This window comes from Paraburkholderia sp. SUR17 (assembly GCF_029536165.1).
Classification (GTDB): domain Bacteria; phylum Pseudomonadota; class Gammaproteobacteria; order Burkholderiales; family Burkholderiaceae; genus Paraburkholderia; species Paraburkholderia kururiensis.
This window is the reverse complement of record NZ_CP120508.1, coordinates 2,235,050-2,292,720: the sequence shown is the minus strand read 5'-3', so window position 1 is coordinate 2,292,720 and position 57,671 is coordinate 2,235,050. Positions and strand designations below refer to the sequence as shown.

Sequence of the window (57,671 nt, the reverse complement as noted above, 5' to 3'; positions counted from 1 at the left end):
GTCCGTGCCGATGCTCACGTGGCGCAGCTGCACGTGGCCCTGTGCGTCGGCTACGGCCACTTGCAGCCCGCTCTGCCGGAAGATGAGCGCGCTGGCCGGAATCATGAGTCCGTGCGCGTTGCCGGCCAGCGCGAGATGCACTTCGGTGTATTCGCCCGGAAACAGCAGCCCTGCGCGGTTGTCCACCGCGAGTTGCACGAGCAGCGTGCCCGACGACGGCGTGATGGCGTGATCGGTGTCCACGAGCTTCGCGTCGAACCGCATGTCCGGACGCTCGGGCACGGTCAGCGTCGCTGTCATGCCGGGATGGATGGCGGCCGACTCGCTTTGCGGCACGCTCACGTAGACGCGCAGTTGATGCGCGTCCGAAACAGCGAAGAGTTCGGGGCCGCTGCCGCTGCCCGCATCGATCAGCGCGCCCACGTCAGTCTTGCGCGCCGTGACCACGCCGTCGAACGGCGCCGTGATGCGCTTGAACGATTCGAGCGCTTCGAGGCGCCGCACGTTCGCCTCGTTGGCTTCGACCGTGGCCTGGCGCGCGAGCAGGTCCGCCGTTTTCTCATCGGCCTCCTGCTGCGAGACCGAGTCCTGCTTGAGCATCTCGGTCCAGCGGCGTGCGGTGGTGGCCGCGAGCTTTTCGTTGGCGATCGAGTTCTGCAGATCGGCCTTGGCCTGCTGCAACTGCTCGTCGAGATCGGGTGTGTCGATCAGGCCGAGCAATTGCCCCGCCTTCACCTGCGTGCCGATGTCGGCATACCACGCATGCAGATAGCCCGAAACGCGTGCATAGATGGGCGCGTTGACGAACGCGGCAAGGCGGCCGGGCAGCACGAGCGACTGGCTGGCCGCCGTGTGCTGCGGCGTCACGGTGACGACGGTGGGAATCGCCTGCGCCTGGGTCCACGTCGTGAGTTCCTGTCTGGCGTGAACGCGGCTGAAGATGCCGCCCGACACGACACCGGCCACAACGAGGATGGCAACGGCGCCGGCCGACTTCAAGGCACGCAGCCGCTGCGGCTGGCTGATCTCGATCTGCACTTCAGTGGACATGGGTTTCTCCCGGTTCCATGGCTGGGTGATCTGAATGGTGGGCACCGTCGCGGCGATGCACGAGGCTGAAAACGACGGGGACGAACAGCAGCGTGGCGCACGTGGCCCAGATGAGCCCGCCGATGACCGCGCGTCCGAGCGGTGCGTTCTGCTCGCCGCCGTCGCCGAGTCCGAGCGCCATTGGCGCCATGCCGATGATCATGGCGAGCGCCGTCATCAGCACCGGACGAAAGCGCGTGAAGCCCGCTTCGAGCGCGGCCACGAGCGCGTTGCCCGTGACGGCGAGCCGCTCGCGTGCGAACGAAACGACCAGGATGCTGTTGGCCGTGGCCACGCCCATGCACAGAATCGCGCCGGTGAGCGCGGGCACCGAAAGCGGCGTGTGTGTGGTGAACAGCATCCACACGATGCCGGCGAGCGCGGCGGGCAGGGCCGTGACGATCACGAACGCGTCGCTCCACGAATGGAAGTTCACGACGATGAGCAGGTAGATCAGCACGATGGCGCCGACGAGACCCAGCAGCAGGCCCGTAAATGCGCTGTTCATGGTCTCTACCTGGCCGCGCAGCGTCACGACCGACCCTTTGGGCACGTCGTGCGCGGTGGCATGAATCGCATCGGCGATGCGCGTGGCGACCGCGCCCAGGTCGAGCCCTTGCGGCGTGGCGAAGATGTCGTAGAGCGGCTCGATGTTGTAGTGCGAGACCACGGCATCGGTCTCGCCGCGTGTGATCGTGGCGATGCCGCCCAGAATCTGCGAGGCGCCGCTCTTGTCCGTGACGGGCAGATTCTCGAGGTCCGAGAGCGTGGTCATGCGGTACTGCGGCGTCTGCGCAATGATCGGATACGACACCCCGTTGTGCGGGTTCAGCCAGAAAGTGGGCGCGACCTGGCCCGTGCCGGACAGGCTCGCCACCACGGAATTGGTCACGTCCTGTTCCGTGATGCCGAGTTCGTCGGCGCGCGAGCGATCCACGGATACGGTGAACTGCGGATAGGTGGACGCTTGCTGGATGCGCGTGTCCGCGATGCCGGGAATCAGCTGCAGGCGGCGCAGGAGTTCGTTCGCATAGCGGCGATTCGCGGGCTGGTTGGGACCGCTCACCTGCACGTCGATGGGGGCGGGCGCACCGAAGTTCAGGATCTGGCTCACGATGTCGGCCGGCAGGAACGAAAACGTCGTGCCGGGGAACGCGCGCGGCAGGACGGTGCGCAGTTCGTGCACATAGCGGGCGGTAGGCGCGTGGTCCGCGGTGAGCGAGATCAGAATGTCGCCGTCCTGCGGGCCAATCGTGCCGCTGTTGCTGTACGTGAGGTTGATACCGCTATTGGGCAGCCCGATGTTGTCCACGATGTTCGCGAGTTCGGCGGGCGGTATCACGCTGCGCACGGTGGCTTCGATACGATCGAATTCGGCTGCGGTGTCTTCGATCCGCGTACCGATGGGCGCGCGCACGTGCAGCGCGATTTCGCCCGTGTCCACGTCGGGAAAGAAGTTGCGTCCCAGCCACGGTACGAGCAGGAACGACAGCGCCACCACCGCGAGGAAGCCCCCGATGAAGCGCTTGCGATGCATCAGCGCCAGCCCGAGCACCATGCGATACAGGGCGCGCGCGCGCTCGAATCTACGCTCGAAGGCACGCTGGAAAAGTACAAGCGGGTTACGCGAACGCGGCGCACGCGGATGCGCTCCGTGCGGCGACATCACCGCCGCCAGTTCGCCGGACGCGTGGCCGCCCGATGCATGCGGCCGCAGCAGGTAGCGCGCCATCATGGGCACGAACGTGCGCGACAGCACGAACGAAGCGATCATCGCGAACATCACGGACTCGGCCATCGGCACGAACAGGAAGCGCGCCACGCCGTTGAGCAGCAGCATCGGCACGAACACGATGCAGATGCACAGCAGCGAAACGAACGCGGGCCCCACGATTTGCGCGGCGCCGTCGAGAATCGCGGCGCGCACGTTCTTGCCCTGTTCGAGGTGCCAGTTGATGTTCTCGATGGTGACCGTCGCGTCGTCGACGAGAATGCCCACTGCGAGCGCGAGCCCGCCTAGTGTCATCACGTTGAGTGTTTCGCCCATCGCCGAAAGGGCTGCAATGGCCGCCAGCACCGCGAGCGGAATCGAAGCCGCGATGATGAGCGTGGAGCGCCAGCTCCCGAGGAAAAGCAGAATCATCAGCGACGTCAGCGCCGCTGCAATGACGCCTTCGCGCGCCACGCCGCTCACGGCGCCTTTGACGAAGGTGGACTGGTCGCTCATGGTGACGAGCTTGAGGCCGGGCGGCAGCGTGGCTTCGATACGCGGCAGCTTCGCCTTGACGCCCGCGATGATGTCGAGTGTCGAAGCCGAACCGTTCTTGAGGATGCTCATGAGTACGGCACGATGGCCGTCCACGCGCACGACGTTCGTTTGCGGCGGATAGCCGTCGCGCACGTGTGCGACGTCGCGAATGTAGATCACCGCGCCGTCCACGGTCTTTACGGGCAGGTCGTTGAGTTCGTCCAGCGTGAGCGGGCTGTTGTTGAGTGCGATGTTGTATTCGAACGGGCCGATCTTCTGCGTGCCCGCGGGAATGATCTGGTTCTGCTGCGCGAGCGCGGTGGCCACATCCTCGGCCGAGAGCTTCTTTTCCTGGAGCGCCTGCGGATCGAGATCGATCTGCACGTCGCGCACTTTGCCGCCGTAGGGCGTGGGGATCGCGACGCCCGGCACCGAAATCAGCTGCGGCCGGATGAAGTTGGTGGCGTAGTCGGCGAGCTTCTGTTCGTCGAGCGTATTGCTCGTGAGTGCGAGTTGCAGCACGGGGACCGTCGACGCGTTGTAGTTGAGGATCTGCGGCGGCGTGGTGCCCGGCGGCATCTGCTTGAGCACGGTTTGCGAGATGGAAGTCACCTGGGCGGTCGCGGTGCGCACGTCCACGGTGGGCTGGAAGAAGATCTTCACGATGCCGTAGCCGCGATACGACTGCGATTCGATGTGGGCTACGTCGTTGACCGCGGTGCCGAGCGTGCGCTCGTAGTACGTCACGATACGGCCTGCCATGTCCGCGGGCGGCAGGCCGGTGTAGTTCCACACCACGCTGATCACGGGAATGCGGATGTTCGGGAAGATGTCGGTGGGTGTGCGCAGCGCGGCGAGCGGGCCAGCCAGAAGAATCAGCATGGCCAGCACGATGAAGGTGTAGGGCCGGTTCAGGGCTAGCCGGACTATTTTCAGCATCAGGAATGACTCCGTTCGAAACGCCTTGGACCGCGGCAAGCCGGGTGAGCGCGAAGGCTTTGCGCGGTGCCGCATTCGTGCGGCGATTGCATTCTGGCGGGGTAGCGCTAACAGCGACGGGCCAAAAAAATGAAAGAAGTTTTAGGACGACTGGAGAGGGCGAAAGAGGGAGTCACGAGAAAGCACAAGGCCCGCTTGCGCGGGCCCCGAGGCTCAACCGAGGAGATAACCGGAGCCCCGGATCGTACGGATGAGGGAGCGCTCGCCGGCCTCGTCGAGTTTCTTGCGCAAACGGCCCATATGGACGTCGATGAGATTGGTGCCCGGATCGAACCGGCCGCCCCATACGGACTCGAAGATCATCGTGCGCGTGAGCACCTGGCCCGCGTGGCGCATCATGAATTCGAGCACACGCAATTCCGTCGGCTGAAGCTTCAATACATGCGAGCGGTACGTGGCCCGGCGCTTGACGAGGTCGAGTTCGAGCGGGCCGACGCGCAGCACCGTTTCGTCCGCAGCGGGCTTCGAGCGGCGGCGCAGCAGCGCTTCGATGCGCGCGTAGACCTCGTCGGACGAGAAGGGCTTCGGGACGTAGTCGTCGGCGCCTGCGCGCAGGCCCTGAATGCGATCTTCCACGCCGGTCATGGAACTGATCATGAGCACCGGTGTTTCCATGCCGACGCCGCGCATGGTCGTGACGATGGCGAGTCCGTCGAGGTCGGGCAGCCGGCGATCGAGCGTGACGGCGTCGTAGTCGCCCGCCATGACCATGGCGATGCCTTCGCGTCCCGTACGCGCGACGTCGACGATGAATCCGGTATGACTGAGCACGCGCACCAGGTCTTCGGCCGTGAGCTCGTCATCCTCTATGGTGAGTATCTTCGGCATGCTGACTATAGGGTGAGGCGTGTGCGGAATGTCATGCCACAGCGCGCAATACCGCGCCGGGACTTGCATTCGAAACGGTGGCCGGCGAAGCGCCGTCGGAAGACGGCGTGCCGGTCGGCCCGCGGTACTGCTCCACGGCGAAGTCGATGAAGCTGCGTACTTTCATCGTGAGGTAATGGCGTCCGGAATACACGATCGAGATGCGTTGCAGGCCGCCGTTGATCTCGTAGCGGTCCAGCACGGTGACGAGCAGCCCGCGAGCGAGATCTTCCACGACGAACGGCATGGGCAGCACGGCGATGCCCATGTCGGCGAGTGCGGCCGCGCGAACCATCGCGCCGCTCGTTGCGGCCAGGGTGCTGTTGACCGACACGCGATGCGCGCCTGTCGGCCCGTGAAATTCCCATACACGTGTGCCGTTCGAAACGGCGAGCAGATCGTGCCTCGCAAGCGCAACGGGGTCGCGCGGCATTCCGCAGCGCGCAACGTAGGCGGGCGAGGCCACCGCGATTTCTTTCACCGAAGTCAGATGTCGGCTCACGAGCGACGCGTTCACGGTCTGATGTTCTGTCGTGAAGATGACGTCGAAGCCGCCTTCGATCATATCGATGGGTGCGTCATAGAGCGTGACGTCGAAGTCCACGCGCGGATTGAGTCCGCGCCATGTGGCGAGCAAAGGCGCGAGGCCCGCCGCAAAGACCGTCGGCGCGGCGACGCGCAGTACACCGCTTGGGTCACGCACGGCGCGAACCAGTTCGGACTCCACCTCGTCGAGCTTTTCGATCACGGCCCGGCAGCCTTCCAGATAGACGCGTCCGGCTTCCGTCAATGAAAGGCTGCGCGTGGAGCGATTGAGCAGACGTACGTTCAGGTGCGCCTCCAGCATGCCGACACTGCGCGTCACCGCGGCAGCCGACATGCCAAGCTGCTTGCCTGCAAGATTGAAGCTGCTCAATTCGACGACGCGGGTGAATACCCGCATGGCTTGTAGCTGGTTCATGTCCGGTCCGTTCAGTTCGGCAATGCGTGAGCGTGAACCGACATGGCCATGTCGGGCTCCGACGAAGCGATTGCTTCTTTCATGCGGGCAAGGCTTTCGGTGGGAATCGCAAAACCGGTCCAGCCGAACCCGGTGTGCCGGAGGAAAAGTACGATGCCGTCGAAGAGCGGGTTGCGTTCGATGTACCAGCACGGGTCGATTTCGAGCAGATATTGATGCGTACGCGAGGGCTGTGTCGCAACCGCGGGTTGCATGTGCGCCCGGATCTTGCCCAGCTCTTCGATCAACCCATCGACTTCGGCTGCGTCGAGCATGGCTTCGTGCTCTGCAATCGCCACGCGTACCGCGTGCGCGCCGTATTCGTTGACCATCTCGACAGACATTGGATATCGCATCTTCATGACCTCCTGATTCGACAGGCGGATTATCGAACCCCGATTCGGTAAAGAGATTGAAGAAGTCGCGAGCCGAACATGAAAAGTTGTTTAAGGAAGCTGCCCTTTGCCGTGCGCTGCAACTGCTGACCACTATGTAGACGCGCAATGTTGGTCAAGACGTCCATCGGCAAAAAAACAACGACGCCACAGCGCGTGATCGAACGGATATTCGTAGCTGATCCGCGCGCAAACAGGTGCGCGGTGTGCGTGCCGCATTTTGTGGAAGATTGAATTGCAGTATTTCGCGACGTGCCGGTATTTCGGCCTCCATAGACTTCGTCGTCCACTGGTTTTCGCGCCGGCCATTGCCGATGCGCGCCGCCCTGGACCTGGACATTCCAGCACCTCGCATAAGGAACCACGATGATGAAGACAAGACAGAAGAAGACGATGCGGTTGAAACTACGCCTCTGCGCGTGGCTGCCTGCGTTGCTCGTTGCCGGCACCGCGCACGCGCAGTCAAGCATTACGTTGTACGGTCTGATCGACGAAGGGCTGAACTTCACGAGCAACGCCGGCGGACACAACGCATATCAGCTCAAGAGCGGCGACACCTACGGTAGCCGCTGGGGGCTCAAGGGCAGCGAGGACCTGGGCGGTGGTTACCACGCGATCTTCCTGCTCGAAAACGGCTTCGACAACAATAGCGGGACGCTTGGCCAGGGCCAGCGCATGTTCGGGCGTCAGGCCTACGTGGGTCTGTCATCGGACCAGTACGGCACGATCACGCTGGGACGTCAGTACGACACGAGCGTCGATGCGCTCGGCTTCGGCGCGTTGACGGCGGCCGGCGGCTGGGCCGGCGACGTGAACTCGCACCCGTTCGACAACGACAACGCGGACTGGGATTTTCGTATCGACAACGCGGTCAAGTACGTCAGCCCGACCTACCGCGGCCTGACGGCAGAAGCGATGTACGGGTTCGGCAATCAGGCGGGCGGTTTTGCCGACAACCGCATGTGGGGCGGCACGCTTAACTATCAGAATGGCGGGCTCAGCATGGCCGCGTCGTACCTGAAGTTCAACAGTCCTGGCGCGACCGCCGCGGGCGCGGTGGGAAGCGACGCGCTCTTCGTCGGTTCATCTGAGCAGAACATCGGCGTTGCCGCGTCGTACCGGTTCACGAAGGTGCTTGTGGGCGTCGCCTACTCGCACGTGGATGTGTACGACCCGACGGCCAACGCGTACTTCACGACGGCAGGTACGCAGCCTTCAGGCGGCCAATGGAATGCGTGGAAATTCGACAACTTCGAGCTGAACGGTCAGTACTACTTCAAGCCGAATTTCTGGCTCGGTGCCGGCTATACCTTCACGCAGGCTCACCTGCATTCCACGGCGGGCTCGTTCGAGCCGAAGTGGCATCAGATCGGGCTGATGCTCGACTATGACGTAAGCCGGCGCACGTCGCTTTACGTGCAGGGCGCCTATCAGCACGTGGTCAGCGCGCACACGGGTACGGATTTCGACTTCGCGGATATTCCTGCCGCGGCCGGTATGTCGACGAGCGAAAACCAGATGGTGTATCGCGTGGCGATGATTCACCGGTTCTAGCAGACCGCCCGTCGCTACTGCGACGTCAGGTCCGGCGATGCTGAAACGCCGGTCTGCCGCACGCGTCTTTGCGTGGGGCAGACCGGCGGGTGAGGTCGCGCGTGGAGCTGGTGCTCAATCGCGCTCAATTCGCTGCAGCGTTGTTGGCGGCAACATGATCCGCAGGGTGGCAGTCGGCCTCGTATTTCGCGTGCAGCCGCTGCTCTGCTGTGTCGATATCGTTGGGATAGTCCGCGTCGTCGCCTGCGGACGGGTTGTATCCAACCGATTCGAGTTCCTCCAGTTCCTGCATCAGTTGTGCGTGCGTCACCTCGCCTTTGAGCGGGACGAACGGGTAGTCGTTGCATTCCTGCGGTGTAAGCTTCGCGGCGAGTGCGCTGGTGCTGGCGACGAGAGCAAAGGCGGAAATCAGCATTCTGGACGTGCGGTTCATGGCATTCCTCATTGAACATCGATCAGACAAGCTCGGGCGCGTCGCCCGAACGGGCGTGGCTGCGGCTGACGATGAAAAGCATAAGGAACACGAACTATCGCAACGGTATGCGCTTCGTGAAAGATATTTCACCGAAGCCCACGCCGAACGCTTGAGGAACCCGAATCCAGACGTAGGGCAGGCACTGTCTGTCTGGACGAAGTCTTTCAAACGGCTTCCTCGTCTCATCACGCACAGGTGCCGAGACGACAGGTACGGGTTGGTCGTTGATTCAACGGCCCCGAATCGCCGAACGCGCGACGCGGCACGCCGCCAGGTCCCATGCGCCGCTGCCTACGGTCTTCAGCAGGATCGGCTTGTCCTTCGGCACCGGCTCTTTGGAGGCCGACGCCAGCGAGCGCACCGCCGGCCAGTCCACCGCCGCCTGAATCAGATCGCCGGCTTCCTCGCGCGTGGCGTTGAGGTCATCGACAAAGACGGTGCTTGCTTTGACGGTCTGCGGTGCGATCTCGGCAGCGTCGGGCGTGAATGCACCCACGCCGATGACGAGCCGGCCCGCATTCGCTGCTTCGGTATAAACGGGGGTTTTGCTTGTGGTGACCGTGATCACTGTGTCGATGTCATGCGGCTTTCCTTCGCACGCAGACATGACGGCCACACCTGACTGGTTCATCGCCGCGCAGAAGTCGCGCTCTGCTTCCATGTGCAGTCCGCGAACGTACAGGGATGCGTCGGGGTACAACTGGCCGATTGCGGCGGCATGGAACCGGGCCTGCTGACCGGTGCCGATTAGCAGGAACGACGAGGGCGTGTGGGGGTGAAGCAGACGGACGCCCAACATGGAGAGCGCGGCGGTTCGCCGCCCTGTGACCGTTGGGCCGTCCAGGATGAACTCCGGCTGTCCCGTCGCTCCGTCGCAAACCGTCACCATGCCGAAGATGGTCGGCAGATTCTTTGCGACGTTTGCAGGGCTCACGCTGACGAGCTTATGGATGGCAATCTCCGCGGCGCTTGCAGGCATCGAGAGAAACACGCCGCCGTCCTCGAGCGGTACGCTCATCCGGACCGGTGCGTGGATGAGTCCTGCCGCATGCTCAAGCGTAGCTTGCTTCAACGCTTCCACCAGAGCGCTGAAGTCGAGAAGTCGTGCCGTCGCCCCGGCGTCGAAAACCTCGATCGTTTCCATACTTTCTTCTCCTTATTAAATGCGCCGATGCGAACGGTCTTTGCCCCGGGAGAAACGGTCTACGCGGAATGGAAGCAGATCGACTTCGGGCGTAGCGCGAGCCATCAGCTGTGAGACGAGTTCACCCGTCAGGGGTCCGAGCGTCAGACCCAGGTGCTGATGTCCTGTTGCAACGAAGACATTTCGTGCGTGGGGCAACTCGCCGATCATGGGCAGATAGTCGGGTAGGGTAGGGCGGTCACCGTGCCATCGCGACGCGACTTCGGGTATTGCACCCTCCGGAAACAGTTCGCGAAAGTGAGCCGCGAGAATGTCGGCGCGTTTCCAGTCGGGTTCGCTACCTGCGCCAAGCTCTACCGTGCCGGCAAGACGAATGCCATCCGCCATGGGATTGCAGGTGAAGCCTCGTTCCATGAAGCTCACCGGCACCTTCAGCAAGTCGGTCCTCGGTTGAGAAAGCTCGACGTGGTATCCCCGTTCCGGCGTGAGCGGAACGTTGCTGCCCAGCGCTTCCAGGAATTGGCGACTTCGCGCGCCTGCGGCAATCAGAACCTTATCGGCAAGGGTCCGTTCGCCGTTGATGAGCAACTCGATCTTGCCGCCGGACGAAGGCTTGATGCCATCGACGGATGCCAGTCTGAAGCGCGCGCCGGCGTTCAGCGCCGCATCGAACAGACCTTGCACGACCTGATGCGGATTCGCGACTGAAGCCATACCCGGAAAGTAGCGCGCATGGCTGATGTGCGGCGTCAACGTCGGGAGAAATTCGCGGCGAACTTCGTGTGCCGTCAGATTCCGATACTGCACGCCGTAGTGGTCCAGCAAGGAAAGCGCCCGGTGCTCCGCGTTGCGAGCAACCGGTTTCTCGAATACGTAGAGCGAACCGATATCCCGGAAGAGGTCGCGCGCAATGTGCTGGTCGAGCAGGCGATGCCATGCCGCCGCTGCACGCGTGATGATGCTGGCGAGTGCCGCCGTATTGCGTTCGAAATTCCGTTGCCGTGACTGACGTAGAAATTCGACCATCCACGGCGTCATGCGCGGCACGCTGCATGGGTGAAGGCGCAGCGGACTATCGAAGCGCAGGAGCATGCGCGGAACGCCCGACAGCGTGTCGGGACTGGCAAGCGGGGCGACGTGATCGACAGCTATCAGTCCGGCGTTGCCGAACGAGCAGCCCATTCCGGGCGGCGCGGTGTCGACAAGCGTCATTCGGAATCCTGACTTCGCCAGATTGAATGCCGCGGCGGTTCCCACTACGCCGGCGCCGATGACAACGACGTCCTCCACATGAGTCTCCTGCCGAATGGATCGTTCGGCAGATACTACCCTATCAATTTCTGATGTGAAATAAATTTCGTATCGGAAACCGGCGCTACCGGGCTGCCTGGCCCTTTGTCGCGCTGTACGAGCCGGCTTCTTCAAGGAGCCACGCGCGAAACATCTCCAGCGGTTTGCCGTGCGACAGCTCAGTGGGATACACGAGGTAATAGCCGGAATCGCCCTCTGTCGAGGCGTTGAACGGAACGATCAGACCGAGTTGCTCGAGACGGTCTTCAACGAAGAACTTCGGCACCAGCGCGATGCCGAGGCCGGCCGCCGCTGCCGCAATCAGCATGGTGTGCAGTTCGTAGCGCACGCCGTGCATGGTCGAATTGTCTTCGACACCCAGGTCCGAGAACCAGCGCGTCCATGCGTCGGGGCGCGTGGTGGAGTGCAGCAACGGATACCCCAGCAGCTCATGCGGCTTCTTCACCGCCCGGGCAAGCAGGCGAGGGGAGCAGACGGGAACGGTTTCTTCGCCGAACAGGTAGTCGGCGGCGGTGCCAGGCCACGTTGGTTTGCCGTAGTGGATGGCCGCTTCGAAATGGGATTCCTCGAACGAGAACATGTCGGTGCGCACGCCCATGTTGACTCTCACGTCCGGCGCGCGGTCGTAGAAAGCCTTGATGCGCGGAATCAGCCACTGCGACGCGAAGGTTGGCAGTACTGCGAGTTCCAGATATCCGCCGCCGCCGCCGTGGGCGATGATCGAAAGGGTGTCCCGGTCAAGATTTTCCAGCGCGCGGCGCACCTGTGTGCCGTACAGACGTCCCGCCCGGGTCAGCACGACGCGCTGTTTCGCGCGGACAAAGAGCCGTACGCCCAGTTGCGATTCGAGCGTCGCAATCTGACGGGAGACGGCGCTCTCCGTGAGGAACAGTTCCTTCGCGGCGTGCGTGAAGCTCTCGTGCCGCGCAGCCGCTTCGAACGCCGTCAGCGCGCCCATGTTTGGAATTTTGAATTTGCGCATCTTAATTCCGAAAACTCATCACGTGGCAATTTTATCTCGCTTTACGCAAGGCACAACGATTTCAATAATGCGCAGCATGCAGAGTTGGTGTGCGCGCAGTACGCCAACGCGAGCTTCCCCGCCGCGCTTGCGCGGACATGCCTGAGAGAACCAATCATGCGTAATTCGAACGTCGAACGTTTGCTGGAAAAACTGCTCGGACCGGAAAAGACCGGCCGGCTCTTTGCCACCCTCAATTTCCCCACCGTGCTCACGGACTGGGAGGACGGCAACGTGACCCGTGCCGAACTGGCGCAGGCCATGAACATGGCGCTGTTCGACGATCTTCTCGAACGCTCGCCAAACGGGCGCGCCTACACCGAGGACGCGATCGCGAACGGCGGCTCCGTCTATTTCGACCACGGCGCGTTGCGCACGGTGCGTTGGGCAGACAATGGCGCGCTGCCGCCGGGAGAGGCCGCGTTCACGCGCATCCTTCGTCCGTTGGGTTTCAGGCTCAATGGCCGTTATCCGCTCGACAAGCTGGGCATGACGGGCCGCGCATACGTGCACGCCGACGCGCCGGACGAGATCGCGCAGTTCTTCGTCAGCGAACTGCACCCTGAGCGTTTTTCGAGCGAGTTCCAGCAGGCCGTCTCCAACGTGCTGCGTTCGTCGAAAGACCCGCTCACGCCGCTCGCGGTCTCCCAGCTTTCCGAGCTGGAGCGCGACGGCCACCTGCCGATCGAGGCGGCACATGAACTGCTGCCCGTCATCGTGAGTGCATTCGCGCGTCAGCACGACATGCCGCATCTCAAGGACTACGAGGCCATTCTTCTGGAGTCCGCAGAAATGGCGTGGATTTCGACGGAGGGCAACGCATTCAATCACGCGACGGATCGCGTGGCGAACGTGTTCCAGCTCTCGGACGACGAAAAGGCGAAGGGACGCCCCATCAAGCCCGATGTCGAGCGGTCGCGTTCCGGCCGCGTGTTTCAGACCGCTTATCGCGCGGACGTCGTGAAGCGCGAGTTTCGTAGCGCCGACGGCAGCATCGTGACGCGCGAAGTACCTGGCTCGTTCTATGAATTCATTACCCGCAAGCGCGAGTTCGACGAAGCCGCGCGCAACTGGAAGACGGACCTGCGCTTTGACGCCGGCAACGCGACGGGCATCTTCAAGATGACGGCCAACGCGGCAAGGTAGGGTAGAAGCCGTGAAAGCAGCCACGCCGTTTCAGGCAAGCAGGAGCCTGCTTCAGCAGGTGGAAAGCGAACTGCGTCGCGCCACGTGCGGTGAAGTTCGGTTCGACGCGGGCTCGAAAGCTTTGTATGCCTCCGACGCTTCGAACTACCGGCAGATTCCGCTCGGCGTGGTGTTGCCTGCAGACGTGGACGACCTCGTGGCGGCCCTCGACACGTGCCGCCGCATGGACGTGCCGTTCCTCACGCGAGGCGGCGGCACGTCGCAGAACGGGCAGTGCGTGAATGTCGCGGTGGTGGCCGACACAAGCAAGTACGTCAATCGCGTGGTGAGCGTCGACCCGGTCGGCCGAACCGCGATCGTCGAACCGGGCGTGGTCTGCGACACGCTGCGCGAAGCGGCCGAGCGGCACGGCCTGACCTTCGCACCCGATCCGGCCACGCACAGCCGTTGCACGCTGGGCGGCATGATCGCGAACAACTCGTGCGGCGCGCATTCGGTGATGGCGGGCAAGACCGTCGAGAATATCGAAGCGCTCGAGATCGCCACTTACGACGGCGCACGCTTCTGGGTCGGTCCGACCGACGACGCCGAACTCGAAAGCATCATTGCCGGGGGCGGCCGAAAAGGCGAGATATACGCGAAGCTGCGCGATCTGCGCGACCGGTACGCAGAACAGATTCGCGCCGAATTTCCGCAAATCAAACGACGCGTGTCGGGATTCAACCTCGACCAGTTGCTGCCTGAAAACGGCTTCAACGTTGCCCGCGCGCTGGTGGGCACCGAAGGCACCTGTGCCGTCACGCTGCAGGCCAGGGTTCGCCTTGTCCACAGTCCTTCCTGCCGTGTGCTGCTCCTGCTCGGCTTCAAGGACATCTACACCGCGGCCGACGCAGTGCCGCACTTCAACCGCTTCGCGCCCATTGCCATCGAGGGCCTGGACCGCGCCATTATTCGCGGCCTTCAGGCGCGCGGGCTGAAGAAGGACGAAATCGCGCTGCTGCCGGATGGCGACGCATGGGTCGTGCTCGAATTCGGCGCCGACACGCATGCCGAAGCGGTGCAACAGGCGCAGGAGGCTCATGCGTATTTCAGGTCCGGCCAGGGTGGCGCCGACGTAACGGGCTTTGTGGTGGAAGCGAAGACGCAGCAGCAGAAGGTATGGTCGATCCGAGAAACGGGCGCATCGGCGGTGGCGCTTTCGGTTGACCCTTCAGCCCCGGATCCGATGGTGGGCTGGGAAGATGCTGCAGTGGACCCGATGCGGCTGGGTGACTATCTGCGCCAGTTCCAGGCACTGGTCGACCGCTACGGCTACGAGACGTGTCTCTACGGCCACTTCGGCGACGGTTGCGTCCACGCGCGCATTACGTTCGACGTCCGAACAGTAGAAGGCGTACAGAAATGGCGCGGGTTTCTGCGCGAGGCCGCGCAACTGGTGGTCGACTTCGGTGGCTCGCTTTCGGGCGAACATGGCGACGGCCAGGCGAAGGCCGAGTTTCTGCCCATCATGTACGGGCCCGAAATCATGCGCGCCATGGAGGAATTCAAGGCGATCTGGGACCCGGCCAATCGATTGAATCCGGGCAAGGTCGTGCACGCTTATCGTGCTGACGAGAACCTGCGCATGGGCCCGGCGTACAAGACCGTTACGCTGAATACGAAGCTGACGTTTGCGAGTCCGGAAGGCAACGGCATGCAGCGCGCGATCGAGCGCTGCATCGGGATGGGCAAATGCCGTTCGCTCGATGGCGGCACGATGTGTCCCAGCTATCGTGCGACTCGCGAAGAGCAGTTCTCGACGCGGGGGCGTGCCCATCTTTTCTGGGAAATGCTGCAGGGGGAGGTGATTGCGGACGGCTGGGACAGCGAGCCCCTGAAAGACGCGCTGGATGCCTGTCTGGCCTGCAAGGGCTGCAAATCGGATTGCCCGACCCACACGGATATGGCGTCGTACAAGGCCGAGTTTCTGTCGCACTACTACGAGAAACATCGTCGGCCGCGGCAGGCGATGTTCATGGGGAGAATCGGGCAATGGGCACCGCTGGCGAGCCGCTTTCCGTGGCTTACGAATTTTATGACTTCCTCCCGTCCCTTGGCACGTATCAGCAAGTGGGTGGCAGGCGTGGCACCGCAGCGCAATCTTCCCGTGTTCGCACCGAAGACGTACCGCGCATTGGCGCGTCGTCGCCGGCAAGCGAACGATGCCGCGAAGGCGGCCAGGTCCGGCAAGGTGATTCTCTGGGTTGACACCTTCAACGAGCACTTCTCGCCCGAGGTCGCGATGGCTGCAACCAACGTGCTGGCGCATCTGGGCTACGAAGTCGTTCTGCCGCGCAAGCGACTGTGCTGCGGCCGGCCACTTTACGACTATGGCCTGCTCGACGAGGCGCGTGCGCTGCTGCGAGATGCAGTCGATGAGCTATGCGAAGACATCCGCGCTGGCGTACCGGTGGTCGGGCTTGAACCAGGCTGCCTTTCCGTATTCAAGGACGAATTGCTGAAGCAGTTGCCGGACGACGCCATGGCTAAAAGGCTCGCGGAGCAGACGTTTCTCTTCTCGGACTTTGTAGCGCGCGCGGACTTTCAGTGGCCACAACTCGACGCCGATGTAGTCGTGCACGGGCACTGTCATCAAAAGGCGGTGTTTGGAATGAAGGGCGAGACCGCGCTGCTCGACAAGCTCGGTGTCCGCTGGTCGTTGCTCGATACGGGCTGCTGCGGCATGGCGGGTTCGTTCGGATTCAATGCGCAACATTACGACCTCTCGCTGAAAATCGGCGAAGACAAGTTGCTGCCGCTAGTGCGCGACGCAGCGCCCGAAACGATCGTCGTGACGAATGGCTTCAGTTGTCGCGAACAGATCCAACAGGGCGCCGGCAGGCACACCTTGCATATCGCTCAGCTTGCGCAAAGAGCAATCAAGCTGACGCACCTTCCTCAAACCGATCTGCCTCTTGAAGCGGTGAGCGAAGTCGTGTCGGTATCCTGAACAGATTGATTGGTTCTTGATGAGCAAGGGGACGCGCAGCGTCCCCTTTTTGCTATCGAATCGAAGCAATGAGGGAATGCCCTGTGCGCCTGCAACGGAATTCCGGCTGCGTCGAACACCTCGGAATTTTCGGGGTTGATGATCAGAACGCATCACGTCGTGCATAGATATCGTTTGATGCAGGTCTATTGGCTACTGACAATCGCTCCACATCATCACCGGACGTGTGTTAGCCGCCAGTGGTTGGCCGGGAGATGAGTGTGTTGCGCGCGGTCGTCGAGGCAATCGTGCCGTGCGCAGTGTGTCGATTACAAATATCAAAGGAACTCTCCCCATGCTCTCCCGTATTTGCGTGTCCCGTCGCCCTCTCGTTGTCGCTCTTTCCCTTTGCTTCGTCTCCGCGGCAGCTTGCGCCCAGGAAGCGGAAGTCAAGATCGGCATCGCCGGTCCGCTCACGGGCGGCGGCGCGGCCTACGGCAAAGACATCGAGAACGGTGTGCGAATGGCCATCGAAGAAGCCAATGCGAGTCATCCCACTATCGGCGGCAAGCCGGTCAAGTTCGTCATCGATTCGCAGGACGATCAGAGCGACCCGCGCGTGAGCGTGCAGGTCGCTCAACGGCTTGTGGACGACCAGGTGTCGGTGGTCATTGGCCATTTCAACTCGGGCACCACGCTGCCGTCGTCGAAGATCTACGCGAAGGCGGGCATTCCGATGATCACGCCCGCGGCAACGAATCCGACCATTACGCAAGCAGGGCTCTCCACCATTTACCGCGTTATAGCAACCGATGCGCAGAACGCAGGCAACGCGGGCACTTATGCGGCCACGGTGACGAAGGCGAAGCGTATTGCCATCATCGACGACAGAACGGCATTCGGGCAGGGCGAAGCAGATGAATTCGAGAAGGCCGTGAAGGCGAGCGGCGGCACCATCGTCGACCGACAGTTCACCAACGACAAGGCAGTGGACTTTTCCGGCCAACTGACGGCGATCAAGAGCACCAATCCCGACCTCGTGTTTTTCGGCGGACTTGATACCCAGGCAGCCATGATCGTCAAGCGGATGCGCCAGCTCGGCATGAAGGCGCAGTTTCTCGCCGGCGGCGGCGTGATGGACGCGAACTTCATCAAGATTGCGGGCGACGCCGCCAACGGTTCGTCCGTGTGGGAATACGGCCAGCCGCTGTCGACGCTGCCCAAGGGCAAGGATTTCGAGGCGAAGTTCAAGCAGAAGTACGGCGCCGACATGCTTGCCTATGCGCCGTTCGCGTACGACGCAACGTGGGTCGCCATCAAGGCGATGCAAAAGGCCAATTCCGTGAAGCCCGCGGACTTCAACACAGCGATGAAAGGCACCGACTATCAGGGCGTTACGGGCCGTATCGCATTCACGCAAACGGGCGATCTGAAGAACCCCAGTTCGACCATGTATCAAGTCAAGAACGTGGCCTGGACGCCGATCACGACGAAGACCGCCGACTAGGCATCTAAGCGTGCAGCGAAGGATGCGTGAGGCACACGTCAGAGATCCCACGCATCTTTCGCACGCCGACGCGCGGCTTCGGCCCGGCACCTGGATTGGAAACACTGAAGAGGCTCTACTGTGAAAGCATCAACCATTCTCTCCGAACTCGGCATTTCGCAGCTTGCAGAAGCGGGCGATATCGCGGTTCATTCGCCCATCAACGGCGAGCTTATTGGCCGCGTGGCGAGCCAGTCTGTGGCCGACGTGGATGCGGCGCTCGCGAAAGCTCACGAGGCATTCAAGATCTGGCGCAACGTGCCGGCACCGCGCCGCGGGGAACTGGTTCGCCTGCTGGGCAATAAACTGCGCGAGAAGAAGCACGCACTCGGCAGCATCATCACGCTCGAAACCGGCAAGATTCTCCAGGAAGGTTTGGGCGAAGTGCAGGAGATGATCGACATCTGCGACTTCGCCGTGGGGCTCTCGCGTCAGCTGTATGGGCTGACGATCGCATCGGAGCGGCCGGGCCACCGGATGGCCGAGACGTGGCATCCGATGGGTGTTTGCGCGGTGATCTCGGCGTTCAATTTTCCGGCGGCCGTGTGGTCGTGGAACGCTGCGCTCGCACTCGTCTGCGGCAATGCCGTGCTCTGGAAACCGTCGGAGAAGACGCCGCTCACCGCGTTGGCCGTAAACAAGATTCTTCAGGATGCCTTGACGGAATTCGGCTCGGCACCTGAAGGCCTGACTGCGCTCGTCAATGGAGGCCGCGATGTAGGTGCGAAGCTCGTCGCCGATCCGCGCTCGAATATCGTGAGCGCCACGGGTAGCACCGAGATGGGCCGCGCAGTCGGCGTGGAAGTGGCGCGTCGATTCGGCCGGGCGATTCTCGAACTGGGCGGCAACAATGCCGGCATTGTGTCGGGAACGGCGGACATGGAACTCGCGTTGCGCGGCATCCTGTTTTCCGCGGTCGGCACGGCGGGGCAGCGTTGTACGTCACTGCGCCGCCTGTTCGTACATGAAAGCGTGTATGACAAGACCGTGGAGCGGTTGAAGACGCTCTATAGCAAGGTCACGATCGGCAACCCGCTGGAGCAAGGCACGCTCATGGGGCCGCTCATCGACGAGCCGTCGTTCAATCGTATGCAGGCGGCGCTCGAACAGGCGAAGCGTGAAGGCGGCAAGGTGTTCGGCGGCGAACGTCAGAGCGTCGCGGGTAACGAGAAGGGCTTCTACGTTCGTCCTGCCATCGTGGAAATGCCGACGCAAATCGATGTCGTGCTCACGGAGACCTTCGCGCCAATTCTCTATGTGCTCAAGTATTCGCGCTTCGACGATGCGATCGAAGCCAACAACGCGGCGCATCACGGTCTGTCGTCGTGCGTGTTCACCACGGACATGCGCGAGAGCGAGCGTTTCCTGTCGGCGTCCGGCAGCGACTGCGGCATCGCGAACGTGAACATCGGACCAAGCGGCGCGGAGATCGGCGGGGCATTCGGCGGCGAGAAGGAGACCGGTGGCGGCCGCGAATCGGGTTCGGACGCGTGGAAGGGGTACATGCGTCGCGCAACCAACACCGTCAACTTCTCTTCGGCGCTGCCGCTCGCACAGGGCGTCGATTTCAACATCGAATAGCAGCGCACATGGGGCGTGGGAGGCGTTTCGCGCGCAATGGAGCGGGCGATAAGGTGGACGAGATCTCACGCCGTGCATCGAACCATCTGCAATCTGGAGCATGTCGTGAGTTCTAAAGTCGTTATCGTTGGCGGCGGCGTCATCGGTAGTTCTATCGCTTACTTTCTGCGCGCTTCCGACCCGACGATTTCGGTGACGGTCATCGAACGCGATCCGAGCTATGCGAGGTCGTCGTCTGCGCTGTCGGCTGCCTCTATCCGGCAGCAGTTTTCTACGCCGTTGTCCATCCAGATGTCGTTGTACGGCATCGAATTTCTGCGCGATATCGGCGAACGTCTCGAAGTGGAGGGCCACCGGCCATCCATCGACCTGCACGAAGGCGGTTATCTCTTTCTGGCGACGGAAGCCGGGGAAGCCACGCTGCGTGAAAACCACGCCCTGCAAACGAGCCTGGGCGCCGATATCGCGCTGCTGTCTCCCGCCGAACTGGCGCAGAAGTTCCCGTGGCTCAACGTCGACGACATCGTGGCCGGCGCATACGGTCTTTCGGGTGAAGGCTGGTTCGACGGCTACGGTCTCGTGCAGGCACTGCGAAAGAAGGCTCAGTCGCTTGGCGCACGCTACGTGGCTGCGGATGTGACTGGCCTTGAGCGCGACGGACGCAAAGTGACCCACGTTCTGACCGGCGACGGCGAACGTCATGCATGCGACACGCTGGTGAATGCCGCTGGTGCATGGGCACGGCGCATTTCGGAACTGATGGGCGTGGATATTCCGGTCTACGCGCGCCGCCGCAGCATCTTCAACGTGTCGTCGCCGGCGCAACTTGCGAACAGCCCGCTGCTGATCGACCCCACTGGCGTGTACTTCAGACCGGAAGGCAAGACGTACATCACGGGTACCTCGCCGGGCGAAGACAACGATCCGAACGACCTGCCGCTCGACGAGGTGGATCACGACCTCTTCGACGAGGTGATCTGGCCGACGCTCGCCAATCGCGTGCCCGGCTTCGAAGCATTGCGTGTGGAGAACTGCTGGTCCGGCTATTACGAATACAACGTGTTCGACCACAACGCGATCATCGGCTATCACCCGGATGTCGAGAACTGCGTGTTCGCGAACGGCTACAGCGGCCACGGCCTGCAGCAGGGCCCGGCGACTGGACGCGGTGTGAGCGAACTCATCGTCAATGGCCGGTACACGACGCTGGATCTGTCGTCGCTCAGTTGGGAACGCGTTCTGGAGAACCGGCCCATCGTCGAAAAGAACGTCGTATAGCGGGCCACTTCGTTTTTCATCGGCCGGCTTATCGCAAACGAAGACATGTACGAATTCACTGCACCTTTTCAGCAACCTGCCGGCTCGCCAATACGAGAGTTGTTCAAGTACCTCGGAGAGCCAGGCATGATTTCGTTCGCGGGTGGCTATCCCGCGAGCGACCTTTTCGACGTCGAAGGGCTCAATGCGGCTGCAACGCGTGCGTATCAGGCGCCTGCGCAATGCCTGCAATATGGCCCGACCGACGGGCTGCCGGCGCTCAAGGTACAACTCGTTCAATTGATGACGAGGCGCGGCGTATCGTGCGCGACGGACGAGCTCGTCGTCACCACGGGCTCGCAGCAGGGCCTTGACCTGCTTCTGCGTGTGCTCGTCAGCCCGGGCGACGTCGTTCTCACGGAACAACCCGCGTATCCCGCCACGCTTCAGGCGTTGCGTTTGCAGCAAGCGCAGGTCGTCACGATTCCGGTGGATCGCGATGGCCTCGATGTAGAACACCTTGCGAAGCGGCTCGCGTCGGGCGCGGTATCCCGCCCACGGCTCTTGTATACCGTTCCGACGTTCGCCAATCCGACTGGTGCAACGCTGACGCGCGAACGCCGTATTGCGCTGCTCAAACTCGCGGTGCGCTACCGGTTCCTGATTGTCGAAGACGATCCCTACGGCGACCTTCGATTCTCGGGCGAGCCTATCCCTTCGATGCTCGCGCTGACGAGCGAAGTGGAAGGCTCGCGCGACTGGGTCGTGCATTTCTCCAGTCTCTCGAAAATCGTAGCGCCGGGGTTGCGGGTGGGCTGGACCATTGCGCCCACGGCAATCGCACGGCGCTGCGTCATTGCCAAGCAGACGGTCGACCTGTGCAGCGCGCCGTGGACGCAGGCCATCTCCGCGGAGTACCTCGCAGATGGGGCGCTGGAGCGGCACGTGCCCAGGATCGTCGCGGCATATCGCGACAAGAATCACGCGCTGTGCCACGCGCTTCGCGTCGAGCTGGGTGATCGGATCGAATTTCACGCGCCTTTGGGCGGCATGTTCGTATGGGCGCGCATTCCAGGCCTCGACGCGGCAGCATTGCTTGCACGCGCCATCGAGCACAAGGTGATCTTCGTGCCGGGCAACGCGTTTTTCGCGGATCACGCCGACACCTCCAGCTTGCGCCTTTCCTTCGCTGCGCCCGATATCGCCGCGATTGAGGAGGGCGTGCGCCGGCTCAAACGTGCATACGAAGCAGCGACCGGTACGTCGGTTCGGATGACGAAATGAACAATGAATAGAGGTTGATGAATGAAGATTGTAGTTGCCGTAAAACGCGTGGCGGATTTCAACGTGAAGATTCGCGTCAAGGCGGATCAGTCCGGGGTTGAACTCGCCAACGTGAAGATGTCGATGAATCCGTTCGACGAAATCGCCGTGGAGGCGGCCGTCCGGTTGAAAGAAAGCGGGCAGGCGAGCGAAGTGATCGTGGTATCGGCCGGGCCGGTGCAGAGCCAGGAGACGTTGCGCACGGCGCTGGCCATGGGCGCAGACCGCGGCATCCATGTGAAGGTGGAGAGCGAACTGCAGCAACTCGGCGTGGCACGCATTCTCCGCGCGGTGGTGGAGCGTGAGCAGCCGGGCCTCGTGATGCTCGGCAAACAGGCCATTGACGACGACGCCAATCAAACCGGTCAGATGCTCGCCGCACTGGCAGGGTTGCCGCAAGCCACTTTCGCGTCCCATCTGCAAGTGGAGCACGGCGCAGCCAGCGTGACGCGCGAAATCGATGGTGGCTCGGAAACGGTGAATGTCCGTTTGCCGGCCGTGGTGACGACGGACTTGCGACTCAACGAGCCGCGTTACGTCACGTTGCCCAACATCATGAAGGCGAAGAAAAAACCGATCGATGTGATCGACGTGGCCGAACTCGGCCTCGACATCCAGCCACGCATCAGGACGCTGAAAGTCAGCGAGCCCCCAAAACGGGCTGCGGGCGAATGCGTGGCCGATGTCGACGCGCTCGTCCAGAAACTGAAGAACGATATGAAAGTGATGTGAGGTCAAGCCATGACGATTCTGGTGATTGCGGAACACGACGACACAACCCTGAAGGCTTCGATGTTGCATGCGCTCGCCGCGGCGAGGCAACTCGGTGCGGCGGTGCACGTGCTCGTGGCGGGGCACAACGTTCACGCGCTGGCGGCTGAAGCCGCCACATTCGAAGGCGTGCAGAAAGTGCTGCACGCCGATGCGAGTCATCTCGCGGGCGGTCTCGCGGAAAACATCGAACCGACCATCGTTGCCGTGGGCGATCGGTACACGCACATCGTGTTTCCGGCCACGGCATACGGCAAGAACATTGCGCCGCGCGTGGCGGCGAAGCTCGCAGTGGGACAGATCTCCGACGTGACCGCGGTACTCAGCGCGGACACCTTCGAGCGCCCCGTCTACGCGGGCAATGCGATCGCGACCGTTCAGTCGCTCGATCCGGTGAAGGTCATCACCGTGCGCCTCTCGGCGTTCGCGCCTGTCAGTGCGCGTGTGGCCGACCATGCTCCGATCGAAACGCTCGAGCCCGCGCCGGATTCAGGGCTCGCGACGCTCGTCAGCCGCGAACTGACGAAGCTCGAGCGCCCCGAATTGACCGCTGCGAAGATTGTCGTGTCGGGCGGGCGGGGACTGGGGTCGGCGCAACAATACAAGGCGGTTCTCGAGCCGCTCGCCGACAAACTGCAGGCGGCGTTGGGCGCTTCGCGCGCAGCCGTCGATGCCGGCTACGTGTCCAACGACTTCCAGGTCGGGCAGACCGGAAAGATCGTGGCGCCGGACGTTTACTTCGCGGTCGGCATTTCCGGTGCAATTCAGCATCTGGCCGGCATGAAGGACTCGAAGACCATCATCGCCATCAACAAGGACGCAGAGGCACCCATCTTCGGCGTTGCCGATCTCGGCCTGGTAGCGGACCTTTTTCAGGCCGTGCCGGAACTGACCGGCAAACTCGGTGCGTAATCTGGTGCGTAATCTGGTGCGTCAGCCGTAACAGTACGGGCCGGCGCAGGCAGTTTGGTATTTCCTGCGGGACGGGGTCACCCGCGAGGTGTTGAGTTGGTACGTCGTGCCCATTGCAGTTGCAGTAACGAGCAAGAAGTGAATTATTAACGGCCGTCCTGCGGCCCATAAAGTTTGGAGAACTTGTGAAAAAGACCATCATTGGCGCAGCGCTCGCTGCCGCCGCCTTGCCTGCCTTCGCGCAGAACACCGTGACGCTCTACGGTCTCATCGACGAGGGTTTCGATTTCACGAACAACGTGAACGGTTCGAAGGTGTACGAGTTGCAGAGCGGCTATGCGCAGGGCAGCCGCTGGGGCCTGAAGGGCACGGAAGACCTGGGCGGGGGCCTCAAAGCCGTTTTCCAGCTGGAAAACGGCTTCAACGTGAACAACGGGAAGTTGGGGCAGGGCGGCTTGATGTTCGGCCGCCAGGCGTACGTCGGCCTCGTCAGCGACCAGTACGGCAGCGTCACGTTCGGGCGCCAGTATGACTCGCTCGTGGACTTCCTCGCGCAAACTACCGCCAACGGCAACTGGGGCGGCTACCTGTTTTCGCACCCGTACGACAACGACAACACCGACAACTCGTTCCGCGTGAACAACACGGTGAAGTACACAAGCCCGACCTTTGCAGGGTTCCAGTTCGGCGGCACCTACAGCTTCAGCAACGACACGAATTTCGCGAACAATCGCCAGTACAGCGTCGGCATGCAGTACGCGACCGGTGGGCTGCTGCTCGCAGCGGCCTATCTCCAGGCGAACAATCCTTCGGCATCGGCGGGCGGCGCCATCAACAACGGCGGCGACGAGAACTTCGTCGCAAGCCGCCTGCGCGTGTTCGGCGCGGGTATCAACTACACGTTCGGCAGTGCAACGCTCGGGTTCGCGTACACGAATACCCTTGTTCAGCAGCCTTTGAGTTCGGGCTACGTGGGCGCCATCACGCCGACCGGGGGCGCAACGTTGTCGTCGCTCAGGTTCAATAACTTCGAGGTGAACGCGAAGTATCAGGTGACGCCGGCCTTCTTCGTCGGCGCGGCGTACACGTACACGCGCACGAGCTTCAATGCGACGAGTGGTCAGCTTCATCCGCAATACCACAGCGTGGGGTTGATGGCGGACTACAACCTGTCGAAGCGAACGGACGTCTACGTGCAGGGCGGCTACCAGCATGCGGGTGGCGACAAGACCGGTACGGTGCTCGATGTCGCCTATGTGCCGGGCGCGGATGCGGTCTCGTCCACGTCGAGCCAGTTCGTGTTTCGCGCAGCCATTCGCCACAAGTTCTGATGACGTAGCAAGGCATGACACGGTGAGGCCATACGCGTGTCTTCACCGTGCTCGTGCTGCCGTTGCGCGTCTTTCGCGGAACGGGCTGTTATGCCGGCCGCGCGAGCAGCGTGACCGTGAGGAGTCCGAGCACGGTCATCGCGAGCGAGATGCCCACGTGAATGGCGATCTCGCCCACTGCCCAGCCAAGTCGGCCTTCCTGAAGGTGCGAGACGACTTCCGCGGAGAAGGTCGAGAAGGTGGAGAGGCCGCCCATCAGGCCCGTGATGACGAAGAGCCGCCATTCGGGCGCGAGGCCCGGATAGCGCGCGAATACGCCGACCGCCACGCCGATGATGTAACCCGCCATCGTATTGGCCGCGAGCGTGCCGAGCGGCAGGGCCGGGAAGAGGCCGTTGAGCCGGATGCCGAGCAGCCAGCGCAGCAGCGAACCGAGCGCACCACCCATGGCGACGGCAAGAATCGACAGATACATAGCGGGAAAGAAATCTGTAGAGGAAAAGAAACCTGCGCCTGGCTAGGGGCAAAGGTGGCTCGGATCGTGGCCGAAAGGTGGCCGAAAGATGGTCGAAGCGGGACCATTGCGCCTGCCGTTTTCAGCGCGAGAGTCTAGCATCGGGCGAATTTCGGTGCGCTTACGCCGCGCTGCCGTGGTTCATGCGGTGGCCTAAAATCGCAAGAGCGGCGGTTGCTGCGACTTCACGGGGACACGACATGAAAGGCTATCAACTCACGTTCTACACGGAGCAGAGCCGGCGCCACGAGCACCAGCCGGTTGTCGACTGGCTCATGGCCCGCGCAAAGCAGATGGGCGTGCAAGGCGCGACGGTCATTGCGGCGGCCGAAGGCATCGGCCATGCCGGGGCGCGCCACGCCGCGCGGTTCTTCGAACTGGCGGACCAGCCGATGCAGGTCATCTTCGCCGTCACGGAGACGGAGTCCGAACTGCTGCTCGATGCCGTACGCCGCGCCAATGTGCACGTGTTCTACACGCGCTGTCCCATCGAGTTCGGCGTGCTGGGCCTGCCCGGCGGCGATCAGGTCGCACCGTGATCGCAGTGCAGGCGTGAGCCACGCCACGCCTGCGTTTCGCGGACGGCTTAGCTTCGCAGTGGCCGTCGCGCAAGCACGGCCGCACCCGCGCCACGTTCAGCTCGCGGTTTCCCGCTCCGGCGTCGCGGAAATGCGGTGAATCGAGAGGTCCGCGCCGTTGTACTCCGCTTCCTGTTCGATGCGCAGCCCCACGGTGGCACGCAGCGCGCCGTACACCAGCGCACCCCCCAGCGTCGCGATGACGATGCCGCCGAGCGTGCCCACGATCTGCGCGCCGAGCGACACGCCGCCCAGTCCGCCCAGCGCTCGCAGGCCGAAGATGCCCGCCGCGATACCGCCCCAGGCCCCGCAGATGCCGTGCAGCGGCCACACGCCGAGTACGTCGTCGATGCGCCAGCGGTTCTGCACCAGCGTGAACAGGTGCACGAACAGCACGCCGGCCACCGCGCCGGTGACGAGCGCGCCAAGCGGATGCATGACGTCCGAGCCCGCGCAGACCGCCACGAGCCCCGCGAGCGGACCGTTGTAGGTGAAGCCGGGGTCGTTGCGGCCCGCGAGCCACGCCGTGAGCGTGCCGCCCACCATCGCCATCAGCGAGTTCACGGCCACGAGGCCGCTGATCTTGTCGACGGTCTGCGCGCTCATCACGTTGAAGCCGAACCAGCCTACGGCCAGCACCCAGGCGCCGAGCGCGAGGAACGGAATGTTCGACGGCGGATGCGCGGCCACGCGTCCGTCGCGCTGGTAGCGTCCGTGGCGGGCGCCGAGCAGCAGCACGGCCGGCAGCGCGACCCAGCCGCCAAACGCGTGCACTACCACGGAACCCGCGAAGTCATGGAACTGCGCGCCGAAGAACTGCTCGAGCGCGGCCTGCACGCCGAAGCGGCCGTTCCACACGATGCCCTCGAAGAACGGATAGACGAAGCCGACGATCACGAACGTCGCGAACAGCTGCGGGTTGAACTTCGAGCGTTCGGCGATGCCGCCCGAGACGATGGCCGGAATCGCGGCGGCGAAGGTGAGCAGGAAGAAAAAGCGCACGAGGCCGTAGCCGTTGTGGGCGGCGAGCACGTCGGCGGGATCGAAGAACTGCACGCCGTAGGCGATCGTATAGCCGATGAAGAAGTACGCGAGGGTCGATACCGAGAAGTCGACCAGGATCTTCACGAGCGCGTTGACCTGGTTCTTTTTCCGCACGGTGCCGAGTTCCAGAAACGCGAAGCCCGCGTGCATGGCCAGCACCATGGCGGCACCGAGCAACAGAAAGAGCGTGTCGGTGCCGGTCTTGAGGTTTTCCATCTGTCCGTCCTGCTATGCGCAAAAAACGGGCAGAGAAAGCAAGATGCGGGCCAAAATGGATCAAGATGGCCTCATGAAGGTGCAACAACGCACCGCCGTGGGCGGGTCGGGTGAATCGCCTCACATGTCGGCGCCGAGATATCAGCAGCGCGCGTGCACTGAATTCAGGCAAATGGCACCGAATATGTGCGTACGATCCGAGGGAGGGCCGTCGCACGCCAATTTGAGGCATTTTCTTAAAACTGCCTTACGTCCTCGCCGTCGCCATGCCGCGCGCATGGCGACGCGCGTGGTTGTCGGTGCCGGCTTCACGCGCCATGCCCCGCCCGGCAAGGCCCTCGCGCCGTCGCACCGCGGCCCGGGCGCGTGCGCCTTTGTCCCCGGGCTCAAAGGCGACATAATGAGACCCCCGCCATGAGTCTGACGTATGCCGCCCGGCGGACTCACGAACCTTCCTGCGCGCATGAGACTGACGACCAAAGGGCTGCTGCTGATCGCCATTCCGGCCGTGTTCGAGCTGACGCTTCTCTCGGGAATCGTCAAGGCACAGGCCGATGCGCTCGAAGCCGAGCGTGCCGCGCAGCACAGCCAGGACGTGCTGACCCAGACGTCGCGCATTCTCGAACCTGTCCTGCTCGAATCGGCGCGCCTGCGCGGCGCCGTAGCCGCGACCGACACGACCTACGCGACGCCCGTTTCGCTCTGGATGGACATCGACCGCCGCATCGACGGACTCGTCGAACTCGTGGCCGACAATCCCGGGCAGGTCGAGCGCGCCGCGCAGGTTCGCCAGGCCGTGCAGGCCTACCGCCAATGGTCGGACCGCGTGCAGGACCTGCTGCGCTCGGGCCGCCGCGCCGACGTGCTTGCGCGTTTTCGCGACCTCGGCGTGACCGATGTGCTGGACCGCGTGCGCGTCCAGGTGATCTCATTCCAGGCGGAGGAGAAGCGTCTAGACGTGCTGCGCGCCACGGCGGCCGAAGCGGCGCGTGCGCGGCAGCAGACGCTCGTCGTCACGGCGGTGGTGGCGTCCATCGTATTTGTCGCGCTTGCGGTGTATCTGTTCACGCGCGGTCTGCGCGGGCGCCTCGCGCTGCTTTCGGACAACGCCGGGCGTCTGGCGGGCAACGAGCCGCTCGCCCCGCTCACGGGCGGCGACGACGAGATCTCGCGGCTCGACCTGGTGCTCCACGAGACGAGCCGGCGCCTGATCGAAGCCGAGCGTCTGCAGGTGCGCTTCCAGTCGGATCTCGGCCGCCGCGCCGCGGAACTCGCGAACATCAACGAAAGCCTGCGGCAGCAGACCCAGGAAAACGAGATGTTCATCTATAGCGTTTCGCATGATCTGCGCGCGCCGCTCGTCAACCTGCAAGGCTTTTCGAAAGAGCTGACGCACGCGTGCGAGGACCTGCGCCGCGTGGTGGCGCAGTCGTCGCTCTCGCCCGAGCAGCGCGCACACATCGAGCAGCTCATCAACGACGACATCGCGGTCGCGCTGCGGTACCTGCAGTCGGCGGTCTTGCGCGCCTCGCACATCATCGACGCGTTGCTGCGGCTCTCGCGGGTAGGCCGTGTCGAGTACCGCCGTCAACCCGTGGACGTGGAGGACATCGTGCAACGCGTGATCGACGCCATGCGCGTCTCGATCCGCGCGCGGCACGCCGAAACCGTAGTGCATGAGCTGCCCGCGGTGTGGGGCGACCCGACCGCGCTCGAACAGGTGTTCGCCAACCTCATCGGCAATGCGGTCAACTATTTGAGCCCCGCACGCGAAGGCCGCATCGAAATCGGCACGACGGCCGCGCCGCCCGGCGTGCAGACGTTGCGCATTTTCTACGTGAAGGACAACGGCCTCGGTATTCCCGAGGTCGCGCTGCCGCGGCTCTTCAATGCGTTCCAGCGCATGCACGGCAACGTCGCCGCGGGCGAGGGCATCGGGCTTGCGCTTGTGCGGCGCGTAGTGGAGCGGCACGGCGGCCGCATCTGGGTGGAATCCACCGAAGGCGTGGGCACGACGTTCTACTTCTCGCTACCCGAGGCGGCGGCGAAGGCGCAGTTGACGGCCGAGGCGATGGGGTCGTCGGAGACGCAGGGGTAAGGGGGCGTTGCGGGCCCCCGCGTGCCGTTGTGCGGCCGCCCGATGTGGGCGCGCCGTGTCACGGGTCTTGGTGGCACGGCGCGGGTTTGAGAGGGTGAGGGCGGCTCTCTCGTCGTGCTGCGCGTCAGTGTGTCAGCACGTTGCCTGCACGCGAGAGAGATGCGGCACGACGGCGGGCCGCGCTCAAAGCTCGATGCGCGTGCCGAGCAGGATGAGGAACTGGCGCAGCCATTCGGGATGCGCGGGCCATGCGGGTGCCGTGACGAACGGTGCATCGGTGATGGCGGCGTCGACCGGGATATCGGCATAGTCGCCGCCCGCCAGCCGCACTTCGGGAGCGCAGGCCGGGTAGGCGGAGATCCGCTTGCCGCGGATCACGTCGGCGGCGGCGAGCAACTGGGCCGCGTGGCAGATCGCCGCGATCGGCTTCTGGGCGGAGGCGAAGTGGCGCACGAGGTCGATCACGCGCTTGTCGAGCCGCAGATATTCGGGCGCGCGGCCGCCCGCAATGGTGATGGCGTCGTAGCGAGCCGGGTCGATATCGTCGAACGACGCATTGAGCGTGAACTGGTGCCCCGGTTTTTCCGTGTACGTCTGGTCGCCCTCGAAGTCGTGGATGGCGGTCTTCACGCGCTCGCCGGCCTTCTTGCCCGGGCACACGGCGTCTACCGTATGGCCCACAGCCTGTAGCGCCTGGAACGGCACCATCGTTTCGTAGTCTTCGGCGAAGTCGCCGGTGAGAAACAGAATCTTCTTCGCTGCCATCGTAAGTCTCCGGTTGAGGAACGGAACACTGCGGACGTCGGTGGAGTCTACTCCAGCATCGTTGATGAATCGGTGACGCAGTCGATGGATGCTTTCCGATGGCGGCGCTACGCGCGCCGCGACGCCCCGGCGCTGGCCGCGCTGTTTCGCGAGGCGGTGTTGGCGGCGACACACTACGACGAGCGCGCCCGCACCGCGTGGGCGCAAGGCGCCGACGACCTCGATGCGTTCCGGCGCACGCTCGCGCACGGGCTGACACTCGTCGCCGTAGCCCCGCCCCGCGACGATGAAGCCGCACATGGCGAAGAAGCGCTGGCGGCGTTTGCCCAGCTGCATCCCGCCGACCACGTCGAGATGCTTTACACGGCGCCACGCTGGGCCGGGCGGGGGCTCGCGTCAAGCCTGCTCGCGCGGCTCGAGGGCGCGGCGCGCGAGGCGGGCGCCGTGGTGCTCACGGCCGACGCGAGTGCCGCGGCCAGACGCGTGTTCGAGCGGGCGGGCTTCGGCTGTGCCGGGGACGAGGTGGTCTGGCGCGAGGGCGTATCATTGCGCCGTTTTCGTATGTGCAAGCCGCTCAACGCGACACAGGATTTCCGATGACCTTCCGTAACAGTGCTCACGCTTCCCGTCGTACGGGCCACTCCGGGTGTTCTGGCGGGGCTTCTCGTCGTCGCTTCACGATCGCCTCGCGCACCGCGCTCGCGTGGATGTTCGCGCCGCTCGTGCTGCTCGCGGGCTGCGAGAAGCAGACTTCGCCGTCGGACGCCGACGCAAAGCTCAACGACGCCGCGAAGCAGGCCGGCCAGAAGCTCGACCAGGCGGCGAGCTTCGTCGGTCAGCAGCTCGACGCGGCACGCGCCGCGGCGCAGAAGCATATCGACAAGGCGGCGTCTGCCGCGTCTGCGGCCGTGGGGGCATCCGCGCCGACGTTGTCTATCGACCCGGGCGCGCTTGCTTCGATGGCGCAAGGCCATCTGCAGGGCGCCGCAAGCGCAGTGGCCGGCGCGGCTGCCGCGGCAGCAGGCAACAGTCTCGAACAGGCGGGCCGCAAGCTCCAGCAGTGGGCGAGCACGGTGGCGGGGGCTTCGTCCGTGGCAGGGGGGGCGACGACTCAAGGGGCCGCATCGGGTGCGGCAGGCGCGAGCGGGGCACCGGCGCGTACCAGCCCGTGAAGCCCGATCCCGGATTGACTGCTTCGATAAATGTAACTACCATGCGTACACTTTTTGTCGTGCAGGTGCGTGATGAACACGAGTAGCCGCTTCGCGTTTGCGGTGCACGTGCTTGCGCTGCTGGCGCAGCAGGAGGGCGTGCCGCTGTCGTCGGAGATCATCGCCGGCAGCGTGAACACGAATCCGGCGTTGATTCGCCGGCTGCTGACCATGCTGGCGCAGGCGGGGCTGACCACCTCGCAACTGGGTGCGGGCGGCGGGGCGCTGCTGGCCCGTGCGCCCGAAGACATCACGCTGCTCGAGGTCTACTGCGCGGTGGAAGACCCGCAGCTGTTCGGCCTGCATCGCGAGGAGCCGAACCCGGCGTGCATGGTGGGCCGCAACATCCAGCAGGTGCTGCGCGGCATCATGGACGACGCGCAGCGCGCCATGGAGGCATCGCTTGCGGCACGCACGGTTGCCGATACGTTCTCGGACGTGGTGCGCCGCGAACGGCTTCGCAAGCGGCGCACGGCGCGCAGCGAGGGTTGATGCGGCGTGAGAGCGGGTGGGCGGAGTGGTTGCCGGCCAGGGAATGCGTAGTTAGGGAACAGGTAATCAGGAACGGGGCATTGCCCCGGTTTTTTTCGCTGTATATGTAATCGAGTTAGTTACATTTTTTGATCTTCACAAAAGGAGTATCGACATGAGCAAGACGTTGAAAATCGCGCTGTTTGGCGCAACCGGCATGATCGGTTCACGCATTGCCGCCGAAGCCGCGCGCCGCGGGCACCGGGTCACCGCGCTCGTACGCAATCCACAGCGCGTGCCGACGGACACCGCGAATATCCATGCGTCGCAGGCCGATCTGCTCGATGCGGCGAGCGTGGCGGCGGCTGTGCGCGGCCATGACGTGGTCGCGAGCGCCTATGCTCCCGCCCTCGACAACACGGCGACGCTCGACACCGCCACCCGCGCGCTGGTGGCCGGTGTGCGCGAAGCGGGGCTCAAGCGTCTCGTGGTGGTGGGTGGCGCGGGTTCGCTCGAAGTTGCGCCGGGCAAGCAGCTCGTCGATGCCGAAGGGTTCCCGGAAGCCTACAAGGCCGTCGCGCTCGCGCACCGCGAGGCGCTCCACTACTACCGCACGGTCTCTGACCTCGACTGGACGTTCTTCGCCCCCGCCGCGATGATCGCGCCGGGCGAACGTACGGGCCAGTTCCGCACGGGCGCCGGCACGCTGATTGCCGACGCCGCGGGTACGAGCCGCATTTCCGCCGAAGACTACGCGATTGCATTCGTCGACGAGCTGGAGCAAGCGCGCTTCGTGCGTCAGATCGCAACGGTCGCGTACTAAGACGTAGTAAGGCGGTAAGGGCAGATCAGACAGGCGCGCGCAAGCGTGCTGACAATCTGTTACGCACGCTCACGCAGCTTCACGCGTCCGGTGCCGGAGGACAGCTAAACTTGTGCGTCCTTTTCGTACCCGTCCCGCTCGCCATGAAGTCAAGCCTGGAGCAGCGTGATGCAGGCACGCCGGCCCTTGCGCCGGCGCGCCGGACCGCCGCTCGTTCTCCTCGTCGTTCCGGTCGTCGCTGCGGGTCTTCCCGCACCGGCCGACCGTTCTGCGCGCGCCTCGCGGCGCCGTTCCTTGCCCTCTGGCTCGTCGCGTTCGCGATGCTCGCGAGCTTTGCCTGCGTGCCCGGCGTTGCCCGTGCGGCAGGTGCGTCCGGTGCGCCGGGCCTGCCCAGCGCGCCGGCGCCCGGCGCGGCCACGCCCGTGCTGCCGGCGCTCCAGAGCCTCATCAGCAGCGCGACGGCGTCGGCGGCGGTATCCGCCTCGGCGCCCGATGCCGCTTCGGCGGCGTCGCCCGCCAGTGAGGCGGAGTTCGCGCGTTCGCTCGACAGCGTGATTTCGACGCTCGACAACGACCGCCAGCGTCGGGCCCTCGTGACCCAGTTGAAGAAGCTGCGCGACGTTTCGCAGCATGCGGCGCCGCCTGCCGCGGCGTCGGCCGCGCAGGGCGCAGCGGGGTTGCTCGGGGCCATCGCTTCGGGCCTCGCGTCGGTTGCGGCGGACGTGCACCAGGGCCGCACACCGGCGCGTTACTGGAGCGGGCGCATCAACGCTGCTGCCAACGAGCTGTACGCCATCGTCGCGAGCCAGGGTTCCGAGCATTTCGGCAAGGTCGTGCTCGACATGCTGGCGATGCTCGCCGGCTGGGGCGCCTGCGCGGGCAGCCTGATCTGGCTGCAACGCCGTTTGCATGCGCGCTTCGGCATCGTGGAGGGGCTAAAGCCGAACCCGGCGACGCGCGAGTTGCTGATCTTCGCCTTGCGCCGTGTCGGACCCTGGGTCGTCGCGTTCGTCGCGGCGCTCGCCTTCGTGCGCGCGATGCCCGAGGCGCTGGGCCGCACGCTCGGCATGGTGATCGCTTACGCGATCGTGGCGGGCGCGGTGTTTTCGGCAATCTGTCTCATCATGTTTTCGCTGTTCGGCTCCGGGCACCGGCGCGCGGCTGTGCACGTGCTGCTGCGCGACGCGCGCCGGCTGCTGTTCGCGATCGGCGTGTGCGGTGCACTGGGCGACGCCGCCGTCAACTACGACGTCGCGCATCAGCTCGGCCCCAATCTGGCGGGGCTCGTCTCGACGGTGGCCAACATGACGGCCGCGGTGCTCACGGCGTATTTCGCGCTGGCGTTCCGGCAGCCCGTTGCGCATCTGATCCGCAACCGGTCCTACGAGCAGCGGCACGATCATCGCGCGGCGACCGAGGGCTTCGAGGTGCTCGCCTCGCTCTGGCATCTGCCGATGCTGCTGCTCGCGGGGGCGTCGATCGTCGCGACGCTGGGCGGGCTCGATTCGAGCGAGGACGTCCTGCAGATTTCGGTGGTCACGGCGCTGCTGCTCGTGATCGCGTTCTTCCTTTCGGCCATCGTGCTGCGCCTGACGCGCCCGCGTCTCAACGACACGCATCGCCGCCGGCGCCACCGTTCGCCGTATCTCTGGCGGCTGCTACGCTTCGCCGGCACGCTCGTGATGTTGTTCGTCTGGCTCGCGTTTCTCGAGTTCTCGTCGCGGCTATGGGGCGTGTCGCTCGCGGGCATGATCGAGGACAGCGTGACCGCGCGCGGCATCGCCCATGCGGTCACGGCCATACTCACCACCGTCTTCGTCGCGTGGCTGATCTGGATTCTCGTGGATACCGCGATCCAGGAGGCGCTCAATCCGGGCGGTCCGCGCAGCAAGTCGCGCAACCCCGGCACCCGCGCGCGCACCATGCTGCCGCTCGTGCGCAACGCGCTCGCGGTCACCATCCTCACCATCGCGGCCATCGTGACGGCGGCCAATCTCGGCATCAACGTGACGCCGCTGCTGGCGGGCGCGGGCGTGATCGGGCTCGCGGTGGGCTTCGGCGCGCAGTCGCTCGTGACCGACCTCATCACGGGCCTCTTCATCATTCTCGAGGACACGATTTCGGTGGGCGACTGGATCGAGATAGACGGCGGCCATGCGGGCACGGTCGAGCATCTGACCATCCGCACCGTGCGGCTGCGCGACGGGCAGGGCGCCATTCACGCCATTCCGTTCTCGCAGATCAAGATCGTGAAGAACCTCTCGCGCGACTTCGCTTATGCGGTGTTCGAGGTGCGCGTGCCGTTCTCGGCCGACGTGGACATGATTACGGCGCTGATTCGCGAGGTGGGCGCCGATCTTGCCGCCGACTTCCGCTATCGGAACGAAATGCTGGGGCCCGTGGAAGTGTGGGGGCTGGACCGTTTCGATCCGAACTGGATGGTGGTGAAAGGCCAGATCAAGACGCGGCCGCTGCAGCAATGGAGCGTGGCGCGCGCGTTCAACGTGCGGCTGAAGCGGCGCATGGACGAGGCGGGCATCGAGATTCCGGTGCCGCAGATGCAGGTGTACACGTCGGCGAGAACGCACGGGCGGCAGGCGGATGGGGCAGAGGAAAGGTCGTCCGCGACGCGGCACGAGATAGGAGCCGCTCACGAGCAACCGGCGGCGGGCGTTACGGCGGCAAGGTCGTCTGTCGACGTGCCGCAGGCGCAGGCACGCGACGTCTCGCACGAACCGCGGCCGGCGCCGGCGCCGACCGGCGGCTCGATGGCCGCGCCGCCGCAGATCCCCGTGGCCGGCGACGCGCCGAAAGGCTAGGTGAGCGCGGCCTCGCGCACGGGCGTTTGCGCGACGACGTCTGGCGCAACGGTTTGCCCGTCGCGGTTCAAGCCGCTCGATATCGCGCCGATGCTGCTTTCGACGCCGCTTTCGTCCACGCGAACCAGATCGTTCACGTGCGTCGCGATCTGCGCGCCCGCCACGCCGTAGACGTGTAACGACACGGCGCGCCGGCCACTCTCGTTGGCAAGCCGATGGATCGCCGCATGTCCTGCGCGCGTGAACGACACTGCGCCGGCCGCGCGCGGCTGCGTGCGAAGCGCAGTGGCGCCGGCGCCAGCCTCGTCCCAGCGATACAGCGATTCCGTGAGTTCGCCTTCGACCACCGCATAGCCGCACCACGTGTGATGCGCATGCACCGGGCTCGCCTGGCCCGGCATCCAGACGAGCGCGGCGATGGCGTAGCGGCCGTGCGCGTCGGCGGCGAGCAGGTGGCGGCGGTACCCGTGGGCGTCGCCCTCGCAGGCAGACTCGTCGAGCAGTCCCGGGTCGGCAATGGCCTCGGCCAGCGCCGTGCGGACGCGCTGCGCGAACGCGGCATTGCTTGAGCGAAGCCGCGAGTCGCCGGCTGGCGCGGTGCTCTCGAAAGCCTCGTTCAAGTGATCGCACAGGCGCTGGATGGCGGCGCGCGCGGACGAACACGGCTGGAAGAGCGGGGCAGCGGCGGTGGATTTCATGGCGGTCGTCGGGACGGCACCGGTTGTGGTTCGATACTGCGATTTATACCGGCTTGCGCAGAGAAACGGTTTCCATATAATTTCCCGCTTAGGCTGAAAAGTAGAATAAATTTCTATTCAAAGGGGTGTGTGGGAATGGACATCATCGACCGGAAGCTGCTGGAGCTGCTCCAGCAGGACGCCACGATGCCGGTGGCGGAACTGGCGCAGCGGGTGAATCTGTCGCAGACGCCGTGCTGGAAACGGGTGCAGCGTCTCAAGGAAACCGGCGTGATACGCGGCCAGGTGGCGCTATGCGATCCGAAGAAGCTGGGCGTGGGCACGACGGTCTTCGTCGCGGTGCGCACCAACGAGCACACCGAAGCGTGGGCGCAACAGTTCACGCGCGCTGTGCAGGACATTCCCGAGGTGGTCGAGGTCTATCGCATGAGCGGCGAAACGGACTACCTGCTGCGCGTGGTGGTGTCCGACATCGAGGACTACGACCGCGTCTACAAGCAGCTGATTCGCGCGGTGCCGCTGTTCGACGTGAGTTCGAGCTTCGCAATGGAGCAGATCAAATATTCCACGGCGTTGCCGGTGCGGCCGGCGGCATTGCTGGACGGGCGCTGACAGGCGTTGCGTGGGGTGTAAGCCGCAAGGCGGACGCAAGGTGCGGCGGCGTAGAATGCCGGGTCTGCCGAAGTTAGCCAGACCCGGCAGCCCAACCTGTCGGCCACACCCATCGGATTCCGAGTCTCTCCCATGAACGACCAGCGAAAGAAGAACCCCACCCTTGGCGTTGCCGTTTTCATCGTGGTGGCGGTGCTGCTCGTGATCGGCACGCTGCTCTTCAATGCGATTCGCGGCAAGCGCGAATACGACGAAACGAACGAGGCGCCGTCCGCTGCGGCTTCCGCTGCATCGGCCGCAACGGAGCTTACGGCGCCGGCGAGCGCACCGGCTGTCGCGGCAAGCGCGGCTTCGCAGTGAGCTGTGCAACTGGCTATGCGGTGAGGCGTGCAGCGACGCCTGTGGCAGCGACCCGTGCGGCAGCGGTGCCTATTGGCGGCGTCATGTTGGGCGGCGTCACGTCGGGCGGCGTCACGTCGCCCTCTGCCGATTGCCGGGCGGCCCGTCGATAACGCGCTTCGCTTCGCATTCCGCGCTTCGTATCGCGCGTCATATTCCGTGGCGTATCCCGCCTTCTAACCCTCTTCGGGCAGCCGGATCACGCTCGCGTCCTTGCGGATCAGCCACGAGGCCGCCAGCATCTGCTTGCACTGGTGCGCGAGCAGCTTCAACTCGTGCACCGCATCGGCCGGGCAATCCGGCGACTTTTCCGCTTCCACCACCATCGCGTCGAGTTCGCGGGAGACCCGCTTCGTGATCTCGGCGTGATCGGCGGGCGGCGCGATGCCGTCGTCGGCGGCCGAGAGGTTTTCGCGCACGATGAGAAGGACGCGCTGCAGCGGTTGGAGCGACGTATGTTCCTGCAGCGGCGCGGTGGTCTTGAGGAGCGGCGCGGCGGCCGTGATCTGGGAAGCGAGCGCGTGGCTGCGGACCAGCAGGTCGTTGAGTTCCGCCACGAACATTTGCGCCGTTTTCGGCTCCAGCATCATGCGCTGGAATGCCTGGCCGAGATTGGCGAACGCGATGTGCACGTTCTTGCGCGCGAGGCGATAGCGGAAGTCGCGGTCGAGCGCGTTCGCCGCCGCCGACGCGCCCGCCGTAGCCGACGCCGTAGCAGCCGCGGCCCGGCTACCCACGGCCGCTACTATCGGCTGGGCCGGACTTGCAGCCGCTGCCGGGACGCCGCTGGCCGCGGGCTGCGCGGCAGCCGCCATCGCGATGGCCGGCACGCGTGCCGCTGTTTCGGTCGCGAGCTCCGCGCTGGTCGCCATGGCGGCCGCGGGCCGTGCGATCCACGACCAGGTGGCGTCCAGATACTGGCGCATCGCGGCGATCATGTCGGTGACGAGCTTGCCCATGAGCCGGTATTCCCAGTAGGGGAACAGGTGGCTCGCGGCAATCGCGATGGCGCAGCCCACCACGGTGTCGATGACGCGCTCGCCGATGATCCGCATGCTGCCCGGTGCGAGCAGGTGGAACAGCAGCAGCACGTACGACGACGTGAACACGACGCTTGCCGCGTAATTGAAGAGCAGCAGGCTGTAGCTCATCACCATCGAGGCGAACATCACCACGATCAGCACGTGCGGTTCCTTCACGAAGAGGATCAGCGCGATGCTGGCGGCACAGCCGATCAGCGTGCCGATAATCCGCTGCGTGTTGCGTTGCCTTGTGAGCGAATAGCCCGGCTTCAGGATGATGACCGTGGTCATCACGATCCAGTAGGCGTTCGTGAGCGGCAGCAGGCGGCCCAGCCAGAAGCCGACCGCGACGGCGATCGTCACGCGCAGCGCATGCCGGAAGCTGGGCGACGCCATGGTGAGATTCGAGAAGATCTGGCGGAACGGTACGCGGCGGTTGGACACGAAGCGCGAGAGCGCTTCGTCGATGCGCAGCTCGGTTTGCGTGGTCGGCGTTTCGCTCGTGAGGCTCTTGCGCATGCGGTCGATGAGCCGCGTGGCGCTCCAGATGCGCCGGAACGTGGCAGCCACGGCCGCGTAGGCTTCCGGGTTCTTCGTGGGCAGCTCGTTTTCGCGCATGAGTTCGATTTCGTACTCGATGGCGCGCAATTCCGCCTTGACGTTGATGCGCCCGCGCGGCGCCTGGTTCTGCAGTACGGCGAGGCCGATGTCTTCCAGGTCTGCCGCGGCCTTGTCGATCAGGTCGCGGTAGAACACGAGCAGGTCGGAGCCGCCGAACGTGGTGCGCACGAGCGGGTAGTCGGTGTGCGCACCCACGAACAGCTCATGCAGATCGACCGTGTTGATGAACAGATTGAAGTGCATTGCGCGGCGCGGATCGAGTTTGCCGCTGCGCAGCCGCGGCAGGTTGCGCAGCACGATGTCGCGTGCGGCGTCCTGGCGCTCCACCGCGCCGATCTGCCTCGCCACGAGGTTGCGATAGCACTCGTCGAGGTCGTTGGCGAGGTCGTAGAACTGGCCCCGCGCGCGCAGATAGTCGGCACATGCGAACACGCTTTCGGCAATGGCCTGCTGCTCGATGCGGTCCATGAGCAGACGGCTCACGAGCGTGGCCCAGTATGTGTACCAGAGGCCGCCCGCCAGAATCCAGGCAGCGTTGACGAGGGCCTCGTGCGGCGTGAAGTGCTCCTCGAGCGTCATGATCATCATGAATAGCGTGGCGAAGCTGATCTGCGGCCAGCGGTTGCCGTAGACCACGATCAGCGACAGCACAAACGTGAGCGGCACCACCGTGCACCACAACGCCACCGAATTGACGGTGGCGAGACCGGTGGCCAGCGCGGAAAGGAAGCCGATCACGCTGCACGCCAGCATCTCGTTGTGCTTGTACTTGAGCGGCCCCGGCATGTCCACGACGCAGGCGCCGAGGGCGCCCGTGGCGATGGTGAAACCCACCTCGCTGTTGTGGAACACGATCAGGCTCAGCACCGCGGGCAGGGACACCCCGAACGCGATGCGCAGACCGCCGTAGAAGTACTGGCTGTAGAGGAATTTCTTGATCTCGATGGAATAGCGCATCGACTGCCGGTGTCTCGAAAACGGGCGAGGCAAAAAGGGAAAGGCCGAACGTCAAACGGAACGGCATGAAGCGTGTGCGATGGCGAGACTGCACGCAAGCCCGCGTGGCGCCTCGCTCGACAGACTGCGGGTGAGTCTAACTGATTTAGCCTCCCCTCAGACCTCGTCCGTTCGGCCGGGTTCAGCCCGAAAGTCCTCTTTGTTATGCTGTCGCCTCATCCGTGATCCATGCCGCTTTGGCCGGGTTCGCCGTCTCTTTCGCAAAGGCCCATGCTGCAGCTTTTCTATTCCAACCGGTACGAGACGCTCGCGAGTGCGCTGCTCGAAGACCTGCGGCACGCGCCGGAAGACCCGTGGAGCGCGCAGCCGGTCATCGTGCCGAACGCCGCCGTGCGGCGTCAGCTGGAACTCGACATCGCGAGGCGATATGGCGTGTGCGCGAACATCGCGTTCGGTTACCTCGCGAGCTGGCTGTGGGCGCAGATCGGCCGCGTGATTCCGGTGCCCGAGCATTCGCCGTTCGCGCCGGACAGGCTCGTGTGGCGTTGCTACCGGCTGCTCGATCCGGCGCCCGGCGCAGAAGTGTCGCCCTGGCTCGCCTCGCCGCGGCTCGGAACCTATCTGCGTGCCGCCGACGAAACGATGCGCTACGAACTGGCCCGGCGCATCGCCATGGTCTTCGATCACTACCTGACGTATCGGCCCGAATGGCTGCTGCAATGGCAGGCTGGCCATTCGATTCTGGCCGCAGGCGCAAGTGATGGCGACAAAGTCCCGCTGGCGAGCGGGCCGCGTCTGCAACTGCCTGGTGCGAGCGACGCCCAGCACGAAGACGAGCGTTGGCAGGCGGCGTTGTGGCGCACACTGCTGCAGGAGGTGGCGGGCGAGGGGCACCCGCTCGCTGAGGCGACACCGCCCGCTTACCGCTTTCTCGATGTCGTGCGCACGCTCGACCTCGATGCCGTGGCGCGGGCGCGCTGGCCCGAGGCCGTGAGCGTGTTCGCGCTGCCCACCATGCCGCCGCTGCACGTAGCGCTGTTGCGCGAACTTTCGCGCTGGATGGACGTGCGTCTCTACATGCTCAATCCGTGCCGCGAATTCTGGTTCGACATCGTGACCGAGGCGCGGCTCGAAGCGCTGGATGCGGCCGGCGAGCGCGACTATCACGAAGTGGGGCATCCGCTGCTGGCGGAATGGGGACGGCAGACGCAGGCGCAGTTGCACATGGTCCACGAACTCACGGAGAGCGCGGCATCGGGCGAGGCGTCGGCGTACGAGGAAAACCCGCAATCCACCTGGCTCGCGTGTATTCAGAACGCGATGCTCAATCTCGAGCCCGAAACGCAGGGGGCGGCGGCGCCAGCGGAGCGCGGCATCGAAGTGCACGTTTGCCATAGCCTCTCGCGTCAGCTCGAGGTGCTGCACGACCGGCTGCTCGGCTGGTTCGACGAGATCGAAGACCTGCAGCCGTCCGACGTGCTCGTCGCGGTGCCCGATCTGGGCGCCGCGGGCCCGCTGATCGACGCGGTATTCGGCACGGCCGCGCTTGGCGATACGCGTCGCATTCCCTATCGCATCACCGGGTTGCCGCCGTCGCAGGCGAACCCTGTGGCGCGCGTGCTGCTCGACTGGCTCGCGTTGCCGGAGCGCAGCGTCGGCGCGCCGGAGTTGATCGAGTGGTTGCGCGTCGATGCGATCGCGGCGCGTTACGGCATCGACGCCGCGGCGCTCGAAGCGGCCCAGACCTGGCTTGCTGCCGCGGGCGCGCGGCGTGGGCTCGTGCCCGGCGAGCCCGCGGGCGAGGACGTGCCGGTTGCACGCCATACGTTTTCCGACGCACTCACGCGGCTCTTTCTGGGCTACGCGCTGCCCGAGGGCGGCGAACCGGTCGACGCCTGGTTGCCCGTGCAAGGCGCGGACGGTTCCGAGGCCGAACTGCTCGGCCGGCTCGCGCGTTTCGTCGACGACATCGACGCGTTCGCGCGCCGCTGCGCCGAAGGCAATACGCCGTCCGGCTGGAGCACGCTCCTGCTCGATACACTCGCGCAATGCTTCGACACCGGCGTGGCCTTTGCGCCGATGCTCGCCGGCGCACGCGACGCGATCGACGCGATGGTGCGTGCCATGGCCGACGGCATGGGCAACGGTGCCGACGGTGCCGATGGTGCCGACATCGCCGTGATTCCCGCGGCGGTGGTGCGCACCGCATTCGCCGAGGCGCTCGACGACCCTGCGCGCGGCGGCGTGCCGTGGGGCAGCGTCACGTTCTCGTCGCTGACGAGCCTGCGCGGCCTGCCGTACCGCGTGGTGTGCCTGCTCGGCATGGACGACGGCGTGTTGCCGAGTCTCGCGCGTGCCGACGAGTTCGACCTCATGGCGTCGTTCAGCAAGCCCGGCGACCGTCAACGGCGCGACGACGAGCGCAATTTGTTCCTCGATCTGCTGCTCGCCGCGCGCGACCGGCTGCTGATCGCCTACACGGGGCGCAGCATTCGCGACAACGCGCCGCTGCCGCCCGCCGCGCTGGTGGACGAACTGCTCGATCATCTGGCCACGGTGTCGGCCGGCCAAGGCGCCGGTCCTGACGAGGTGGAGGCCGCGCGGCGAGCGTTTATCGTGGACCATCCGCTTCAGCCGTTTTCCGCCGACTATTTCGCCGCACGGCCGGCACTGTTCACCTACGACCCCGACCGCGCCGAACTGGCCGAACTGCTCGCATCGCGGCACGTCGAAGCGCGTGTGCCGTTCTTCTCGCAACCGTTGCCGGCCAATACCGCGCCGCTCGTCGCCTTCGACGACTTTCAGCGTTTCTGGCGCCATCCCGCGCGTGCATTGCTGCGCGACCGCCTGGGTATCGTGCTCGCCGATGCCCAGGCGGAACTGCTCGACACCGAGCCGTTCGAACTCGACTACGCGGGCAGCGACGCGCTTGCGGCACGCCTCATGCCCATGCTGCTCGATGTACAAGCGCGCACCGATGCGCTGGAACGCGCGCGGCGCGTGGCCGTGGCGAGTCCGGAATTGCCGGGCGGGGCGACAGGCGCCGTGTGGCGGGAGCGCGAACTCAACGCATTGCGGCTGCTTGCCGACCGGGTGCAGAGCGAAATGGCAGGCGGCGTTGAACGGCTGCCGTTTGCGCTCACTATCGATCCGCGCTGGCCGGATACAGCGGACGTTCCGCTCTTCGGTGCGCACGAGCGCGTGTTGCGCGAAGCGGCGCAGGCCACGCCGCTCGAACTGCACGGTTCGCTGAATCTGCTTACCGGGAACGGCCAGGTGATTTTCCGTTATGCCCGTCCCAGCGCGCGCGACTATCTGGCCGCCTGGCTTGCGCATCTCGTCTATTGCGCGGCGCAGCCGGCCGGCCCTCGCCGCACGGTGTGGCACGGCAACGGCGAAACGTTCGAATTTGCGCCCGTCGATGCGCCGCTGGATAAGCTCGCGCCGCTTGCCGCGCTCTATCGCGCCGGGCAGATGTTGCCGCTGCGCTTTTTTCCGAGAAGCGCGTGGAAGAGGTTCACCGAGAGTGAATCCGCAGCCCAGGGGGCGTGGATCAATGACCGCACAGGCGGCGAATCCGACGACCCGGCCTGGCGCATCGCGCTGCGCGGCACGCCGCTCACGCTGGACGAGCCGTTCGGCACGCTGAGCTCGCTCGTATTCGAGCCGCTCGTCGCCCATCTGCGGAGCACGTCATGACCGCAGTCACCACGCAGCGCCACGACGTGCCTACCGAACTCGACGTGTTCGCGTGCCCGCTCGACGGCGTCAACCAGATCGAAGCGTCGGCCGGCACCGGCAAGACCTGGAACATCTGCGCGCTCTACGTGCGCCTGTTGCTGGAAAAGGACTGCAAGGCCGACGAGATACTCGTCGTCACCTTCACGAAGGCGGCCACAGCCGAACTGCACGAGCGCATCCGCGGGCGTCTTGCGCAGCTTCACCGCGAGATCGAACGGGCTATCGCAGAAGGAGTGGGCGAGGCGGAGCAGGGCGACCTCGATCCGTTTGTGGCACGCCTGTTCGAAACCACGCTCGCGCCGGAGCGCGGCATCGATCTGGACACCGCCGCGAAACGCGTGCGGCGCGCGCTGCGCATGTTCGACCAGGCGGCCATCCACACCATCCACGCGTTCTGTCAGCGCGCACTGCAGGAAGCGCCGTTCGCTGCGGCCATGCCGTTCGCGTTCGAGATGGAGGCGGACGACGCCCCACTGCGCTTCGAACTGGCCGCGGACTTCTGGCGCGAGCAGGTCGAACCCGTCGCGGCCGCGCATCCCGCGTTTGCTGCGTGGCTCGTCGCGAACCGGGCGGGTCCCGCATCGCTCGATGCGCAGCTGGCACGCCGGCTCAAGAAGCCGCTCGCCGTGCTGCGTTGGGATGGCGTGGTCGACGCAGCCGCAAGCGGTGAAGACGCGCAGGCGCGCTTCGACGCCGCACGCGAGCTTTGGTGCGCGGAGCGGGACGCCATCGTGAGCCTGCTCGCCGACGCGAGCGAGCGGCTCAGCAAAACGTCGCACAAGCCCGAGGCCGTGAGCGCGGCCATTGCCGCCTGGAGCGACTGGTTTGCCGAGGGCGATTGCCATGCGCCGCCGCCGCGCGCAGCGCTGAAGCTCACCGCGTCGGCGCTCAAGAAGGCGACGAAAACGAAATTCACGCCGCCCGAGCACGCGTTCTTCGCGATGGCCGACACACTCGCGGCCGCCGCCGAGGCAGCCGAGGCGGCGCAGCGCGCGCGCTGGCTCGGGCTCGTCGAGGCGTGGCTCGCGTTCGCGCCCGGGGAACTGGCTGCGCGCAAGCGCGCGCGTCGCGTCGTGTCGTTCGACGACCTGCTCTCGAACCTCTACCGCGCGCTCAGCGAACATCCGTGGCTTGCCCAGACGCTGAGGGCACGCTATCCGGCCGCGCTCATCGACGAATTCCAGGACACCGATCCGCTGCAGTTCGCCATTTTCAGCCGCATCTTCGCGCCGCGCGGTCCGCTCTTTCTCGTCGGCGATCCGAAGCAGGCGATCTACAGCTTCCGCGCCGCGGACCTGCATACCTATCTGGCCGCGCGCGACGCCGCCTCTCACTGCTACACGCTCGCGGTCAATCAGCGCTCCACGCGGCCTATCGTCGACGCCTGCAACCGTCTCTTCGAGGCCAATCCGCGCGCGTTCGTGCTCGATCGGCTCGACTATCAGCCGGTTCGGGCCGGCTCGCGCGAGCGACCGCCGCTGCACGACGACGCGGCGCCGGGCGCGGATTTCCGCGTCTGGATGCTGCCGGACGGCGCGAAGGCCGAGGCGGGCGCACAGAGCGAAGAGGCAATGCTCAGCAAGAGCGCCGCGCAACGCGCAGCCAGCGAGGCGTGCGCGCAGGAAATCGTGCGGCTGCTACGCGGTGCGCGCGAGGGACACGTCACGATCGGTGCGGTGCCGCTCACGCCCGGCAACATCGCGGTGCTCGTGCAGACGCATCGGCAGGGTAGCCTCGTCAAACGTGTGCTGGCGGCGTGGGGCGTAGGCAGCGTGGAACTGGCTCAGGCATCGGTGTTCGAGACGCTCGATGCCGAGCAGATCGAGCGCGTGCTGGCGGCCATCGATACGCCGGGCGACCTGCGCCGCCTGCGCGCGGCGCTCGCCACAGACTGGCTTGGTCTCGACGCGGCCGCGCTCTGGCGGCTCGAACAGCTTGCCGATGCGCCGGCTGGGCAGGACGATCCCGCTCACGCCGCCGACGCCATGAGGTGGGTCGAACGCTTTTCGCGTTACCGCACGCTATGGCACGAACGCGGCTTCGCCGTGATGTGGCGCACGCTGATGCGCGAGCTGCGCGTCGCGCAACGCATCGTCAGCGGGCCGGAGGGCGAGCGCCGGCTCACGGACGTGAACCATCTCGCCGAACTCGTGCAGGCACGCGCGGCGCTCACGCCGGGCATTGCGCCCACACTGCGCTGGCTTGCCGCGCAGCGCGCCCAGGGCGGTGGCGAAGAGGCGCAGTTGCGCCTCGAGTCCGACCGTAATCTCGTGCAGATCGTGACCGTGCACAAGTCCAAGGGGCTTGAATACGCGGTGGTGTTCTGCCCGTTCCTCAACGACGGCGGGCTGCGCGACGCGCCGTCGTCAGGCCTGCCCGATGCGCGCGAGTACCACGACGAAGCGGGTCATGCCGTGCTCCATTACGGCTGTGGCGAAGACGAAGCACGCGAGGCCGACCGCTACGCGCAGCGCGAGCAGGCGGCCGAGCGCGCGCGGCTCGTCTATGTGGCGCTGACACGCGCGGTTTATCGCTGCTATCTGGTCGCGGGCCCGTATCTCGCTTCGCGCTCCACCAAGGAATCGCAGCGCAGCGTGCTCAACTGGCTCGTGGCCGGCGCGGGTCGTGAATTCGAAACCTGGCTTGCCGATCCGCCCGATGTGTCCGTGCTCGTCGAACAGTGGCACGCACTCGCGGGTGGCCCGATAGCGGTCGAACCGTTGCCGAAGGTGGCGGGACGTCTGCCGCTTCAGGCCGATGTCGCGGCCGGCGCGCATATGCAGGCGCGTGCAAGCCGGCGCATCTTGCGCGACCCGTGGCGCCTCGCGAGCTTCAGCTCGCTCGTGGCGGCCGGCGCGAGCCGCGGCGAGGCGGCGTCTGTCAGCGAGGACGCGCGGCCCGACCACGACGAGCTGGCCGACGCAGCGGGTGAGGCCCCGCCTTGGGTCCCGGCTCGCCCGACGCTCGCTCTGCCCGCGGACGACATCCTCGCGTTTCCGCGCGGCGCCGCGGCAGGCGAATGCCTGCACCGCATGTTCGAACTGGCCGACTTCTCCGACCCGAACACCTGGCCCGAAGCCGCCCGGCGCGCGCTCGTGGAACGTCCCGCATCCGCGGCGCCCGAACTCGTCCCACGTTTGCCGGCGATGATGCACAAGCTGCTCGCGGACGTGGTTGCCGTCGAACTGGTGCCGGGCATGAAGCTCGCATCGCTCGATCCCGCGCGCCGTCTCAACGAGTTCGAGTTCGTGTTTCCCGCCGGTGCGCTGGATCTCGCCGCGTTGCGCACGCTGCTCCTTGCGCACGGCTATCCCGACGTCGCGCTGGAACCCGGCACGTTACGCGGCTTCGTGAAGGGCTTCATCGACATGATCGTGGAACACGACGGGCGTTACTGGATCGTCGACTGGAAGTCGAATCATCTCGGCGATGCGCCTGAAGACTACGATGCAGCCTCGCTCGACGAGGCGATGTCGGCTCACGCGTATCCCCTTCAGGCCTTGCTCTACACGGTCGCCCTGCATCGCTATTTGCGGACGCGGTTGCGCGATTACGCGTACGACACGCATATGGGCGGCTATCTGTACCTGTTCGTGCGCGGCGTGCGGGTGGCCTGGCGCGCGGGTGGCAAGGCGGGTGGCGTGCACGTGGGCCGGCCGTCGGCCGCCCTCATCGAGGCGCTCGATGCGCTGATGGCAGGGGGCGAGGCGTGAGTACGACCGAACGACTAACGAGCGCACCGACCGGCGCCGCCATGCCGGCGTCTGCGGACTTCAGTCTCGCGCTCGCGGAGGGCTTCGCGGCGAGGATCGGCATGCTGGCAAGGCGGCTCGGCGCCAACGCGAATAGCGTGCGCTGGGCGCAACGCGCCGCATTTGCGGTCAGCCGCGCGACCTCGGAGGGGCACGTATGCGTGCCGCTATCGGCGCTCGCGACCCGTGGCGGCGACGATGTCCCACAGATCCGCACAGCGCTTCTCGCGAGCGGCGTGGCCTGCGACGGAACGCAGAAGGTCGAGGCCCTGCGGCCACTCGTGATCGACGCCGCAGACCGGCTCTATCTCGCGCGTTACTACGACTACGAGCAACGACTGGCCCGATTGCTGGTGACGCATGCGCGCGGCGCAGATGAGCAGGGCGTGCCAGCGGCTTGCGCGGCTTACGCGAACGAACTGAAGGAAAAACTCGAACGCTTTTTCGGACCCGCGCCGCACGACGAGGTGGACTGGCAGCGTGTGGCGGCAGTGACGGCCTTGTCCGGCGGACTCACCATCGTGAGCGGCGGTCCCGGTACGGGCAAGACGACCACCGTGGCGGGCCTCCTTGCGTGTCTGCTCGACACCCAACCGGACTTGCGCATCGCGCTCGCCGCGCCCACGGGCAAGGCAGCACAGCGTATGCAGGAAGCGCTGCTCACGCGTGCGGCCACGCTTCCCGCCGAACTCGCCGCGCGGTTGCCGGCGACGTCCTGGACGCTTCATCGGCTGCTCGGGCAGTCGCCGGGGGGGCGGTTCCGTTATCACCGCGATAATCCGTTGCCGTACGACGTGGTGGTGGTGGACGAGGCATCGATGATCGACGTTGCGATGGCGACGCATCTGCTCGATGCGCTTGCACCCCGTACGCGGCTCGTCATGCTTGGCGACAAGGACCAACTGGCAGCCGTGGAGGCCGGCGCCGTGTTCGCCGAGTTGAGCGCACGTCTCGCGTTCAGCCGACGCGGCGTCGAGCGCATCGCGGCGGCACTGGGAATCGGGGCGGAGCAGTTCGAGACGGCATTGCCCGATACGCACGTGAGGAAAGAGGATTCCCCGCATGAGACGGGGCACGTGGGCGATGCGGCCGCGGCAAACCAGACGGTTCATCGCAGCGGTGCGAGCGATGCGGCGCTCGGCGACCTGTTCGATCGGCTGCCGGTCGAAGAAGAACCGAAGCCCGTAGCGGCATCCGGCCCGACTGTCGGCGCGCCTCGTGTACTCGCCGACTGCGTCGTCTGGCTGGAGCGCAACTACCGTTTCGGGCTCGACTCGGTGATCGGCCGGCTCTCGCTTGCCATTCGCCGTGGAGATGCGCAGGCCGCGCTGGATGCGCTTGCACCGGTCGCACCGGTTGCACCTGTTGCCGCAACCGGGAGCCACGCCGTGCCCGCTACCCCGGCTGTCTTTTATGAAGACGACAGCGCGGCACTTTCGGAGCGAACCGTGGCCCGCCTGGCCAGCGCCTTCGCTCCGTATGTGCACGCCCTTCGTAGCGCGCTCGCCGCTCACGCGCCCGACCCTGTACCGCTATTCGACGCGCTCAATCAGTTCCGCGTGCTGTGCGCGACGCGCCTCGGGCCACGCGGCGTCGATGCCCTCAACACGTTGATCGCGGCCCGGGTGCGCCGCGCCGCCAACGTGGTCGTCGGGGTGGGCGCGAACTGGTACGCCGGTCGGCCTGTCATGGTGACGCGCAACGACTACGCACTCGGTCTCTTCAACGGTGACATCGGGATCGCGTTGGCGGGCGCGGACGGCGTGCTGCGCGTTCACTTTCGCACCAGCGATGGCGGCGTGCGAACGGTGTCGCCCGCTGCTTTGCCACCCCACGACACGGCGTTTGTCCTGACGGTCCACAAGTCGCAGGGCTCGGAGTTCGACCATGTGGCGTTCGTGCTTCCGGCCGGTGCCAGCCGGGTGCTGTCGCGTGAACTCGTGTACACGGCCGTCACGCGCGCGCGAGCGCGCGTCGAGGTGGTAGGCTCACGCGCGGTGTTCGCCGAAGCCGTCGCGACGCCGACGCAACGTGACTCCGGTCTTTCGGCACGAATCGCCGAAGCGTTGCGCAATGCGAACCAGGAGGCCAAAGCATGAATCCTCGATACGCGATACCGCCCAACGAAATCGAGCTGACCGCCGTCCGTGCGCAGGGCGCCGGCGGCCAGAACGTCAACAAGGTATCGAGCGCGATTCACCTGCGCTTCGACGTACGGGCGTCGTCGCTGCCCGAGGTCATCAAGATGCGCCTGCTCGCGCTGCACGACCGTCGCGTGACACGCGAAGGCGTCGTGATCATCAAGGCGCAGGAGTATCGGACTCAGGAGATGAACCGTGCGGCGGCGCTGGCGCGGCTCGATGAACTGATCGAAAGCGTGAGCGTGACGCGTAAGTCCAGGGTGGCGACGCGGCCTACGCGCGCGTCGCAGACACGTCGCCTCGACAGCAAGACGAAGCACAGTGCGGTGAAGGCAGGGCGCGGACGCGTCGGCTTCGACTGACGAAACCTGGGTGACGGACTACTGCTGCGACGTGCGCGGCGGTTCGCCCAGGAAGTCGACGCAGAGCACGTGGAGCTTGCCCGCATGCATGACCGCGACGGCCGCCGTGTAGCAATCCGCGCCTTCGGTGAGCGAGCAGTGCGGCCCCATGACCGCCACCCGGCCCGGCGCGGCGATGGCGCGACGGAAATAGTCGCGCCGCGACCAGTTGGCGTGCGTATCCGGAAAGAGCGGTGCGAGTCGCGCGGGTGGAGGCGGCAGATGCGCTGCGGCAATGGAGGGCAGCTCCTGCTCGCCGGACTCGTTCGTGACGAAGACGCGACAGGCCTCGCCCACGCGAAACGCGGCATGGGCGGCCTGCTCGAGATCGCCCGTCGTCGCGAACGCGCTGCCGGCGTCCGCGACCGCGCGGGTGAAATCGTCGAAGGAAGGACGCTGCCGGCGCGCATGCCGACGTTCGTAGGCCGCGTAGCGTTTCCACATCGAGCGTAGCTGCGCGGGCGCGGCGGCGCCGGCTGCGCGGATCGATGCATTCGGCTGGCCGAACCAGAAGCCCTGCACGAAATCGATGTCGGCGCGCATCAGCACCATCAGCTCTTCCTCGGTTTCCACGCCCTCGGCGAGCACCAGCGTGCCCGCCTGATGAAGCATCGTGACGAGGTGACCGATGAACGACGCATCTCCGCTGTGCAGCGCGGCGCGCGTCACGAGCGAGCGGTCCAGCTTCACGATGTTGGGCCGGTAGCGCCAGACGCGATCGAAGTTCGAGAAGCCGGTGCCGAAGTCGTCGATGGCAATCAGGAAGTCGCGCGGTTGGGAAGCCGCCATCGCGGCGACGGCGGCTTCGTCGTCGGCACGATGTTCGAGCACTTCGATCACCACGCGTTCGTGAGGCAGGCCGAAGTACTCGCACAACTGCTCGATGAACGCGCGATGCGGCCAGCCCGTTTCAAAGGCTTGCGGCAGGGCGTTGAGAAAGAGCCAACCCGTCTCGATGCGCTGCTCGACGAAGTTCGCCACGTGCAGGCAGCGTGTAAGCGGATCGAGCTGCACCGGGTCGCTGGCGGATTTGGGCTGCGCAAAAAGCGTTTCGGGCGCAACGGACTGGCCGGTGGAGTCGGTTGCGCGCGTCAGCGCTTCATAGCCCACCACGCGCTGATGAGTGATCGACAGCACCGGCTGAAACACGCTCGACAGCGCGTAGTCACGCCACGTCGCGGTCCAGCCGGACTCGTTGCGCGCGAGATGCGGCAGCAGGGCGGTAATCGTCCGGTCTTCGACAATGGACATGGCAAAACGCCGAAGTGTGATGTCTGGAATAGCGATGGCGATTGCGTCCCGCGCGCTATGCCCTGGCGCGCCTGGCGCGCCAGGGGCGAGGATCGTAACCGCCGGTATGGCCAGTGTGAAACGCAATGCGCGATTGCAGTGCCGGATTGCAGTGCCTGTCTGCTGCCGTGATCCCGACTCAATGGCATAAGTCGAGGCGAGTCTAACAGTTTGGGCGTTCGGCGAATGTACGGGTAATCACAGTGCTCGTGTCGTGGTCGACGGGACCGTCAGGAGCGACAGGCGCCGCCGCGCTGCGAGGGGGCCGTGCGCTATGGGGCGAGGCCGTAAGGTGGCCGTCATCGAGTATCGACACATGGTAAGCCGTCATGCTGCACGGCGGACATGGCCTGGATGTGCGTATGTGCGGCCATTCCCCACTGTTGCGCACTTGCTATGTCGACAATTCGGAGAGCGCACCTGTCGCCCGCGTGGGCGCTTCACGGCAGCGCACTGCGGGCACGACCCGCCGGATCGGCATCGCGTCGGACGGCTGCGCCCTCGGCGACCTCAATGCGCAGCTTGCGGCACGTCGAGGATCAGGATGATCGTCCAGTCGGCGTCGCCATCGTGATGATATTGACGCTCGGCGACGATAAACGGCTGCTGCTTGCCTTGAGGCCCGAGGAACAGTACGTCGCCCTCCATGGGCAGGCATTCGACCGGCGGCAGCGCGAGGAAAGCTTCCTTGTCGCCGCGCGGCATCAGCTTCTCGATTTTGCGCGATGCCGCTTCGGTCCATTCGATGTCCAGCTGGATATTGCTCATTGAGTCCTCCGCACCGGTAGGCGCATGCTTGCTCGCGTGCCGGGCCTTGGCTACAGAGCCGGCCCGGGATAAGGGAAAAGTGCGCGACTTTAGCATACCGGTGCCGCGCCTCCGCGGGCAGTAGACCGTTACGCCATTGAGCCTGCGCACTACGAGAGACCGCCATCTACAGCCGCGCATCGCCGCGTGATTTCGCCGCCCGTCGCGACGCGCCATTGCAGTAAATGCGCCGGTGAAAAGCAAAACAGGCCGGTGCCGGGTGATCCGGCATCGACCTGTCTTGTTGGGTGACGCGCGCCGCTGTGCGACCGCGTGTCCGGCATTACATGCTTGCGCCCGAAGCAGCGGCTGCCTTGCCCGCCTTCTTGTGATGACGGACCGGACCGTGATGGCGCATGGGCTTTGCCGGCGCTGCTTCGGCCGGCTGCGCCGACTGCAGTGCCTGGGCGCGTTGCTCGATGTCGGCGGCCTTGGCCGGATCGGTGCTCATCGTGATGCCCGTGTCGGACTGCGCGTAGGCGGCGCCGGTCAGTGCGGAAAGGGAAACCAGAATGGCGAGGGACACTTTCTTCATCGTTACCTCCGTAGGAGCGGTTTATGGACCCAGCTGGTGCCTGTCCAGTCCAAGAAGACGTTTGGAAAGACAATTCATTCTAACGAGCAATATCGGATCCAGATGACGACGAGTTACACAACTGACGCATAGTTACATCCCGTTACATCTTTGTGCCGGGTGTGAGGGACTGGCCTGCACGCGGCTCGTCGCCGCAGGTCGTTTGCTCGACGGACGTTTTTTCCTCCGCCCGGTACGGACTATGCGTGATGGGTAATCGGCGTCGGCGCGGCCGCTCGAAACGTCCTGATCAGAACCATCCGATCCGGCGGTAAACGTGGAACTGGGCGATGCCGACAAGCTCGTGCAACGCTGTCTCGGCCGCCACGAGATTCGACAGCCTCGGCAGCCAGCCGCATTTTGCGTGCCGCACGTTTGACACGACCGGCTGGGGAGCGTAGCCGAACCGGTGAAAGTCGAGCATCGCACGCGGCATCTGGTACGCCGATGTCACGAGCATCAACGAATCGTAACGTTGCTGCTGCAGAATGGCCGCGACGTTCCGAGCGTTCTGGTAAGTGGTGAGACTCGTGTTCTCGAGGACGATGTCCTTGCGCGCTACACCGAGCGTCAACAGGTAGGGCAGGTAGGTGTCGGCCTCCGATGCCGGGTGCCGTTGCGGATTGCCGCCGCTCACGATCACGCGGCAGTTCGCCCCATCGTCATGACACCTGCGGTAGAGCTTCGACACGGTCGCGATGCGCGCCATGGCGTCGCGCTTGGGGACGAGTACGCGATCGTCGCTGAATTCCGTGCCGCTGCCGAGCATGACGATGAGCGTACCCGCGCCCGCCGAAGTGAACGTCGCGTGGGTTGCCGTCGAGTCATAAGGAATCCGATAGATTGAGGGTTGTGCCCAGTCAAGTAGAGCCTGTGTGAGCCAGCCAGCTGCGAGCAACCAGAAGACCATCGCTGCGGCAACGGCGATACCTCTGCGCGCGCTGCGCCACAACATGAAAGCGGTCACGAACAGCGCGAATAAAGTCGATAAAAGCAATTTATTTGCGGTAATGTATGGATTTTCCGGTGAACGTGCGTGTAGCCATCGCGCCATCAAGGTTGCATCGTCCGCGCGCGCAAGGAACGGTAGCACGACGTTCGTACGGGGACCGGAATAAACGCGGCCGCCGCGCAAGGTCAGCCATGTCTGATTGCTGATCGCCCATGCCGGAGCAGCCGCGATGTCCGCCGCGCGCGTGAGCGCGCACAGGCGCCGGTGCTGCGGGCCATACCGTGGTCTGCCGCGCCTGCGGGCCGGCACGGCGACGTCGGATCGGGTTGTGTCATGGCTGCACTTTGAGAAAGAAGCGAGATGACGACGTATTCCAACGAAGCGGTACTCGAAGCATTGCGGCGCGCGCAGTATCGTCAGGTCCCTTGGGCCCGGCGTCCCGAGGTGTTCGAATATCTTCGCGCCCTGGGGCTGATGGAGACGGTGCGGCAGCGTACGGTGGCACCCGCGCCGGGTTTTCATGCGCCCGTCGACATTGCGGTGCTCACGGATCGCGGCCGCGCGGAGTTTGCCCGCTTAGCTCGCGACGAACGGTCGCTGCAATGGGAAGCCAGCCGCATGAGCGACTACGTGGCCCGCCAGCCGCACGAAGCCGACCTCGAGGCACGCCATTGATTGACGTCATGAGTAATGCCGTTTAACACGGTAACACGGCCATCCTGACGGCGCCCCTACCTCCGCTGCCGCAAGGCACAAAAAAAACCCGTATCGCGAGATACGGGCTTACCGGATTACTGCTGCCACGCTGTGCTTGATGGCACTTCATAGACCTCGTCGGCGGCAAGGGGTTCCCGCTGCAGGTGTAGGCAACCTCATTTGCGTGGCAATGCGCGACGCGCATTCGGCATGGGCGGGTCCGGCCGCTCGCGGACATTGCTCGCGATGTCGCCACGCAGATCGCCGCGCGGTGCAGGCGGCGTGAAACCGCGGCCACGCATGCCGTCTTCCCGCCAGGTCTGAATCGTTGCGGGTCGGTCGGGACGCCAGTTCCAGCCCTGTGGCCGCTGTTGCGCGTGAACTGCGACCGCCAGCCACGAAACCAGCGCGACCAGCAGGCCGCTCGTAAGCCGTGGTGCCAATTTCATGGCGCTTTCCTGTCAAGCCAGTCGTGCTGGACCTGTTTGCATGCTCCTACCGTATGCTGGGAGCCGAAAGCGGGCTGTAAATAATAGTAAAGAGATGTTTCGCTGAACGCTGAAGACCTAAGCGGGCGCAGGCACGCATTGCAGCGAGGCGCGCTGATGGCGGTACGTGAGGGTGGCGGCCTGGGAGGGAGGCGAGACTACGTCGTAACCGGCTCTACCACGCGCCACGGCAAAATGCGCGAGGCCCGGTTGCGGCAGGCAGGGACGGCGGAAGACGGAAGACGGAAAAAGAAGATCGAAAGCACACCGGGCGCACGAGAGCGCCCGGTGTCAAAGGAAAAGGTTCGTGCTCAGGCCATCTTGACCGGTGCGCGCCAGGACTCGGGATTGGTCCAGAACGCGCCGCGCAGGCGGTCACGGCTGGGCGGCGCCGGCGGCTTGGCGGCCGTCGCGCCAATGCGTCCGCGCAGCGAAATCTGCCGGCCGCTCGAACCGAGGCGCTTCACAATTTCGGCGAGCGTGCCGTCGGCCTGCCATTCGTCGAAACGGCGGCGGCATGTCGGCGGCGACGGATAGCGACCCGGCAGCTTCGACCAGCCTTCGCCAGTCGACAGGACCCATAGCACCGCGTTGACAACTGCACGCGCTTCGACACGAGGCCTGCCGCGCCGCTCGCTCCGTGCGGGCTCCGCACAGAACAACGCCTCGACCAGCGCCCACTCGTTATCTCTCAAATCGTCGAACAGCATCATGTTTCACCTCAGCGAAGCTAACTCCGGTGCGCTGCCCCGCGCCGCGCACTCTTCACGCACCCCGTGGAGTGCCAGGAGGGACCGGGCTTGCCGCGACCGAAAGGTGCATCGTCGCGGGTGTTGCCGGCCCTGTGCGCATTCCTTTGCATGAAGCGTGCCATGTACGCAGCGTTCACCTGTAAGCCGCGCAGCATCAAGCTCACGCGGGCGCTAGCCAGGGGCGTATAAGAATCCAAAACGCACATCCCGCAAATCGGGACAATCACCAATCTTGTGCAGTCAGGCTCGTCCAGCGTGCGTTTGCGCTCTATTGCTGCATTGCCGCGAATAGTTGCGCACCATTTGCCTGTTTTTCGATACAGGCGGGTCAGACGGCCCGAGCGCCGCCGCGCCACGCCGCGGCAGTCTAGAATACGCATCAATCACTTTTACTTATGAGGCAACGCAATGAATGTGACGCTGCGGCAGCTAAGGGTATTCATCGAAGTCGCGCAACGGCAAAGCTTCAGCCGCGCCGGCGACGAGATCGGACTCACCCAGTCCGCCGTGAGTCGCTGTGTGCGCGAACTCGAGGCCGAAATCGGCCTGAAGCTGATCGACCGCACGACGCGCGACGTCCAGCTCACGGACGTGGGCGCCAATCTGGTGGCGAGCGTGTCGCGCCTGCTGGCTGATCTCGACGATACGTTGCGCGAAATTCGCGAGATCGGCGAGCAGCGGCGTGGGCGCGTAGTCGTCGCAGCGAGCCCGACGGTGGCGTGTCGCCTGATGCCGCGCGTCATCGCCGCATGCGGCCGACAGTTTCCGTACGTCGCGCTCGGGCTGCGCGACGACGTGCAGAGCGACGTGGTGCGCAAGGTGCGTTCGGGCGAGGTGGACTTCGGGGTGGTCATCGGACCGTTCGCAGCCGACGACATGATGAGCGAGACGGTCATGACCGATTCGTTCTGTGTAGTCATGCGCGACGACCACGCACTGGCGGGCCGTCGCGAGGTGGCATGGAAGGATCTCGATGGCGAGCGGCTGGTGATGCTCGATCAGGCATCCGGCAGCCGGCCGATCATCGATGCCGTGATGAGCGAGCAGGGCGTGCATGTCACGGTGGTGCAGGAACTGGGGCATTCGGCGACGGTGTATGGCCTCGTCGAGGCCGGTATCGGCGTGAGCGTGCTGCCGTGGCTCGCGTTGCCGCTGCCGGCGGGTGCGTCGCTGGTGGCGCGCCCGCTCGTGCCGCGCGCCGAACGCACCGTCGCGCTCGTGCGTCGGCGCGACCGTTCGCTTTCCCCGGCCGCCGAAGCGGTATGGACGCTGATCGGACAGATGCCTAAGCGCGCCGAAGACCTGGGGTGAGTCCGCGCGACGCAGCGTCGGCGCTGCCCCTCGTCCCGAATCCTGATGCCCGCCGCGAAACCTGAACGCTTGTGCGGGCTCGCACGCGAGCCCGCCGGAAGGCGCGCTACACTGGCGGCCTTTGACCGAAACCGATGGGCACGTCGCCCAATGAGAGCCTGAATGAGTGCGTCGATGAACGAGCTCGATCCGCCGCTGCGGACTTCCACTGCGCCGGATGCGTCCGCCCCTTCCCCTGCTTTCGCGCCGCAGTCCCTTCGTGCCCGTGACGCCGTGCGCGACCTGCGGCCCTCGCAGATCCGCGAGGTGGCGAATGCCGGGTTCGGTGTCGAGGACGTGTTGCCGTTCTGGTTCGGGGAGTCGGACCGGGTGACGCCAGCGTTCATCCGCGACGCGGCGAGCGCATCCCTTTCGGCCGGCGCGACGTTCTATACGCACAACCTGGGCATCGCGCCGCTGCGCGCGTCTATTGCGCGCTACGTCACCAGCCTGCACGGCGAGACGTCGTCGGATCACGTGGCTGTGACGAGCGCCGGCGTCAATGCGCTGATGCTCGCGGCGCAACTCGTCGCCGGTTCGGGCGACCGCGTCGTGACCGTGACGCCGCTGTGGCCGAACATCGTCGAGATCCCCAAGATTCTCGGCGCGCATGTGGAGACCGTGGCGCTGGACTATGGCCCGTCCGGCTGGACGCTCGACCTGGACCGGCTGCTCGCGGCCCTTACGCCGGATACGAAGCTGCTGATGATCAACTCGCCCAACAACCCGACTGGTTGGGTGATGAGCCGTGAGGATCAGCGCGCGGTGCTCGATCACTGCCGGCGGCACGGCATCTGGATCGTCGCGGACGAAGTCTACGAGCGTCTCTACTACGGCGAGCCGGGCGCGCTGACGGCCCCTTCGTTCCTCGACCTCGCGGGGCGCGACGAGCGCGTCATCTGCGTCAACTCGTTTTCGAAAGCGTGGCTGATGACGGGTTG

At 65.1% G+C, this 57,671-nt stretch carries 45 protein-coding genes and 1 pseudogene (2 of these 46 running past the window's edge); 26 read left to right on the top strand and 20 right to left on the bottom strand.

Translation table 11 applies throughout. The features are described 5' to 3' along the window. From P2869_RS10065 to P2869_RS10045, 5 genes are all read right to left on the bottom strand, one after another. Window positions 1-1,050: the 5' portion of an efflux RND transporter periplasmic adaptor subunit gene (locus tag P2869_RS10065; protein WP_017776496.1), read on the bottom strand. It extends 162 nt beyond the left edge of the window; the window shows 1,050 of its 1,212 coding nt (coding positions 1-1,050); it begins with the start codon at window positions 1,048-1,050; the stop codon falls past the left edge of the window. Further along, window positions 1,040-4,276: an efflux RND transporter permease subunit gene (locus P2869_RS10060; protein WP_277596356.1), complete on the bottom strand. Its 3,237-nt coding sequence runs from the start codon at window positions 4,274-4,276 to the stop codon at window positions 1,040-1,042. Before P2869_RS10060 ends, P2869_RS10065 begins: the two co-directional genes overlap by 11 nt. A 213-nt stretch (window positions 4,277-4,489) precedes the next feature. Further along, entirely contained in the window at window positions 4,490-5,164 is a 675-nt protein-coding gene (locus tag P2869_RS10055; RefSeq protein WP_017776498.1) for a response regulator transcription factor, read from the bottom strand. 31 nt (window positions 5,165-5,195) lie between these two features. Further along, entirely contained in the window at window positions 5,196-6,164 is a 969-nt protein-coding gene (locus P2869_RS10050; protein WP_277596355.1) for a LysR family transcriptional regulator, read from the bottom strand. An 11-nt stretch (window positions 6,165-6,175) separates the two neighbouring features. Continuing rightward, window positions 6,176-6,559 carry a hypothetical protein gene (locus tag P2869_RS10045; protein WP_033351536.1) on the bottom strand — a complete coding sequence of 128 codons (384 nt, stop codon included), beginning with the start codon at window positions 6,557-6,559 and terminating at the stop codon, window positions 6,176-6,178. Window positions 6,560-6,991: 432 nt separating this feature from the next. On the opposite strand from P2869_RS10045, the gene P2869_RS10040 reads away from it, so the two are divergent. Next, entirely contained in the window at window positions 6,992-8,152 is a 1,161-nt protein-coding gene (locus tag P2869_RS10040) for a porin (protein ID WP_277598101.1), read from the top strand. A 124-nt stretch (window positions 8,153-8,276) separates the two neighbouring features. Here the strand turns inward: P2869_RS10040 and P2869_RS10035 are convergent, their stop codons facing one another. From P2869_RS10035 to P2869_RS10020, 4 genes are all read right to left on the bottom strand, one after another. Beyond that, complete coding sequence (locus P2869_RS10035) at window positions 8,277-8,585, bottom strand: DUF4148 domain-containing protein (protein WP_017776502.1); 309 nt, start codon at window positions 8,583-8,585, stop codon at window positions 8,277-8,279. Between the two features lie 271 nt (window positions 8,586-8,856). Next, on the bottom strand, window positions 8,857-9,771 hold the full coding sequence (gene lhpI, locus P2869_RS10030) for a bifunctional Delta(1)-pyrroline-2-carboxylate/Delta(1)-piperideine-2-carboxylate reductase (RefSeq protein ID WP_277596354.1): 915 nt from the start codon (window positions 9,769-9,771) through the stop codon (window positions 8,857-8,859). Window positions 9,772-9,786: 15 nt separating this feature from the next. Further along, entirely contained in the window at window positions 9,787-11,196 is a 1,410-nt protein-coding gene (locus P2869_RS10025; protein ID WP_277596353.1) for an FAD-dependent oxidoreductase, read from the bottom strand. Continuing rightward, window positions 11,147-12,064, bottom strand: a complete 918-nt coding sequence (locus P2869_RS10020) for a LysR family transcriptional regulator (protein WP_277596352.1) — start codon at window positions 12,062-12,064, stop codon at window positions 11,147-11,149. The genes P2869_RS10025 and P2869_RS10020 overlap by 50 nt, the downstream gene beginning before the upstream one ends. Before the next feature lie 156 nt (window positions 12,065-12,220). Here P2869_RS10020 and P2869_RS10015 point away from each other — a divergent pair, with 156 nt between their 5' ends. The 9 genes from P2869_RS10015 (at window position 12,221) to P2869_RS09975 (ending at window position 24,938) form a co-directional block, all read left to right on the top strand. Next, on the top strand, window positions 12,221-13,249 hold the full coding sequence (locus P2869_RS10015) for a DUF1338 domain-containing protein (protein WP_126876232.1): 1,029 nt from the start codon (window positions 12,221-12,223) through the stop codon (window positions 13,247-13,249). A gap of 10 nt (window positions 13,250-13,259) precedes the next feature. Continuing rightward, the gene (locus P2869_RS10010; protein WP_277596351.1) at window positions 13,260-16,238 is read left to right on the top strand and encodes an FAD-binding and (Fe-S)-binding domain-containing protein; all 2,979 of its coding nucleotides are present in this window, start codon (window positions 13,260-13,262) and stop codon (window positions 16,236-16,238) included. A 334-nt stretch (window positions 16,239-16,572) separates the two neighbouring features. Continuing rightward, window positions 16,573-17,724: a branched-chain amino acid ABC transporter substrate-binding protein gene (locus P2869_RS10005; protein WP_277596350.1), complete on the top strand. Its 1,152-nt coding sequence runs from the start codon at window positions 16,573-16,575 to the stop codon at window positions 17,722-17,724. Between the two features lie 120 nt (window positions 17,725-17,844). Further along, entirely contained in the window at window positions 17,845-19,344 is a 1,500-nt protein-coding gene (locus tag P2869_RS10000) for an aldehyde dehydrogenase family protein (protein WP_277596349.1), read from the top strand. A 105-nt stretch (window positions 19,345-19,449) separates the two neighbouring features. Beyond that, complete coding sequence (locus P2869_RS09995; RefSeq protein WP_277596348.1) at window positions 19,450-20,622, top strand: FAD-binding oxidoreductase; 1,173 nt, start codon at window positions 19,450-19,452, stop codon at window positions 20,620-20,622. A gap of 45 nt (window positions 20,623-20,667) precedes the next feature. Then, window positions 20,668-21,885, top strand: a complete 1,218-nt coding sequence (locus P2869_RS09990; RefSeq protein ID WP_277596347.1) for a PLP-dependent aminotransferase family protein — start codon at window positions 20,668-20,670, stop codon at window positions 21,883-21,885. A gap of 21 nt (window positions 21,886-21,906) precedes the next feature. Further along, complete coding sequence (locus P2869_RS09985) at window positions 21,907-22,656, top strand: electron transfer flavoprotein subunit beta/FixA family protein (protein WP_277596346.1); 750 nt, start codon at window positions 21,907-21,909, stop codon at window positions 22,654-22,656. Window positions 22,657-22,665: 9 nt separating this feature from the next. Continuing rightward, complete coding sequence (locus tag P2869_RS09980; protein WP_277596345.1) at window positions 22,666-23,607, top strand: electron transfer flavoprotein subunit alpha/FixB family protein; 942 nt, start codon at window positions 22,666-22,668, stop codon at window positions 23,605-23,607. Window positions 23,608-23,792: 185 nt separating this feature from the next. Further along, window positions 23,793-24,938: a porin gene (locus P2869_RS09975; RefSeq protein ID WP_277596344.1), complete on the top strand. Its 1,146-nt coding sequence runs from the start codon at window positions 23,793-23,795 to the stop codon at window positions 24,936-24,938. A gap of 88 nt (window positions 24,939-25,026) precedes the next feature. Here the strand turns inward: P2869_RS09975 and crcB are convergent, their stop codons facing one another. After that, entirely contained in the window at window positions 25,027-25,413 is a 387-nt protein-coding gene (gene crcB / locus P2869_RS09970; RefSeq protein ID WP_017776516.1) for a fluoride efflux transporter CrcB, read from the bottom strand. Between the two features lie 239 nt (window positions 25,414-25,652). Between crcB and P2869_RS09965 the strand changes: the two genes are divergently transcribed. Then, entirely contained in the window at window positions 25,653-25,991 is a 339-nt protein-coding gene (locus P2869_RS09965) for a DUF190 domain-containing protein (RefSeq protein ID WP_126876239.1), read from the top strand. Window positions 25,992-26,087: 96 nt separating this feature from the next. Here the strand turns inward: P2869_RS09965 and P2869_RS09960 are convergent, their stop codons facing one another. After that, window positions 26,088-27,290: an ammonium transporter gene (locus P2869_RS09960; protein WP_017776518.1), complete on the bottom strand. Its 1,203-nt coding sequence runs from the start codon at window positions 27,288-27,290 to the stop codon at window positions 26,088-26,090. Window positions 27,291-27,753: 463 nt separating this feature from the next. Between P2869_RS09960 and P2869_RS09955 the strand changes: the two genes are divergently transcribed. Then, window positions 27,754-29,388, top strand: coding sequence for an ATP-binding protein (locus P2869_RS09955; protein ID WP_026121800.1), 1,635 nt, complete (start codon window positions 27,754-27,756; stop codon window positions 29,386-29,388). A 183-nt stretch (window positions 29,389-29,571) separates the two neighbouring features. On the opposite strand, the gene P2869_RS09950 is transcribed toward P2869_RS09955, so the two are convergent. Beyond that, a complete protein-coding gene (locus P2869_RS09950) occupies window positions 29,572-30,153 on the bottom strand; it encodes a DJ-1/PfpI family protein (protein ID WP_017776520.1) in 582 nt (193 codons plus the stop codon). 84 nt (window positions 30,154-30,237) lie between these two features. Between P2869_RS09950 and P2869_RS09945 the strand changes: the two genes are divergently transcribed. The 5 genes from P2869_RS09945 to P2869_RS09925 all read left to right on the top strand — a co-directional run bounded on the left by P2869_RS09945 (window position 30,238) and on the right by P2869_RS09925 (window position 35,477). Then, window positions 30,238-30,753 (top strand): GNAT family N-acetyltransferase, encoded by a 516-nt coding sequence (locus tag P2869_RS09945; protein ID WP_017776521.1) that lies wholly within the window; start codon window positions 30,238-30,240, stop codon window positions 30,751-30,753. Next, the gene (locus P2869_RS09940; RefSeq protein WP_152495104.1) at window positions 30,750-31,325 is read left to right on the top strand and encodes a hypothetical protein; all 576 of its coding nucleotides are present in this window, start codon (window positions 30,750-30,752) and stop codon (window positions 31,323-31,325) included. The genes P2869_RS09945 and P2869_RS09940 overlap by 4 nt, the downstream gene beginning before the upstream one ends. Window positions 31,326-31,397: 72 nt before the next feature. Next, on the top strand, window positions 31,398-31,856 hold the full coding sequence (locus tag P2869_RS09935) for an Rrf2 family transcriptional regulator (protein ID WP_017776523.1): 459 nt from the start codon (window positions 31,398-31,400) through the stop codon (window positions 31,854-31,856). Between the two features lie 154 nt (window positions 31,857-32,010). Continuing rightward, entirely contained in the window at window positions 32,011-32,658 is a 648-nt protein-coding gene (locus tag P2869_RS09930; RefSeq protein WP_017776524.1) for an NAD(P)H-binding protein, read from the top strand. Window positions 32,659-32,978: 320 nt separating this feature from the next. Continuing rightward, window positions 32,979-35,477: a mechanosensitive ion channel family protein gene (locus tag P2869_RS09925; protein WP_277596343.1), complete on the top strand. Its 2,499-nt coding sequence runs from the start codon at window positions 32,979-32,981 to the stop codon at window positions 35,475-35,477. On the opposite strand, the gene P2869_RS09920 is transcribed toward P2869_RS09925, so the two are convergent. Beyond that, window positions 35,474-36,175: a cysteine dioxygenase family protein gene (locus tag P2869_RS09920; RefSeq protein ID WP_277596342.1), complete on the bottom strand. Its 702-nt coding sequence runs from the start codon at window positions 36,173-36,175 to the stop codon at window positions 35,474-35,476. The two genes, P2869_RS09925 and P2869_RS09920, sit on opposite strands and share 4 nt — an antisense overlap. A 135-nt stretch (window positions 36,176-36,310) precedes the next feature. Between P2869_RS09920 and P2869_RS09915 the strand changes: the two genes are divergently transcribed. Further along, window positions 36,311-36,787, top strand: coding sequence for an Lrp/AsnC family transcriptional regulator (locus P2869_RS09915; RefSeq protein ID WP_017776527.1), 477 nt, complete (start codon window positions 36,311-36,313; stop codon window positions 36,785-36,787). A gap of 132 nt (window positions 36,788-36,919) precedes the next feature. Continuing rightward, the gene (locus P2869_RS09910; RefSeq protein ID WP_017776528.1) at window positions 36,920-37,147 is read left to right on the top strand and encodes a hypothetical protein; all 228 of its coding nucleotides are present in this window, start codon (window positions 36,920-36,922) and stop codon (window positions 37,145-37,147) included. Between the two features lie 215 nt (window positions 37,148-37,362). Here the strand turns inward: P2869_RS09910 and P2869_RS09905 are convergent, their stop codons facing one another. Further along, window positions 37,363-39,786 carry an FUSC family membrane protein gene (locus tag P2869_RS09905; protein WP_277596341.1) on the bottom strand — a complete coding sequence of 808 codons (2,424 nt, stop codon included), beginning with the start codon at window positions 39,784-39,786 and terminating at the stop codon, window positions 37,363-37,365. Between the two features lie 270 nt (window positions 39,787-40,056). Between P2869_RS09905 and recC the strand changes: the two genes are divergently transcribed. From recC to arfB, 4 genes are read left to right on the top strand one after another with little or no spacing between them, the layout of a single operon-like run. Continuing rightward, window positions 40,057-43,485, top strand: a complete 3,429-nt coding sequence (gene recC, locus P2869_RS09900) for an exodeoxyribonuclease V subunit gamma (protein ID WP_277596340.1) — start codon at window positions 40,057-40,059, stop codon at window positions 43,483-43,485. Then, window positions 43,482-47,240 carry an exodeoxyribonuclease V subunit beta gene (gene recB / locus P2869_RS09895; protein WP_277596339.1) on the top strand — a complete coding sequence of 1,253 codons (3,759 nt, stop codon included), beginning with the start codon at window positions 43,482-43,484 and terminating at the stop codon, window positions 47,238-47,240. The genes recC and recB overlap by 4 nt, the downstream gene beginning before the upstream one ends. A gap of 41 nt (window positions 47,241-47,281) precedes the next feature. Continuing rightward, window positions 47,282-49,378 (top strand): AAA family ATPase, encoded by a 2,097-nt coding sequence (locus tag P2869_RS09890; protein WP_277598100.1) that lies wholly within the window; start codon window positions 47,282-47,284, stop codon window positions 49,376-49,378. Next, on the top strand, window positions 49,375-49,782 hold the full coding sequence (arfB, locus tag P2869_RS09885) for an alternative ribosome rescue aminoacyl-tRNA hydrolase ArfB (RefSeq protein WP_017776532.1): 408 nt from the start codon (window positions 49,375-49,377) through the stop codon (window positions 49,780-49,782). Before P2869_RS09890 ends, arfB begins: the two co-directional genes overlap by 4 nt. Window positions 49,783-49,800: 18 nt before the next feature. On the opposite strand, the gene P2869_RS09880 is transcribed toward arfB, so the two are convergent. The 4 genes from P2869_RS09880 to P2869_RS09865 all read right to left on the bottom strand — a co-directional run bounded on the left by P2869_RS09880 (window position 49,801) and on the right by P2869_RS09865 (window position 53,447). After that, the gene (locus P2869_RS09880) at window positions 49,801-51,072 is read right to left on the bottom strand and encodes an EAL domain-containing protein (protein ID WP_277596338.1); all 1,272 of its coding nucleotides are present in this window, start codon (window positions 51,070-51,072) and stop codon (window positions 49,801-49,803) included. Window positions 51,073-51,621: 549 nt separating this feature from the next. Continuing rightward, on the bottom strand, window positions 51,622-51,879 hold the full coding sequence (locus P2869_RS09875) for a hypothetical protein (protein WP_017776534.1): 258 nt from the start codon (window positions 51,877-51,879) through the stop codon (window positions 51,622-51,624). A 322-nt stretch (window positions 51,880-52,201) separates the two neighbouring features. After that, window positions 52,202-52,453, bottom strand: a complete 252-nt coding sequence (locus P2869_RS09870; RefSeq protein ID WP_017776535.1) for a hypothetical protein — start codon at window positions 52,451-52,453, stop codon at window positions 52,202-52,204. A gap of 289 nt (window positions 52,454-52,742) precedes the next feature. After that, window positions 52,743-53,447: a YdcF family protein gene (locus P2869_RS09865; protein ID WP_277598099.1), complete on the bottom strand. Its 705-nt coding sequence runs from the start codon at window positions 53,445-53,447 to the stop codon at window positions 52,743-52,745. 357 nt (window positions 53,448-53,804) lie between these two features. Here P2869_RS09865 and P2869_RS09860 point away from each other — a divergent pair, with 357 nt between their 5' ends. Further along, a complete protein-coding gene (locus P2869_RS09860; RefSeq protein WP_277596337.1) occupies window positions 53,805-54,119 on the top strand; it encodes a hypothetical protein in 315 nt (104 codons plus the stop codon). Window positions 54,120-54,316: 197 nt separating this feature from the next. Here the strand turns inward: P2869_RS09860 and P2869_RS09855 are convergent, their stop codons facing one another. Continuing rightward, a complete protein-coding gene (locus P2869_RS09855; protein ID WP_017776538.1) occupies window positions 54,317-54,589 on the bottom strand; it encodes a hypothetical protein in 273 nt (90 codons plus the stop codon). A 362-nt stretch (window positions 54,590-54,951) separates the two neighbouring features. Then, window positions 54,952-55,338: pseudogene (locus P2869_RS09850) on the bottom strand (transposase); the annotation flags it as partial. A gap of 450 nt (window positions 55,339-55,788) precedes the next feature. Here P2869_RS09850 and P2869_RS09845 point away from each other — a divergent pair. Next, window positions 55,789-56,691, top strand: coding sequence for a LysR family transcriptional regulator (locus P2869_RS09845; protein WP_277596336.1), 903 nt, complete (start codon window positions 55,789-55,791; stop codon window positions 56,689-56,691). A 174-nt stretch (window positions 56,692-56,865) separates the two neighbouring features. Next, on the top strand, window positions 56,866-57,671 hold the 5' portion of the coding sequence (locus tag P2869_RS09840; RefSeq protein WP_277596335.1) for a pyridoxal phosphate-dependent aminotransferase. Its footprint extends 445 nt past the window's final position; 806 of the gene's 1,251 nt are visible here — the first part of the coding sequence; it begins with the start codon at window positions 56,866-56,868; the stop codon falls past the right edge of the window.

What these genes read in the sequence shown, in the direction of transcription:
- P2869_RS10020 (WP_277596352.1), bottom strand. Translation starts at nt 12,064, where the DNA reads ATGCGCAAATTCAAAATTCCAAACATGGGCGCGCTGACGGCGTTCGAA.
- P2869_RS09955 (WP_026121800.1), top strand. Translation starts at nt 27,754, where the DNA reads ATGAGACTGACGACCAAAGGGCTGCTGCTGATCGCCATTCCGGCCGTG.
- P2869_RS09915 (WP_017776527.1), top strand. Translation starts at nt 36,311, where the DNA reads ATGGACATCATCGACCGGAAGCTGCTGGAGCTGCTCCAGCAGGACGCC.
- P2869_RS09865 (WP_277598099.1), bottom strand. Translation starts at nt 53,447, where the DNA reads ATGTTGTGGCGCAGCGCGCGCAGAGGTATCGCCGTTGCCGCAGCGATG.
- P2869_RS10040 (WP_277598101.1), top strand. Translation starts at nt 6,992, where the DNA reads ATGCGGTTGAAACTACGCCTCTGCGCGTGGCTGCCTGCGTTGCTCGTT.
- P2869_RS10060 (WP_277596356.1), bottom strand. Translation starts at nt 4,276, where the DNA reads ATGCTGAAAATAGTCCGGCTAGCCCTGAACCGGCCCTACACCTTCATC.
- P2869_RS09855 (WP_017776538.1), bottom strand. Translation starts at nt 54,589, where the DNA reads ATGAAATTGGCACCACGGCTTACGAGCGGCCTGCTGGTCGCGCTGGTT.
- P2869_RS09940 (WP_152495104.1), top strand. Translation starts at nt 30,750, where the DNA reads ATGACCTTCCGTAACAGTGCTCACGCTTCCCGTCGTACGGGCCACTCC.
- P2869_RS09990 (WP_277596347.1), top strand. Translation starts at nt 20,668, where the DNA reads ATGTACGAATTCACTGCACCTTTTCAGCAACCTGCCGGCTCGCCAATA.
- crcB (WP_017776516.1), bottom strand. Translation starts at nt 25,413, where the DNA reads ATGTATCTGTCGATTCTTGCCGTCGCCATGGGTGGTGCGCTCGGTTCG.
- P2869_RS09935 (WP_017776523.1), top strand. Translation starts at nt 31,398, where the DNA reads ATGAACACGAGTAGCCGCTTCGCGTTTGCGGTGCACGTGCTTGCGCTG.
- P2869_RS09965 (WP_126876239.1), top strand. Translation starts at nt 25,653, where the DNA reads ATGAAAGGCTATCAACTCACGTTCTACACGGAGCAGAGCCGGCGCCAC.
- P2869_RS09870 (WP_017776535.1), bottom strand. Translation starts at nt 52,453, where the DNA reads ATGAAGAAAGTGTCCCTCGCCATTCTGGTTTCCCTTTCCGCACTGACC.
- P2869_RS09960 (WP_017776518.1), bottom strand. Translation starts at nt 27,290, where the DNA reads ATGGAAAACCTCAAGACCGGCACCGACACGCTCTTTCTGTTGCTCGGT.
- P2869_RS09945 (WP_017776521.1), top strand. Translation starts at nt 30,238, where the DNA reads ATGGATGCTTTCCGATGGCGGCGCTACGCGCGCCGCGACGCCCCGGCG.
- P2869_RS10005 (WP_277596350.1), top strand. Translation starts at nt 16,573, where the DNA reads ATGCTCTCCCGTATTTGCGTGTCCCGTCGCCCTCTCGTTGTCGCTCTT.
- P2869_RS09925 (WP_277596343.1), top strand. Translation starts at nt 32,979, where the DNA reads ATGCTCGCGAGCTTTGCCTGCGTGCCCGGCGTTGCCCGTGCGGCAGGT.
- P2869_RS10055 (WP_017776498.1), bottom strand. Translation starts at nt 5,164, where the DNA reads ATGCCGAAGATACTCACCATAGAGGATGACGAGCTCACGGCCGAAGAC.
- arfB (WP_017776532.1), top strand. Translation starts at nt 49,375, where the DNA reads ATGAATCCTCGATACGCGATACCGCCCAACGAAATCGAGCTGACCGCC.
- P2869_RS09950 (WP_017776520.1), bottom strand. Translation starts at nt 30,153, where the DNA reads ATGGCAGCGAAGAAGATTCTGTTTCTCACCGGCGACTTCGCCGAAGAC.
- recC (WP_277596340.1), top strand. Translation starts at nt 40,057, where the DNA reads ATGCTGCAGCTTTTCTATTCCAACCGGTACGAGACGCTCGCGAGTGCG.
- P2869_RS10015 (WP_126876232.1), top strand. Translation starts at nt 12,221, where the DNA reads ATGCGTAATTCGAACGTCGAACGTTTGCTGGAAAAACTGCTCGGACCG.
- P2869_RS09980 (WP_277596345.1), top strand. Translation starts at nt 22,666, where the DNA reads ATGACGATTCTGGTGATTGCGGAACACGACGACACAACCCTGAAGGCT.
- P2869_RS10035 (WP_017776502.1), bottom strand. Translation starts at nt 8,585, where the DNA reads ATGAACCGCACGTCCAGAATGCTGATTTCCGCCTTTGCTCTCGTCGCC.
- P2869_RS09905 (WP_277596341.1), bottom strand. Translation starts at nt 39,786, where the DNA reads ATGCGCTATTCCATCGAGATCAAGAAATTCCTCTACAGCCAGTACTTC.
- P2869_RS09875 (WP_017776534.1), bottom strand. Translation starts at nt 51,879, where the DNA reads ATGAGCAATATCCAGCTGGACATCGAATGGACCGAAGCGGCATCGCGC.
- recB (WP_277596339.1), top strand. Translation starts at nt 43,482, where the DNA reads ATGACCGCAGTCACCACGCAGCGCCACGACGTGCCTACCGAACTCGAC.
- lhpI (WP_277596354.1), bottom strand. Translation starts at nt 9,771, where the DNA reads ATGGAAACGATCGAGGTTTTCGACGCCGGGGCGACGGCACGACTTCTC.
- P2869_RS09860 (WP_277596337.1), top strand. Translation starts at nt 53,805, where the DNA reads ATGACGACGTATTCCAACGAAGCGGTACTCGAAGCATTGCGGCGCGCG.
- P2869_RS09880 (WP_277596338.1), bottom strand. Translation starts at nt 51,072, where the DNA reads ATGTCCATTGTCGAAGACCGGACGATTACCGCCCTGCTGCCGCATCTC.
- P2869_RS10050 (WP_277596355.1), bottom strand. Translation starts at nt 6,164, where the DNA reads ATGAACCAGCTACAAGCCATGCGGGTATTCACCCGCGTCGTCGAATTG.
- P2869_RS09985 (WP_277596346.1), top strand. Translation starts at nt 21,907, where the DNA reads ATGAAGATTGTAGTTGCCGTAAAACGCGTGGCGGATTTCAACGTGAAG.
- P2869_RS09920 (WP_277596342.1), bottom strand. Translation starts at nt 36,175, where the DNA reads ATGAAATCCACCGCCGCTGCCCCGCTCTTCCAGCCGTGTTCGTCCGCG.
- P2869_RS09930 (WP_017776524.1), top strand. Translation starts at nt 32,011, where the DNA reads ATGAGCAAGACGTTGAAAATCGCGCTGTTTGGCGCAACCGGCATGATC.
- P2869_RS10045 (WP_033351536.1), bottom strand. Translation starts at nt 6,559, where the DNA reads ATGCGATATCCAATGTCTGTCGAGATGGTCAACGAATACGGCGCGCAC.
- P2869_RS09910 (WP_017776528.1), top strand. Translation starts at nt 36,920, where the DNA reads ATGAACGACCAGCGAAAGAAGAACCCCACCCTTGGCGTTGCCGTTTTC.
- P2869_RS09845 (WP_277596336.1), top strand. Translation starts at nt 55,789, where the DNA reads ATGAATGTGACGCTGCGGCAGCTAAGGGTATTCATCGAAGTCGCGCAA.
- P2869_RS09890 (WP_277598100.1), top strand. Translation starts at nt 47,282, where the DNA reads ATGCCGGCGTCTGCGGACTTCAGTCTCGCGCTCGCGGAGGGCTTCGCG.